At 61.5% G+C, this 57671-nt stretch carries 36 protein-coding genes, 1 tRNA gene and 2 pseudogenes (2 of these 39 only partly in view); 29 read left to right on the top strand and 10 right to left on the bottom strand.

Translation table 11 applies throughout. The features are described from left to right. The 3 genes in view from kdsB to murB are tightly spaced (each overlapping or abutting the next) and all read left to right on the top strand, a layout consistent with a single transcriptional unit that may run on beyond the window. Positions 1-579, top strand: the 3' portion of a protein-coding gene (kdsB, locus tag JBE38_RS21450; RefSeq protein ID WP_104994118.1) for a 3-deoxy-manno-octulosonate cytidylyltransferase. Its footprint begins 186 nt before the window's first position; only the last 579 of its 765 coding nucleotides appear in the window; its start codon lies off the left edge, out of view; the stop codon is at positions 577-579. Next, a complete protein-coding gene (locus tag JBE38_RS21445) occupies positions 579-1043 on the top strand; it encodes a low molecular weight protein-tyrosine-phosphatase (RefSeq protein ID WP_060755620.1) in 465 nt (154 codons plus the stop codon). The genes kdsB and JBE38_RS21445 overlap by 1 nt, the downstream gene beginning before the upstream one ends. Next, the gene (gene murB, locus JBE38_RS21440) at positions 1040-2059 is read left to right on the top strand and encodes a UDP-N-acetylmuramate dehydrogenase (protein ID WP_205345082.1); all 1020 of its coding nucleotides are present in this window, start codon (positions 1040-1042) and stop codon (positions 2057-2059) included. Before JBE38_RS21445 ends, murB begins: the two co-directional genes overlap by 4 nt. Before the next feature lie 59 nt (positions 2060-2118). Here the strand turns inward: murB and JBE38_RS21435 are convergent, their stop codons facing one another. Next, positions 2119-2790 carry a Bax inhibitor-1/YccA family protein gene (locus tag JBE38_RS21435; protein WP_060755618.1) on the bottom strand — a complete coding sequence of 224 codons (672 nt, stop codon included), beginning with the start codon at positions 2788-2790 and terminating at the stop codon, positions 2119-2121. Between the two features lie 153 nt (positions 2791-2943). On the opposite strand from JBE38_RS21435, the gene JBE38_RS21430 reads away from it, so the two are divergent. The 4 genes and pseudogenes from JBE38_RS21430 to JBE38_RS21425 all read left to right on the top strand — a co-directional run bounded on the left by JBE38_RS21430 (position 2944) and on the right by JBE38_RS21425 (position 4481). After that, positions 2944-3034 (top strand) — tRNA-Ser (locus JBE38_RS21430). Positions 3035-3169: 135 nt separating this feature from the next. Further along, positions 3170-3750, top strand: a pseudogene (locus JBE38_RS27730) (phage late control D family protein); the annotation flags it as partial. Further along, positions 3742-3957 (top strand): annotated as a pseudogene (locus JBE38_RS27725) (glycoside hydrolase family 19 protein); the annotation flags it as partial. The pseudogenes JBE38_RS27730 and JBE38_RS27725, both read left to right, overlap by 9 nt. After that, positions 3939-4481, top strand: a complete 543-nt coding sequence (locus JBE38_RS21425; protein ID WP_205345081.1) for a lysis system i-spanin subunit Rz — start codon at positions 3939-3941, stop codon at positions 4479-4481. The pseudogene JBE38_RS27725 and the gene JBE38_RS21425, both read left to right, overlap by 19 nt. A 630-nt stretch (positions 4482-5111) precedes the next feature. On the opposite strand, the gene JBE38_RS21420 is transcribed toward JBE38_RS21425, so the two are convergent. The 4 genes from JBE38_RS21420 to JBE38_RS21405 all read right to left on the bottom strand — a co-directional run bounded on the left by JBE38_RS21420 (position 5112) and on the right by JBE38_RS21405 (position 12284). Continuing rightward, positions 5112-8432: an efflux RND transporter permease subunit gene (locus JBE38_RS21420; protein WP_205345080.1), complete on the bottom strand. Its 3321-nt coding sequence runs from the start codon at positions 8430-8432 to the stop codon at positions 5112-5114. A gap of 10 nt (positions 8433-8442) precedes the next feature. Next, the gene (locus JBE38_RS21415) at positions 8443-9597 is read right to left on the bottom strand and encodes an efflux RND transporter periplasmic adaptor subunit (protein WP_205345079.1); all 1155 of its coding nucleotides are present in this window, start codon (positions 9595-9597) and stop codon (positions 8443-8445) included. Beyond that, positions 9594-11063, bottom strand: a complete 1470-nt coding sequence (locus JBE38_RS21410) for an efflux transporter outer membrane subunit (protein WP_205345078.1) — start codon at positions 11061-11063, stop codon at positions 9594-9596. Before JBE38_RS21410 ends, JBE38_RS21415 begins: the two co-directional genes overlap by 4 nt. Before the next feature lie 582 nt (positions 11064-11645). Continuing rightward, positions 11646-12284 carry a TetR/AcrR family transcriptional regulator gene (locus tag JBE38_RS21405; RefSeq protein WP_126870861.1) on the bottom strand — a complete coding sequence of 213 codons (639 nt, stop codon included), beginning with the start codon at positions 12282-12284 and terminating at the stop codon, positions 11646-11648. A gap of 455 nt (positions 12285-12739) precedes the next feature. Between JBE38_RS21405 and JBE38_RS21400 the strand changes: the two genes are divergently transcribed. From JBE38_RS21400 to JBE38_RS21380, 5 genes are all read left to right on the top strand, one after another. After that, on the top strand, positions 12740-13144 hold the full coding sequence (locus JBE38_RS21400; protein WP_205345077.1) for a YybH family protein: 405 nt from the start codon (positions 12740-12742) through the stop codon (positions 13142-13144). After that, positions 13113-13655, top strand: a complete 543-nt coding sequence (locus JBE38_RS21395; protein ID WP_205345076.1) for a DUF2867 domain-containing protein — start codon at positions 13113-13115, stop codon at positions 13653-13655. The genes JBE38_RS21400 and JBE38_RS21395 overlap by 32 nt, the downstream gene beginning before the upstream one ends. 171 nt (positions 13656-13826) lie before the next feature. Next, the gene (locus tag JBE38_RS21390; protein ID WP_205345075.1) at positions 13827-14219 is read left to right on the top strand and encodes a RidA family protein; all 393 of its coding nucleotides are present in this window, start codon (positions 13827-13829) and stop codon (positions 14217-14219) included. 123 nt (positions 14220-14342) lie between these two features. Continuing rightward, a complete protein-coding gene (locus JBE38_RS21385) occupies positions 14343-14750 on the top strand; it encodes a DUF3224 domain-containing protein (protein ID WP_205345074.1) in 408 nt (135 codons plus the stop codon). Between the two features lie 126 nt (positions 14751-14876). Beyond that, positions 14877-15164 carry a hypothetical protein gene (locus JBE38_RS21380; protein ID WP_090370330.1) on the top strand — a complete coding sequence of 96 codons (288 nt, stop codon included), beginning with the start codon at positions 14877-14879 and terminating at the stop codon, positions 15162-15164. Between the two features lie 53 nt (positions 15165-15217). On the opposite strand, the gene JBE38_RS21375 is transcribed toward JBE38_RS21380, so the two are convergent. Next, positions 15218-15454, bottom strand: a complete 237-nt coding sequence (locus JBE38_RS21375; RefSeq protein ID WP_205345073.1) for a hypothetical protein — start codon at positions 15452-15454, stop codon at positions 15218-15220. Between JBE38_RS21375 and JBE38_RS27720 the strand changes: the two genes are divergently transcribed. From JBE38_RS27720 to JBE38_RS21350, 5 genes are all read left to right on the top strand, one after another. Next, the gene (locus JBE38_RS27720; protein ID WP_240202570.1) at positions 15363-15803 is read left to right on the top strand and encodes a hypothetical protein; all 441 of its coding nucleotides are present in this window, start codon (positions 15363-15365) and stop codon (positions 15801-15803) included. The two genes, JBE38_RS21375 and JBE38_RS27720, sit on opposite strands and share 92 nt — an antisense overlap. Before the next feature lie 69 nt (positions 15804-15872). Further along, positions 15873-16106, top strand: a complete 234-nt coding sequence (locus JBE38_RS21365; protein ID WP_081087044.1) for a hypothetical protein — start codon at positions 15873-15875, stop codon at positions 16104-16106. Between the two features lie 203 nt (positions 16107-16309). Then, complete coding sequence (locus tag JBE38_RS21360) at positions 16310-17161, top strand: DNA/RNA non-specific endonuclease (RefSeq protein ID WP_060755597.1); 852 nt, start codon at positions 16310-16312, stop codon at positions 17159-17161. A gap of 229 nt (positions 17162-17390) precedes the next feature. Further along, positions 17391-17681: a hypothetical protein gene (locus JBE38_RS21355; RefSeq protein WP_060755596.1), complete on the top strand. Its 291-nt coding sequence runs from the start codon at positions 17391-17393 to the stop codon at positions 17679-17681. Positions 17682-17796: 115 nt separating this feature from the next. Then, positions 17797-19908 (top strand): TonB-dependent receptor family protein, encoded by a 2112-nt coding sequence (locus JBE38_RS21350; protein ID WP_205345071.1) that lies wholly within the window; start codon positions 17797-17799, stop codon positions 19906-19908. Between the two features lie 30 nt (positions 19909-19938). On the opposite strand, the gene JBE38_RS21345 is transcribed toward JBE38_RS21350, so the two are convergent. After that, positions 19939-21768, bottom strand: coding sequence for a sigma-54-dependent Fis family transcriptional regulator (locus JBE38_RS21345; RefSeq protein WP_205345070.1), 1830 nt, complete (start codon positions 21766-21768; stop codon positions 19939-19941). Positions 21769-22108: 340 nt separating this feature from the next. Between JBE38_RS21345 and JBE38_RS21340 the strand changes: the two genes are divergently transcribed. The 6 genes from JBE38_RS21340 to JBE38_RS21315 all read left to right on the top strand — a co-directional run bounded on the left by JBE38_RS21340 (position 22109) and on the right by JBE38_RS21315 (position 28160). Continuing rightward, a complete protein-coding gene (locus JBE38_RS21340) occupies positions 22109-23203 on the top strand; it encodes an ABC transporter ATP-binding protein (protein ID WP_205345069.1) in 1095 nt (364 codons plus the stop codon). Beyond that, entirely contained in the window at positions 23203-24300 is a 1098-nt protein-coding gene (locus tag JBE38_RS21335; RefSeq protein ID WP_205345068.1) for an ABC transporter ATP-binding protein, read from the top strand. The genes JBE38_RS21340 and JBE38_RS21335 overlap by 1 nt, the downstream gene beginning before the upstream one ends. Then, positions 24297-25163 (top strand): carbohydrate ABC transporter permease, encoded by an 867-nt coding sequence (locus JBE38_RS21330; RefSeq protein WP_060755593.1) that lies wholly within the window; start codon positions 24297-24299, stop codon positions 25161-25163. Before JBE38_RS21335 ends, JBE38_RS21330 begins: the two co-directional genes overlap by 4 nt. A 10-nt stretch (positions 25164-25173) precedes the next feature. Then, entirely contained in the window at positions 25174-25974 is an 801-nt protein-coding gene (locus tag JBE38_RS21325; protein WP_060755592.1) for a carbohydrate ABC transporter permease, read from the top strand. Positions 25975-25984: 10 nt separating this feature from the next. Then, a complete protein-coding gene (locus tag JBE38_RS21320) occupies positions 25985-26257 on the top strand; it encodes a DUF2160 domain-containing protein (protein WP_104994099.1) in 273 nt (90 codons plus the stop codon). 160 nt (positions 26258-26417) lie between these two features. Then, positions 26418-28160 (top strand): ABC transporter substrate-binding protein, encoded by a 1743-nt coding sequence (locus JBE38_RS21315; RefSeq protein WP_060755590.1) that lies wholly within the window; start codon positions 26418-26420, stop codon positions 28158-28160. An 88-nt stretch (positions 28161-28248) separates the two neighbouring features. Here the strand turns inward: JBE38_RS21315 and JBE38_RS21310 are convergent, their stop codons facing one another. Together JBE38_RS21310 and JBE38_RS21305 are read right to left on the bottom strand one after the other, a co-directional pair. Beyond that, positions 28249-28581 carry a hypothetical protein gene (locus tag JBE38_RS21310; protein ID WP_205345067.1) on the bottom strand — a complete coding sequence of 111 codons (333 nt, stop codon included), beginning with the start codon at positions 28579-28581 and terminating at the stop codon, positions 28249-28251. Positions 28582-28822: 241 nt separating this feature from the next. Then, positions 28823-29251: a hypothetical protein gene (locus JBE38_RS21305; protein ID WP_205345066.1), complete on the bottom strand. Its 429-nt coding sequence runs from the start codon at positions 29249-29251 to the stop codon at positions 28823-28825. A 168-nt stretch (positions 29252-29419) separates the two neighbouring features. Here JBE38_RS21305 and JBE38_RS21300 point away from each other — a divergent pair, with 168 nt between their 5' ends. Then, positions 29420-30421 carry an ABC transporter substrate-binding protein gene (locus tag JBE38_RS21300; protein ID WP_090370346.1) on the top strand — a complete coding sequence of 334 codons (1002 nt, stop codon included), beginning with the start codon at positions 29420-29422 and terminating at the stop codon, positions 30419-30421. A 77-nt stretch (positions 30422-30498) separates the two neighbouring features. Here JBE38_RS21300 and JBE38_RS21295 read toward each other — a convergent pair whose 3' ends face one another. Further along, the gene (locus tag JBE38_RS21295) at positions 30499-31287 is read right to left on the bottom strand and encodes an AraC family transcriptional regulator (protein ID WP_104994096.1); all 789 of its coding nucleotides are present in this window, start codon (positions 31285-31287) and stop codon (positions 30499-30501) included. An 85-nt stretch (positions 31288-31372) separates the two neighbouring features. Here JBE38_RS21295 and JBE38_RS21290 point away from each other — a divergent pair, with 85 nt between their 5' ends. From JBE38_RS21290 to JBE38_RS21270, 5 genes are all read left to right on the top strand, one after another. Continuing rightward, entirely contained in the window at positions 31373-32371 is a 999-nt protein-coding gene (locus JBE38_RS21290) for a bile acid:sodium symporter family protein (protein WP_205345065.1), read from the top strand. 104 nt (positions 32372-32475) lie between these two features. Continuing rightward, positions 32476-32835, top strand: coding sequence for a hypothetical protein (locus JBE38_RS21285; RefSeq protein ID WP_060755585.1), 360 nt, complete (start codon positions 32476-32478; stop codon positions 32833-32835). A gap of 123 nt (positions 32836-32958) precedes the next feature. Beyond that, entirely contained in the window at positions 32959-34143 is a 1185-nt protein-coding gene (locus tag JBE38_RS21280) for a sugar transporter (protein ID WP_205345064.1), read from the top strand. Between the two features lie 574 nt (positions 34144-34717). After that, positions 34718-47629, top strand: a complete 12912-nt coding sequence (locus tag JBE38_RS21275) for a non-ribosomal peptide synthetase (protein WP_205345063.1) — start codon at positions 34718-34720, stop codon at positions 47627-47629. Next, positions 47626-57671, top strand: partial view of a non-ribosomal peptide synthetase gene (locus JBE38_RS21270; protein WP_205345062.1) — the 5' portion only. The gene runs 1300 nt beyond the window's last position; only the first 10046 of its 11346 coding nucleotides appear in the window; the start codon lies at positions 47626-47628; its stop codon lies beyond the right edge, outside the window. The genes JBE38_RS21275 and JBE38_RS21270 overlap by 4 nt, the downstream gene beginning before the upstream one ends.

Below are 57671 nucleotides of genomic sequence, written 5' to 3'. Positions count from 1 at the left end.
TTTGGCGCCGAAGCGGTGTTGACCCGCGAAGACCATAACTCCGGCACCGACCGCCTGGCCGAAGTGGCCACGCAGCTTGGCCTTGCGCCCGATGCCATCGTGGTCAACGTGCAAGGTGATGAGCCGTTGATTCCGCCCAGTGTGATCGACCAGGTGGCGGCTAACCTGGCAGCCCATGGCGAAGCCCGCATGGCCACCCTTGCCGAACCCATTGAAGACATCGACACCCTGTTCAATCCGAACGTGGTGAAGGTGGTCAGCGATATCAATGGCCTGGCACTGACCTTCAGCCGTTCGACCTTGCCCTGGGCACGCGACGCCTTCGCCCGGCAGCCGGATGTATTGCCGCAGGGCGTGCCGTACCGTCGCCACATTGGCATTTACGCCTACCGTGCCGGTTTCCTGCATGACTTCGTCAGTTGGGGCCCGTGCTGGCTGGAAAACACCGAATCCCTGGAGCAACTGCGTGCTCTTTGGCATGGCGTGCGCATCCATGTGGGCGATGCCCTGGAAGCACCGCCTGCTGGTGTCGATACCCCTGAAGACCTTGAGCGCGTCCGTCGCCTGCTGGGGGCGTGATGGAAGTTCTGTTTGTCTGCCTGGGCAATATCTGCCGCTCGCCGACTGCCGAAGGCGTACTGCGCCACAAATTGCGCGAAGCGGGGCTGGCAGGGCAGGTTGAGGTGGCATCGGCCGGTACTGGCCACTGGCATGTGGGCAATCCCCCTGACCAGCGTAGCCAGCGCGCGGCGTTGGCACGCGGTTATGACTTGTCGGCCCAGCGTGCCCAGCAGGTTTCACGCGCCGACTTCGAGCGTTATGACTTGATCCTGGCCATGGACCACAGCAACCTGCGCAACCTCAACCTGTTGCAACCGGGCCAGGGCAGGGCGCAAGTGGATTTGTTCCTGCGCCGGTATGGCGCCGAGGTCGATGAAGTGCCGGATCCTTACTATGAAGGCGAACAAGGGTTTGAACGGGTCCTGGACCTGATCGAGCGAGCCTGCGATTTATTGGTCATTGAATTAAAGGGGCGGTTATGACCTTGCAAGTGCTTGCGCAGGTATCGCTCAAGCCATTCAACAGCTTCGGCATTGATGTGCGTGCGCAACTGTTTGCCGAAGCCCGTAGCGATGCGGATGTGCGTGAAGCACTGGCCTATGCTGGCGCGCACGCGGTGCCGTTGCTGGTGATCGGTGGCGGCAGCAACTTGCTGTTGACCCGCGACATTCCCGCTTTGGTCTTGCGTATGGCGACCCAGGGTATCCGGGTGTTGCACGATGACGGTGTGCACGTGGTGGTGGAAGCCGAGGCCGGGGAGGCCTGGCACCCCTTTGTGCTGTGGACCCTGGAGCAGGGTTTTTGCGGCCTGGAAAATCTCAGCCTGATCCCCGGCACCGTCGGTGCGGCCCCGATGCAGAACATCGGCGCCTACGGCGTGGAGATCAAGGACGTGTTTGCCGGCCTGACGGCCCTGGATCGTCATACCGGCGAGTTACGGGAGTTCAGTCTGGACGAATGCAACTTCGCCTACCGCGACAGCCTGTTCAAGCACGAGACCGGGCGCTGGCTGATCTTGCGAGTGCGTTTTGCCCTCAGCCGAACCCAGCACCTGAAACTCGACTACGGCCCAGTGCAACAGCGCCTGGCCACGCAGGGGATCATCGAGGCCACGGCCAGTGACGTCAGTCGCGCGATCTGCAGCATTCGCCGCGAGAAACTGCCCGACCCGGTGGTGCTTGGCAACGCTGGCAGCTTCTTCAAGAACCCGCTGGTGTCCCAGGCATTGGCCGCAGAGCTACAAGCGCGCTACCCGGACCTCGTGGCATACCCCCAGGCCGATGGGCAGATGAAGCTCGCCGCCGGCTGGCTGATCGACAAAGCCGGCTGGAAGGGCTTTCGAGAAGGCGATGCGGGCGTGCACAAGATGCAGGCACTGGTGCTGGTCAACTATGGCACGGCCACCGGACAGGACATTGCGAACCTGGCACTGCGTATCCAGCAGGATATTGCTGAACGCTTCAGGGTCGAACTGGAAATGGAACCCAACCAGTATTGAGCCTGAAACAAAAATGCCCCGTATCTTGCGATACGGGGCATTTTTTTGGGTGCTAGCAATCAGTCATCGCGACCCATGATGCCGAAGATCTGCAACAGGCTGATGAACAGGTTGTAGATCGACACATACAGGCTGATGGTCGCCATGATGTAGTTACGCTCACCGCCGTGGATGATGGCGCTGGTCTGGAACAGGATGCACACGGAGGAGAACAGCACAAAACCTGCGCTGATCGCCAGTTGCAAGCCACTGATCTGGAAGAACATGCCCGCTACCACGGCCGCCAGCAGCACGAAGAAACCTGCGGTAATAAAACCACCCAGGAAACTCATGTCCTTGCGGCTGATCAACACGTAAGCCGACAGACCACCAAATACCAGGGCCGTCATGGCAAACGCCGAGCTGACCACTTCAGCGCCGCCGGCCATGCCCAGGTAACGGTTCAGGATCGGGCCGAGGATAAAGCCCATGAAACCGGTCAAGGCAAACGCAGACACCAGGCCCCAGGCCGAGTCACGCAGCTTGTTGGTCAGGAAGAACAGGCCATAGAAGCCGATCAGCACGACAAAGATATTGGGGTAACCCACCCGCATCTGCTGCGCCACATACGCCATCACGCCGCTGAATGCGAGGGTCAGGGCGAGCAAGCCATAGGTGTTGCGCAACACGCGGCTGACTTCAAGCTGCTCAGCCTGCGCGTTGCCATTCACTGCGTAATTCTGTTCGCGCATGGCGACACTCCTTCAGTTTTGAAACGTTCAGTCGCAAAGATCATAACAGACGCTCTGTAACAAGCTATGGCGAGAGTTTGACAGTGTGTTTCATTCGGGTATTATGGCGCCCGCTGACGCAGGAAGGGCTACTATTGTTCCTGTGACGCAAAAGGGAAATTGGCAGAGTGGTTGAATGCACCGGTCTTGAAAACCGGCGAACGTTAATAGCGTTCCCAGGGTTCGAATCCCTGGTTTCCCGCCAAGATTCAGACGAAAGCCTCGCGAAAGCGGGGCTTTTGTGTTTCTGGGGCTTGGTAAAGCTGGCGGCATAAATTCGGATGCGTTTCCGCATCATTTCAAGCAGTTTGCGCAACTATGCCGGGATGGCTGGCAGTAGGACGCACCTTTGTCGAAAGTCGTGGCCGATATCGCCTCTCGCAATGGTTGGCAGGCAGGCTGTCCGGTGGCAACGAAGGTCGCCCTTGTGGATCAACTTAACGAGTAATTTCATCACTCGTCTGGCTAAGCAAACCGACTGCATGGCTAAGGTCGCCGACGGCAAGCTGCTGGTGATGCCGCGACAGAGGGAAGACCGCAAGCGGCAAAGCGTTCGGCGCGATTACGCTGACTCGTAGCGATCTCAATCGCTGGCAATTCAGCCTAGGGACCGCAATTCGCACAAGGCCGTGTCGACCAAGCATCAGAACAAAAAGGACGGCAAGTTGACGGTGGCCACCATCGACAATGGTGACGCCCCGGACGGCTTGCCAGCGGTGCACACTGATCGGCACATCTACCCGAACAAGACCGCTGCTCAATCAGCAGCCAAAGCACGGTTAGCGGCGTTTAATCGATCGACCGCCGAGTGCGTCTGGAGATGCCCGGCCGGACAGACACCTTGCCGAGCGGTCGATCAACGCCCCTGGGTTCGAGGTCGGCCTCGATGGTGAGTACCTGGTGGACTCGGTCGAGCAGGTGCTGCGCACCCCCGAGCTGCTCGAACAGCCGCAATGAGCGGCAGAGTCGGCTGGTTGGTTCTGGTCTGTAAACGGGCGAAATGCACTCGCGGATCAGGACCAGTTCAACACCATCACTCGCCGGATCAACGGTGGCCTTAATGGCCTGGAGGATCGGTTGCAATTGTGGGGCAGGGCGAGGGCGGTGTTATGCGTCTCTTCGATCTGATCCCTGCGCAGTTCCGTATCGCCGCTATCAGATTGTTATTAGTGGTGGTAGTCGCACGATCTGCCGCATTGGCCTGGACTGCTCAGGACTGGCGTTATGGCCGCGTGCTGGAGCGGCAAGCCCGGCTGCAGGCGGACACACTCAACGAAATATCCCAAGCGTTTGCTGCTCTGCAACGTACCGAGCAGGACAAGCGACTTGCCCTGGAGCTCCGCCTGCAGAGTAAAGACGAAACACACTACAAGGAATTGACCGATGAGCAATCCAAGCAGGTTCGCCTGCGTGATCGCCTGGCTACTGCTGATCTGCGGCTGTCAGTCGTACTCGCCGCCGCCGAAACCACCTGCAGTAGTGCAATGCCAACCACCGCCGCAACCGGCCGCGTGGTTCATGGCACCACAAGAGCCCAACTTGCCCCAGCGCATGCTCAACGAATTATCGGGATCACCGATGCCGGCGACCAAGGATTGATCGCGCTGCGTGCCTGTCAGGCTTACGCAAAAGAAGTGTCTACACCGAAGTGAAAAAAAGCGGCCGGGCAGTATGCGTCACCCTCTAACCGGCCACCTTCCCCGCAGTTCATAAGTTGATATTCAGGCTGTAGGCGCGATGTACGTGCTTCGTGCGACATTCAAATATTTTTATGATCTTTTCAATGTGGCTGATGATTGAGCGTAGTATGAAAAGTAAAGAATAACTATCTGGTGGTATAAGATTTCTCAGTGGAAGTATCTGCAGTGCCGGGGTCACTCCTTTTGCGTTACATGATGACGGCTACTATTTCATTCGATGAAAAACTGTAAATCAGCGATTAATGTAAAAATAGGCCTAAGCTAAAGAGGGGTGAGCCTCTAACATTAATCATATTAAGCACGCCTTCCCATAATAGCCACGGAGACGTCAGTGCTATAAGAAAAAAACACATGAATAGAACTGGAAGCCAAGTGCAAAAACATTTTAGCCTAAACCACCATTTAGAACGAATGGTAACTCGACCAGCTTCAGGGCCATGTCGCATTTTCATAAACTGTCCTGCAACCTAAATTAAAGTCGATAACCGGACCGCCTCCAATTTATAGAGGATGATCCTTAATAAGGAGTGCTTAAATGCAGGGGGCTCAATTGTTTGGCGATAACGACAGCCCCTCAATTTGTTAGTGCTTGCGCTTGCGGAGCTTGAAGAGAGTCCACTGTTTTATTTGCTCCCAATACTCTTTTCCCAATAGAGCTATCGCGATGAGAAATAAAACTTCGCCAATCACAACCAGAACCGACATAACGGCAATTTTGTTCGGGATTTCGAGGAAAGGAATGATAGGAAATGCCAACCAATAAATGAAAACTAGGCCAAGCAAGCCGAAACCAGCTTTCTTTTTGAAGCTGAATTTTTCGTTGCCAATAATATTGGGCAGTTTGCGTAGCCAACTCTGTAGATCATCAATGATGGTGTAGACGGCCGGAATTACCAGCAGGCTCAGTACTGTGGAGGTAATCAATCCACCAATGACGGCGGCCGCCATTGGGCTTCGGAAGCTCGGGTCGGCACTGCCCAGGCCCAAGGCTACCGGTAGCATGCCTGCCCCCATAGCAAGAGTGGTCATGATGACCGGGCGCGCCCTTTTGTGGCAGGCGTCGATCAACGCCTCGGTACGTCCCATAGGCTGCTCTGTCGCCACTCCATCCGGGCCGGGATGGCCGCGACGAGCCTCGATTGCATAATCCACCAACAGAATGGAGTTCTTGGTAGCGATCCCCATCAACATCACCAATCCGATGAGCGATGACAGCGAGAACGCCTGACCTGCCAGCAACAACCCGACGAAGGCACCGCCTAACGACAAGGGCAGCGCTGCAAGGATGGTGACGGGCTGAAAAAAATCTTTGAACAGCAGTACCAGGACTACATAGATCGCCAATACGCCGCTGAACATGGCTACGCCGAAACCGGTGAACAACTCGCGCATCATTTCTTCGTCGCCCTGCGTCACCTGGTGGACGCCGCCAGGCAAATGGCGGATCGAGGGCAACGTCGCCACCTGAGCAGTTAGGTCGCCTAGCGGCATACCGGAGAGTTCAACATCGATGATGACACTGCGTGCACGATTGATTCGGCTCAAGCGTGCCGGGCCACCATTCTGCTCAAGTTGCACCACCTGGTTGAGCAGCACCGGTCCCTTGGCTCCCCTAACCGTCAAGCGTTCCAGGAGACGCATATCCTCCCGCACATCTCGCGATAACTTGACCACGATAGGTATCTGGCGTTGTTCCAGATTGAGCTTGGCCAGCAATTGGTCATAGTCACCGACAGTCGCCACCCGCAACGTATCGGCGATAGCAGTCCCTGTAACCCCTAGCTCGGCAGCTTTGGCGAAGTCCGGCCGCAAGATGATTTCATTACGGACCAGACCCGTATTGGAGGAGATGTTGCCCAGGCCGGGAAGGTTTCGCAGGTCCTGCTGTACTGCATCTGCTGCCTCAGCCAGCAACCGAGGATCGTCGCCTGCTAGCACCAGTTGGTACTTCTCACCCGAATTGCCGAATCCCACCTTGCTGCGCACGCCGGCCAGCTCGGCCATCTGTGTACGGATCTGGTCCTCAATTACACTTTTCTTCGGCCGCTCCTTACGAGGGTCGAGCAGCACGGTAAGCATGGCGACACGCATTTCGGGCTTGCTTTCCTCGCCTGAGGTACTTCCCGCAGAGCCACCACCGATGGTGGTGAAGATGCGCTGCACGTGGGGCAACGTTTCCAAGCGACGACGGGCATCTTCGGCCTTCTCCTGGGTCTGAGCCAGCGTGGCACCAGGAGGTAGCTCCAAAGTGACTTGGGTTTGAGAGTTGTCATCTGGAGGGAAGAACCCTTGGGGCAACAGTGGAATCAACATCAGCGAGCCGACGAAAAAACCACCCGCCATGAACAGGGTGATCCAACGATGACCCAAAGCCCATTGGCTTATGCGCAGGTAAGCGGGCATCCAAAAAGGGTCACTCCGGGGTCTTGAATGAGCCTTCATTAGATAGGCTGCCATCATCGGGGTCAGTAGACGCGCCACTACCAGAGACGCGAATACTGCCAGAGCTGCAGTCCAGCCAAACTGCTTGAAGAACCTGCCGGCGATGCCGTCCATGAAAGCCGTTGGCAGAAACACCGCTATCAGCGCGAAAGTTGTGGCTACCACAGCCAAGCCGATCTCCGAGGCTGCGTCCTTGGCAGCTTGCAGCGGTGTCTTGCCCAAGGTTATGTGGCGTTCAATGTTCTCCACTTCAACAATGGCGTCGTCCACCAGCAGTCCGATTACCAGCGATAGAGCTAGCAGGGTCACTGCGTTCAACGAGAACCCCATCATGTCCATAACGATGAATGCCGGCAGTACGGATAATGGTAAGGCTGCAGCTGAAATCAGGGTGGCGCGAACATCCCGCAGAAACAGGAACACGATGAGGATCGCCAGAAGCGCGCCTTCGTAAAGTATGCTCATGGACGCATCGAACTCATCCTGCGCAGTCTGGACGAAGTCGAAGACCTGAGTGATCTGCAGGTCGGGCCGTTCACGGCGCAATTGCGCTATCGCTTGCTGCACCCCGTTGCCTACTTCTACCTCGCCAGCTCCCTTGGCTCGAGCGATCTCGAAGCCGACCACAGGCTTACCGTCGAGCAAGGCCAGGGAATTACGTTCGGCAACGGTATCCTTGATGCTTGCCACCTCCCCGAGCCGAAAATGCTGCCCACCCGGAGCCGACAGTTCCACCGCTGTCAGCTCATCAGCGCTTTTTACTCGAGCCATGAGACGCAACGGCTGTTTGCTATGGCCCAGATCCACCAAACCGCCCGTAGCGTCGGTTTGTACATTGCGCAGTTGCTGCGAAATTTCGGCCGCTGTGACACCGATCGCTTCCAACTTCAATGGATCAAGCTCGACCTGGATTTCACGGGCCAACCCACCAACGCGGGTTACCGAGCCTACTCCCCTGATCCCTCTCAAGTTTCGCGACAGGGTGTTGTCCACATACCAGGACAGGTCACTCTCATCCATATCGCTAGAGCTGATAGAAAACGCCAAGATCGGACTACCGATGATGTTCAGCTTGCTAACGATTGGGTCACGCAGGTCTGTCGGCAGGTCCGCACGTACACGCTGCACGGCCGAACGTACATCGTCCACGGCTTCCTGCACGGGTTTTTCAAGGCGGAACTCGGCGGAAATCGACACCATGCCATCTTGGATGGTGCTACGTAGATTTTTCAGACCTTGCACGGAAGAAATCGAGTCTTCCAACTTGCGTGCGACCTCAGTTTCCAACTGCGGTGGCGCCGCGCCCGGGAGTGCCGCCGATACCGAGACGGTCGGCAGATCCATATCCGGAAAGTTCTGTACCTTCATTCTATGGAAGGCGTAAAGACCAGCAATACTCAATATCAGGAACAGCAGAATAGAAGGAATGGGGCTGCGGATAGACCAGGTCGAAAGATTCATGTCGGGGCTCTCAATGCTGGTCAGGGTGGGCAGGTGAACCGGCTAGCCGAACGCTGTCACCGTTGTTCAGAAAGGCCCCGCCGCTGGCGACGATACGCTCGGCTCCTTTAAGACCTGATAGGACTTCCTGTTGCTCGCCGAAGATGCGTCCAACGCTAACCTTCAGTGCAGAGACCTGCATGTCCTTGCTCACTACAAATACCAAGTGAAAACCATCACGAGCCACCACAGCGGACTGCGGCACCATCATCGCTCGTTGTATCCCCGTCATTAGTTCACCGCTGACATAAGCCCCAGGTGGGATAAAGCTCTCGCCCCCTGTTTTCGCGCTGTCGATGTCCACATAAACCATCCCCCGACGTGAGTTTGGATCGATAGTCGGAGCAACAAGACGTACCACACCGCTCCACATGCTGCCGCCAGGCGAGGTGATCATGGCTTTTTGGCCTGGGCGGATCTGCTCTAATTGTTGCGCAGCCAATTCCGCCCTCCATTCGAGGCGGCCCTGGCGAATCAAGCGGAACATCTCATTACCTTGGGCTGGTACCGAACCGATGGTTGCTGAGCGCGCAGCCACGATTCCATCGTCAGGAGCACGCAGTACCGTCTGGCTCAAGCGCAGTTTCTGCAACGCCAGCTGGGCCCGAGCAGTTTCCAGGCGGGCCTGGGTAGTCTGTTCCTGGGTTAATAGTTGTTGAATACGTTGCGCGCTTAGGTTGCCGGAATCCCCCAAGTTACGAGCCCGCTGGCCATCCGCACGTGCTTCTCCTGCCGCCGCGCTAGCCTCATGCAAGGCCGCCTCTGCCAGCATTCGATCGTTTTCTACCGTATCGCGAGCGAACCTTGCCAGGGGTTGCCCCTTTCGCACTCGGTCTCCGACTTGGACCAAGACTTCCTCTACGCGCAAGCCGTTAATCTCTGGGCCAATAATTGCCTCTTGCCACGCAGCAACTGAACCGTTGGCGCTGATCACATTGCTCACCGGTTGCAAGGTCGGGGTGGCAAGGCTGACTGTCAGTGCAGGCTTGCTGTCCTCCGCAACCGCTGGTAGTTCTGTAGGCCCGCAGGCTGTCATGAACAGAGGAAGAGTCAGCGCCAGTGCAATGACATAGAAAGGCGAAGGTCGCATGCGGGCCTCGGTGTTCAAGGGTGTTGGTTGGGTCATGGTTTAGATTCAATATTCATAGATGAGCGGTCGAAGCCCCCGCCAACAGCGCGGTAGAGGGTCGTCCAGGCACGTCGACCTTCCAGATCCAAGGCCAACGAATCCTGCTCGGCCGCGCGCGCCTTGCGCCGGAGCTCCTCCAGCTCGAACGGGCTGAGCATTCCTTCCTGTAGTAAGCGCTCGCTCGACTGCAGACGAATAGCCGCTTGTTCAGCAGCGACGCGGCTGTAGCACAAGCGCTGGTCGGCACTGTCGAGTTGCACTAAGGCTTCTTCGATTTCGCGTACTGCAAGGCGAACCCGTGCGTGGTACGCACTGATTGAGGCATTGAAATCTTCCTCGGCGGCCCGCTGGTCAGCAACCCGACGTCCGGCATCGAATATCGGAAGATTTAGCGCCAGGGGTCCGAAGGTCCAGCTAGTGGCATTGCGAACGCTGACGTCTCCAGCATCGATACTGCTGCGCCCGACGAAACCCTCCAGGCTCAAACGAGGTAAGCGGTTGGCTTGCGCTTGCATGACCCTTGCCTGAGCTTGTATGACATCCAGCTCGGCCACATAGACGTCGGGGCGCTGGCTCAGGGCCTGGGCTGGTATTGCCGACACGCTGAATGAGGCTAATGACAGAGGGCGTTGCCAGGCCGGTTGCAACAGTTGTCGGAGACTAGGTTCGCTTTGTCCGGTCAAGGCTACTAGTCCCTTGATCTGTAGCTCACAAGTAGCTTGTTGCTTCTGCAACTGCCCCATCACCTGCGCTGCGTTATATCGCTCTGCTGCCAGATCCCCATCTGCAGCCATGCCAGCTTGCAAAGAACGCAGCATCATCTGAACCGAGCGCTCATAAGACTCCGCGTCCCGGTTATAGAGTTCGGACTGACGCTGACAAATACGTGACGCGTAATAAAGGTCGGCTACTTCTGCTGCAACCAAAATGCGGGCGTCATGCCATTGTGCATCGGCACTTTCTAGTCCCGCTTGACCACTGCTTAGTTGCGAACCATTAAGTTTGGCCAAGTCCAGCGCCCAACTGACTTGAACCCCTGTTTGAGTTTGAGTGTAGGCACCATTAGCGAGTGGAGAAAGGGACTTATTACGCGACATGGTTGCTGTTAGTTCTGGCAGCAAAGATGATAGATCGTGTACCTGTGATGCCTTCGCCCGCTCTATTCGCGCTAACGCGCTTGCGATATTGGGGCTAACTTCGTTAGCGGCCTCTATTAGCGTCACAAGCTCCGGCTCATTTTGCGATTTCCACCAATTTTTCAGCTCAGTTACCCGCGGTGAGTCAGGCATTGGCGCTTCCCATTGCACTGGAACTTTTGGATCGACTGATAGTTGGTCCACATGTGTGGTCGCGCAACTACTTAAGAGCAAGGCTGTGCTGATAAATGAAAAAAAGAGTGCTAGTAGGCGGGGGCTTTTAAACAACCGCATTGGATTCACCGTTGAATTGGCAGTTGACTGCATAAGCAGGCTTCCCCTATAGGGCGCGAACTGTCACTCGTTAATATGAGTGGCATATGGAATAAAAAGAATCACCATAAAAATAAACAATGGTTGCGCTGAATATTTGCGATGCTGTAATTGCCACCGGCAGGCAACATATCTACTCCTAATAAGTTTGCCAATCCCGTTTGACTATTTGCATTCAAACGCTCTCCGCGTGGGAGTACATCGGCAGTTTTAAGCAGGTCGTCGCCCAATATCTGTAAGTGTTTCTCATGGGGCGCTCGGTTATTAGAAACTTCGATTTACACCAAGAGCCTCTCATCCCGCCGTCGTTTTCCGACAATTCCGCTGCAGTCCGGGTGGCCCGGACCTTTATCACTCGTTTACCAATGCTATTCACGGGTAAGAAAAGGTCACTCATTGCCTCCCCCCTGCGTGCCAACTGCCAATGACTGCAGCCGCTAATCAGCGAAATCTCGACGATCAGCGTCAACAGATCACTGTTGCTGTGCAAATTTTTCAAATAATAAACGGAGTACTCCGTCTCGTTATTGGTCAAAAAAAAGCCCGTCGGTGATGGGCATTTTAAACCGGTGCGATTCACCACGACCCCAACCTGCGTTCAAGTTCAGGGGCGAGTTGAACTTCAGGGGTAAATAGATAGGTTCTTACAAAATCACCAAGTGCCGCCGCTGCGTGATCTGTCTCTGTAGCCAACCCCAAATTCATTTCCAGCCATAGGCCGCTGAGCAATGAAAACAGGAGACCTGCCGCCCCTTGCGGAGAAAGTCCAGGACGAACCCAGCCCTCACGTTGACCTTCGGCTAGAAGCTCAGTCAGCTGATTACGAATTTGCTGATCTACTTCAATGAGACGGGTCTGGTCTTGACTCCGAGTAACCTCCAACCAGCTATCCAGGCTGAGATCAAGCTCCCCTGGGCACAACTCCTGCGCCAGCTTCTCTGCACTCATACTGGCTAGGTGGTATAAACCGTCTTTGCTGAACAACTGCTGAGCCTGAGAAATGTATCGTTCGCACTCAATTGCAATAATGGCATCAATGATTTCTCGCTTGTCAGAGAAATAGCGAAAGACCGCTCCTGCACTCATGCCCGCCTGCTGACAAATGTCTTCGGTGCGTGCGCTATGGAATCCCTTTTCCTTGAAGACGCGGGTAGCTGCCGAAAGGATCTGCTCACGACGTTGCTCATGCAATTGTTCGTTTCGGGTACGAGCCATGGTTGGTGCTATCCAATAACCGGACTGAATAGTCTCATAATCGTCTATATCGGCAGTGGTGTCAATTGCGACACCCCGTCGCTCGTACCATCGTGCTATCTACGGCAACCAGCGCTCAATCCAGCACCTAAGGCTGCCGGCGTTGGAATCACCGGCTAAAAGCCTGAGTTGGGTCAGGCTCGTGTCATGCTCCTTATTGGGTATGGGCCCGCGTGAAGTTGCATGACGGTCTTGAAAACCGGCGAACGTCACTAGCGTTCCCAGGGTAGGCCGTATCGGTTGATTTTTTCGGTCTTACGCGGCAAATTCATGCCATGAACAGACACCGTTTCCGTTGCGCCAACCCAATTATTACCACCTTCACCTAGGTGGTGGGACTGCGCACGATTGCCGAACCCCGCCTCAGATGCGGGGTTTTTCATGCCTGCTTCCGAGGCTCACTCAGGAGCACAGGAATGGACGCACTGACCCGAACTCTCAAGGAAACTATCGAAGCCGCTGATCGAGCCATCACTGCCGAAGACTTCGAAGAGCTGATGAAGTTTTATGCGGATGACGCAAGTCTCGTGGTTAAACCAGGGCTGACAGTCACAGGCAAAGACAGCATCCGCCGAGCATTTGTCGCCATTGCGGAGCACTTCAATCACAGTATCGTTGTCACGCAGGGGGAAATGCAGGTTATACCGGGAGGTGACGTCGCTCTCGTTATCATGGAGACCCTTTTACAGGCAACGGATAAGGCGGGTATAAAAACCGAGATTTCGCGCAGGGCGACCTACGTGTTCCGACAAGTCTCGGAAAAGTGGCTATGCGTAGTGGACAATTCTTATGGGACAACGCTATTGGATAGCGGCGTCTGATCGTAGCGGTCAATTCAGGGAGAAACGCTTGGTAGCCATATCCGCAGTGCATACGCTACGCCCACCACCCGATCTTGATTACTACGACGTCAGGTCGACCCCACTACCTCGCGAAGTCACGGCCCTCGAGGTTTGGAACATCGTTACGGCAGGGCATGGGGCTCTAATGCAACTGGCCTTTCGAATTCGAGACAGGATCTCCTCGCTGTTTGGTGTGAGGCGCATAGGCGGATTTTCAGGGCGAAGTCGAGAGGCGGTGCTTGAGGGGGATTACTTGGATTTCTTCCTGGTGGAGCATAGTGCGCCTGACATGCTGGTTTTGACTGAGCGTGACCGGCACCTGGATGTCATGATCTGCCTCTCCATAGTTGACCGCGTTCTCACGATTACTTCTTCAGTCGTAACGCATAACCTGTTTGGACGCATTTATATGCTCCCGGTAGGTCCGGTCCATAAGCTGATCATCAATAGCGATATGAAGCGGCTCAGGCGCAAGATTGAAGAGGGCTGATGTATTGCATTAAGGGTGATTTCAAAGGATGCGATCACCCACGTCGCCGGGATTTCCGTGAGCAGTAAGTGTGCGTCTAGCACACTTGTCGATAATAGGGTGACCCGATTGGACGACGCTTCGCCACTCGGGTTAGGTTTCGTATTCGTTAGTATCTTGGGCTCCACCACCATGACTGATCGTCAGATCATCGTTCCAGGCGACATGAAACTGCTCTGCGAGCAAGCTGGTTATGCGCCAGCGGTAAAGGTAGGAAAAACGCTCTACTGCGCTGGGCAGGTGGGCCGGACGCCGGAGTTATCCGTTATCGAGGATCCTGAGCAGCAGTTCCTGGCGGCGTGGGAGAATCTAAGGCTCGTCTTGGCTGCGGGCGGTTGCGAATTTGAGGATGTCGTCGATATGACGACTTATCACGTCGATATGCAACGCCATATGCCTGTCTTTAGACGGGTCAAGGATCAAGTCTTTCCTAGGGGGACTTGTGCATGGACATGCGTAGGTATCAATGAGCTGGCTCGACCGGGGCTTCTCGTGGAGATCAAATGCATCGCGGTGCAGCGATAATTTTTCAGGTCTCGTACGGTCGTTGATCGAGTTCATTGCTTGTTCGGCCGATGGGCTTTTATTCGCTCCGCACAGACCGCTACATCACTATCACTAACAACCCGTAAGCAGAGCCAAATACCCATGAAAAACACTGTCAACTGCACGTTTCAGATCACTGGCTGGGACGAAAAGCCGTCCCAGGAACTTGAGGGCTCTCCGAAGCTTTCTCACGCCAAAGTCACGCAGTCCTATGCCGGCGCCATCGAGGGAACCAGCAGCGTCGATTACCTCATGTCTTATAGCGATGATGGTACCGCTAGTTTTGTGGGGTTTGAGCGAATCTGTGCGGTGGTTGCAGGTAAGAGTGGGACATTTGTCGTTCGGCATTTTGGAACGTTTTCGCAGGGCCAGGCGCGCAGCACTTGGAGCGTGGTGAAGGGGGCGGGCACCGGCGGCTTGGTAGCGCTTGGCGGTAATGGCAGCTACGTCGCAGGCCATGGGGAGCCGGCACAAGTGTCATTTGAATACTCGTTTGAACCTGAGTCCTGAGATATCGGCTGGATGCGTCCCGGCCTCTGCCGAATAAGTTGCAAGCAAGGTTTGACGCCGGACGCATATGCATACCCATGCCACCGCTCCTTATCCCCGGATTCAATCGTCAACCCGTCTAGATCAATGGTTGCGAAGCAATTCAGGGTTGCCACACCCGCTTTTGCCGACTACCCTGAAAATGTTCGAAATATTACGAACAGCTTAGGGCGCGATCAATTTCAGGTCGTGCGACTTCAGGACGAGGAACGAAGCATGTTTTCACATGAAGGTACCGCAATAGAGCTGTTGCTTTTCATATTTTCCTTGGCTGGCGTGCTTCTGGTCGCCTGGTTCATTCACCATCAATACGAACGAAAGACCGGAAAAGGCGTTAAAAAACAACAAAACCGCAGTGAAGGGCGCTCAACCTGAGCTTGCTGCCCTGCGTCTTCTCTCGAGCCAGTCATTGATGACTGGCTTTTACCTTAAAAGCGCTCCCCGTTTAGCCCCAGACCTGCCCGATTGCCAGCATTGATTGCTGCGTATCCATTTGTCGCTTGAATTGAACTGGATGTAACAATGTGTGTCAGATATGACATGCAGTTCAACCCCAGCCCGATGGACTCCTCCATGCGTTTTAAAAAGAAATCCTTAGTTGCCGTTGTGTCGTGCGCAATGTTGTTTGCGGCTGCGCCGCTGCTGCCTGCGGGACTGTCAGTCATGGCCTCTGCCTATGCCAAAGACGGCGGCGGGCATGGCGGTGGCGGCGGTAACGGCGGCGGCGGGGGTGGGCATGCGGGCGCGGGGCACGCGGCGGGCTCCGAGGGTAAAGGACTCGCTGAAGGTCACGAAGCCGACCATCAAGGCAGGGCGGTTCGAGATCACGGCGTGAGTGGCAATCATGTTGGGCGCGCTCTCAAAAATGATCGGGGCCATGGGCTTGCCACATCCGGTGTAGCGCACTCCAAAACAACCCAGGGACTATCCAAGGCCACGGCGATCTCGGCGACTACGCCCGGGGATCACAACCTGAAGGGACTGAGTCAGGCCGGCACCTCAACTTCCCACTAATTGGCGTTCGCAACTCACCGGACCGCAGGTTGGGTGGGGTTTGTGAATCCAGCTTTCAGGACATTCAGAATGAAGCGCGCAGCAGTAATACTCTTGGCCACCACCGGCCTTCTCCTGCTGGGGGGCTGTGTGCCTGTGTGGGACGACGGAGGCGGGTATGGCCGTGATCATTACAGGCACTACGATCATGACCGCAGGTACTACGACCAGGGCGATGACAACGATCAGGGGCGAGGCCGTCGCTACGATGATCGTCGGTATGACCGCAATCACGGCCGTGATCGCGATGATCGGGACGACTGACGCCTGAACAGTCGATGGCAGCCTGTAGCGTTACAGGCTGCCATTTCCTACGCACTATCGAAGAAAATACCCTCCTCGAGACAGTCACAGTCCTTACATTGAAACCTTCTTGTGGTTGAATGCGTGCGTCAGACAACGGAGGAACCGTTGTAGCTGATTTCCGAATGATCGGTACGATTGCTTCACCCACAAGGAGTTACACCATGCAAGGAAGTCTGCAGTTCAAGCACCTGCCGTTTTTGTTGATCCCGCTGATTGCCGCCTGTACCACCACCGATAGAACACGCGAGCCTGCGGTTGCCATCCAGGTGATGCCGGGGCAGGTGCCGGCGTTCGATAACTGTGGCGTAGGCTGCCCTACCGGCGGCAGTCCGCTGACGCTGAATCGCCAGGCATACACCCTGAACAACAACGGCTCGACCAAGTTCGCCAACTGGGTGTCGTACCGAATCACCAAGAACACACCGGCGAGCGGCCGGGCGCGCAATTGGGCGACGGACCCGGATATTCCGCCCGGAGAAACCCTCGACCCCGTGGATTACAACGGCGCCAATGTCGCCCTCAAGGTCGACCGCGGCCATCAGGCCAACCTCGCGTCAATGGCCGGTGTGGCGGACTGGCCAACCCTCAATTACTTGTCGAACATTACCCCGCAGAAGGCTGATCTGAACCAGGGCCCTTGGGCGCGCCTGGAAGACCAGGAGAGAAACCTCGCCAAAGAGCCCGGCGTGGACCAGGTGTATGTGGTCACCGGGCCACTGTACGAGCACTTTGTCGGCACGCTTCCCGGTACGAACAAGGTCCACACCATCCCCAGCGGCTACTGGAAAATCATCTTTGTCGGCAGTTCGCCGCAGGACGGCATTTACGCCTCGTTCGTGATGAACCAGGAAACCCCGAAAGGCGCGGCCTTTTGCGATTACCAAGTGACCGTGAACCAGATCGAGGAGCGATCCGGGCTGACGTTCTGGAGCAATCTGCCGCAACCGGTTCAAGCCGCGTTGAAAGCGAAGCAGGGGCAACTGCCTGCGCGCATCGGCTGCAACAAAACCTGAGGTACGGCGGCATGAGCGTTACCGGCGCGTTGGCCTCGATATACGCGCATGTCTGCCGCTGATTAATTGTTTGCCGGTGCAGTGACCTGCACCGCCGCAGCCTCCATCGATCTGACAGTGCGGCATTTCCTTTTCCTGCGTAGGAATCGGACGATCCGCTGCCCGTTCCCTTGAAACGCCGCCCCCGTCGGCCATAGCCTCGGACTTTTCTTAAAAACGAGTGCGTGCTTTGGGTAAGCGAAAAAAGGTTTGGCCGACGGATCGCGAAATTCGCCTGCGATTTATCCTCTTTGCCGTGATCGACGCCGCGAGCGTCCAAGGAGTTGGCGCGAGTGTGTTGTTGCCCGCACACAAACTGCTGCGCGATTCGCCGACCGAAACGCAGTTACGCGACGCCCTCGCCGAAATACTGGCCGAGGATGAAATGCAGGGCTTCAGGTTCCCACTGGGGTCGGAGGCGGATGAGTTGATGAGGGCGTTGCAAGCTTCGCCGGATCAGGGCCAGTCGGGCAGCCATTGATTGGCGGCAGGGCGGCGCGTCAATAAGACGTGACCTCAGGCAGTCCCCCGTCTTCCCATCACAGTTCGCGTGATGGCCACGGCCTGTCATGCCCCTGTATTTCAAGGACCTGCCCATGCTGTTGCGACAACCTCCACTGCTTTTTGCCGCTCTGGCCTTCAGTTCAATGGTGCACGCCGAAGAGCTGCAATTGGCGCCGGTCGAAGTCACCAGCAACGAAGCCAGTGCCGATGAAGTGGCCCGGGCCCAGCTCCAGGCCGTGCCCGGCGGTACCAATTTCATCGACATGAACAGCGTGCAACAGGGCCGCGTCAGTAGCAACGAAGACGTGTTCAAGTATCAGGCCGGAGTGTATGCCAAGGCGGCCAACAACGAGGGCGTAAAGCTCTCCATCCGTGGTTCGGGTTTGAACCGCAGCCCCGGCGCCCATGCCTCCGGGCTTTATGAAATGCTCGACGGCTTGCCACTGACCGGCCCTGGCGGCACGCCCTACGAACTCAAGGACCCGTTGTGGCAGAGCCGGGTCGAGGTGTTGCGGGGCGCCAACGGGTTTGATCAGGGCGCGCTGGCGCTCGGTGGTTCGGTCAACTACGTCACCCGCACCGGCTACGACGCGCCCAAGCTGCAGGTACGCTATGAAGCGGGCAGTCGCGGCTACGCCCAGCGTGAGATCAGTTCGGGCCAGGTCCTGGGGGACGCGGATTATTACATCAGCCTCACGGACTCGGCGTCCGACGGCTACCAGCAGCAGAGTGCGGGCACCGGCAAGGGGGTCGCCGCCAACTTCGGCTATCGCTTCAACCCCAACCTGGAAACGCGTTTCTATTTGCGCTATCGCGAAACCACCAACGACACCCCGGGCAAACTCACCCGCGCCCAGATCAGCCACGACCCTCGGGCGGCCAACAGCCTCAATGTCGCCCGTGATTCCAAGCGCTTGCAACCCGGCTCCACCTGGATCGCCAATAAGACCACCTTGCTGCTGGACGACTATTCCCGCATCGAAGTCGGCCTCGCTTACCACGACTACCCGATGGACCTGCGCGAAGGCACCAACCGCCTGAAAGTGGCTTACACCGATATCAGCAGCACCCTCAACTATATCCGCCAGGACACGCTGTTTGGTCACGACAGCAACACCACGGTCGGCCTGCGCACCACCCAGGCGATGCCCAACAACGGCGCCTCGGAATATGTGCGCACGCCTGCCGGGAACACCGCCGGCTACGCACCCGGCACCAAGACCCGCGACTACAGCTACCTGGGCTCCGACACCGTGCTGCATATCGGCAATGACCTGGAACTGGCCCCCGACCTGTGGCTGACCACCGGCCTGGCCGCGATCTACACCCGTCGCGAAACCCAGGTCACCTATCCCGATGGCCAGGCGCCGCTCAGCCAGCACGATTGGGACTACGCCCCACGTATCGGCCTGCGTTATGACTTCACCCCGCAATTGCAGGTGTACGGCAACCTGAGCCGTTCGGTCGAGCCGCCGCATGCGTGGTCGATGATCTGGGGTTCTAACAAGTATTTTGCGGGTGGCCCGGCCAAGGGTTTGGCGCGTGAAGGCGTAAGCCTGAAAAACCAGACCGCCACCACCCTGGAAGTCGGCGGCCGTGGCGAGCAATGGTTCGGCCAGTGGGACCTCGCGCTGTACCGTTCCGAAGTGCGCCACGAACTGCTCACCGTGGAAACCCAGGCGCAGACCGCTACCACCAATGCAATCACCGCCGAAAACAACGCCAGCCCCACGATTCATCAGGGTGTGGAACTGAGCCTGCTCAGCCCGTTGTGGGACGGTGGTCGCACCGGCCAGCTCGCCCTGCGCCAAGCCTACACCTTCAGTGACTTCCACTACCGCGACGACGACCGCTTCGGTGGCAACACCTTGCCGGGCATCCCCAAGCACTACTACCAGGCGCAATTGCGCTACAGCCATCCGACGGGGTTGTACACCAGCCTCAACACCGAACATGCGTCGCGGGTGGCGGTGGACTACGCCAATTCCTACTACGCTGCGGCGTATACCACACTGGGCGCTACCTTCGGCTACGACGCGCCCAAGCAGGACTGGCAGGCGTGGGTCGACCTGCGCAACCTCACCAACCGCCGCTACGCCAATACCGTCACCCCGGGTTACGACGACAAAGGCATGGACCTGGCCCGGTCCACACCGGCGGATGGCCGAGGCATCTACACCGGCGTGTCATGGAGCTGGCGTTGAACGGCTGAGGCACGCATGAGCGGGGCGGGCTCAGCCGTCGTTCTGGCGCAGACGCTTGTACAGGGTATTGCGGCTGACGCCCAGTTCCCGAGCAAGGTGGGAAATGTTCCCGCCCACTGCCCTCAAGCGTTGTGTCAGGTCCAGGTCATCAACTGGGTATGCCTGGCGCGGTGGCGAAGCACCTTTGAGGTCGACAAAAAAGTCATCCGGCAGGTGTTCAGGGCGCACCGGCTGGTCTTCCGCCATCGCCAACGCGACCTGCAACACACTGCTGGCCTGGCGCAAGTTCCCCGGCCACGGGTGTTGCTCGAACAACCTCAGCACCTCAGTGCTTAAACCGGCGCGTTGGCTGGGTTCCCGGTGTTGCTGCCACAGTTGCTGGAACAGTGCCTGCTTGTCGGCGCGCTCGCGCAGGGGCGGCAACTCCAGGGCCAGGCCGCCAATGCGGTAGTACAAATCTTCACGAAAGCGGCCGGCCTGCACCCACTCGCGCAACACGCGATTGGTCGCCGAGATAATGCGCAAATCCACCGGGAACAGTTGGCTGCTGCCCACCGGCTGCACGCAGCGCTCCTGCAGCACCCGCAGCAAACGGGCCTGCGTCGGCAGCGGCATATCGCCGATTTCGTCGAGGAACAACGTGCCCTTGTCGGCCTTGCGGATCAGGCCAATGCTGCCTTTCTGGCTGGCGCCGGTGAAGGCGCCTTTTTCATAACCGAACAGCTCCGACTCCACCAGTTCCGCAGGAATCGCCGCACAGTTCACCGCGATAAAGGCCTGTCGGCTGCGGGAACTGGCCAGGTGCAGGGCCTTGACGAACACCTCTTTGCCCACGCCGGTCTCGCCATGGATCAGCAGCGGGATATCCTTCTCCAGCAGGCGCTCGGCCTGGCGCACGGCCTTCTCTACGCGGCTATCGCCGAAGTGCAGGGCGCTGAGGCCAATCCCGCTGGGGCTTGGCGATGTCGGTTCACTCGACGCTGGCGCCGTGAAGACCCGCGCCTGCACCGGGGTTTTCTTCGGCCGTTTCAATACGCATTGGAAGCGGTTGCGTCCTGCGGCCTGGAGTGAAAACGGCAACCCCTCCGGTTGGTTCAGCAACTCCAGCAACGACACTTTGAACAAACTGTCGATCATCACTCGCGACAGGCTGATGCCCAGCAAATTATCCGCGCGACGGTTGGCCGACAGCACCTGGCCGCTCTCATCAAAGATCAGCAGGCCCGCCCATTGGCTGTCGAGGTTGTTCAGGCCCGTGTTGAAGGTCAGTTGGAAATGTTCGCCGCGAAACAGGTTGAGGATCAGCCGGTTCTCCACGGTCTGGCTCATCATCTTGACCATGCCCAGGGTGTGGGAGGGGGGCAGGTAGCTGTCACTGGATACATCCAGCACCGCGATGATTTCACGCTGCGCATCGAAGATCGGCGCGGCCGAGCCGGTCATGAAGCGGTTGGCCTTGAGGAAATGTTCGTCGTGCTCGATATGCACCGCCTGGGCACAGGCCAGCGCGGTGCCGATGGCGTTGGTGCCGGTGGCGCGTTCCTGCCAACTGGCCCCGGCGTTGAACCCACGCGCCAGGGTCGGCGTGATAAAGCGCTGGGTGCCCCACGAGGTCAGGACCTGGCCCTGATTGTCGGCCAGCATGATCAGGCAGTTGGAGTTACTGAGGATGTTTTCGTAATAGGGCAGCACTTCCTGATGGGTGGTCTGCACCAGAGAATGCTGGCTTTCCAGCAATTGGCTGATGCCCTCGGCGGGCAGCAGGTCGAAGCTGGGAGCACTCTGGTGGTCCAGGCCGAAGGCGCGGCAACGGCGCCAGGATTCCTGGATAAGCGTGTCGTGAGCCAAGGGAGCGGCCATGGGGCGACCTTCTTTTTATTGTTATGGGATCTTGCACAATCCAGCGGTCATGTGGGAGGGGGCTTGCTCCCGATGACGGTACGACCGCCACCCATGAATCGACTGACACACCGCCATCGGGAGCAAGCCCCCTCTCACAATTGACCTGCATTGTGTGGGCGATCGAGTCTGAACAGTGTTGTTCAGTACTGTTCATTGTCAACCCCAGGTTGTTCATTTGTGTTCACGTCTGAACAGGCTGTTTTGCCCTTTTCCTTGCACATCAAGCGCTTGTGGTTTTGGCATGAATCTGGCTCTGACATCGGGCCAGTTCCATTCCAATAAGAAAAAAGGGCGCGCCATGTCATTGACCCTGGAACATGTGTCCCGCGTCGTCGAAGGTCAAACCTGGATCGACGACGCCAACCTGCGCTTCGAAGCCGGTTCGTTCAACGTATTGCTCGGCCGCACGCTCTCCGGCAAAACCAGCCTGATGCGCTTGATGGCCGGCCTGGACAAGCCCGACAGCGGCCGCATCCTGATGAACGGCGTGGACGTCACCCAGCGGCCGGTGCGCTTGCGCAACGTGTCGATGGTGTACCAGCAATTCATCAATTACCCGACCATGACGGTGTTCGAAAACATTGCCTCGCCTTTGCGCCAAGCGGGGGTGGCCCAGGACTTGATCCAGAGCAAAGTGCTGGAAACAGCGAGGATGTTGCGCATCGAAAAATTCCTGCAACGCCACCCGCTGGAACTGTCCGGTGGCCAGCAGCAGCGTACGGCCATGGCCCGTGCACTGGTGAAAGACGCCGAACTGATCCTGTTCGACGAGCCGCTGGTGAACCTGGACTACAAACTGCGTGAAGAACTGCGCCAGGAAATGCGCGAACTGTTCAAGGCGCGCCACACCATTGCCGTGTATGCCACCACCGAACCCAACGAGGCCCTGGCGCTGGGGGGCACCACCACCATTCTTCACGAAGGCCGGGTGATCCAGAGCGGCAAGGCTGCCCAGGTGTACCACCAGCCGCAGACGGTGCTGGCCGCCGAGCTGTTCTCCGAGCCGCCGATCAACTTGATGCCCGGGCGTATCAGCGGCAACGAGGTGAGTTTCGCGAATTTTGTACACTTCCCGCTGAACGTCGACCTGCGCGGGCTCGGTGAGGGCGAGTTTCGTTTTGGCGTGCGCCCCAGCCATATCAGCCTGGTGCCGAGCAATGATGATGATCTGGAGCTGGCCGTGACCGTGGAAGTCGCCGAGATCAGCGGCTCGGAAACCTTCCTGCATGTGCGCAGCGAACACTTCCTGCTGGTGCTGCACCTGCCGGGGGTGCATGAGTACGATGTCGACGCGCCGATCCGCGTGTATATCCCCACCCATAAACTGTTTGTGTTCGATGGCCAGGGGCGCTTGCTCCAGGCGCCCGGGCGTCGTATCGCGAGGGTTGCCTGATGGCCGAGATTCATTTGCAGAACCTCGCCCACAGCTACAGCCCTACGCCGAGTGGTCCAGAGGACTACGCCATTCGCGAAATGGACCACGTGTGGGAGCAGGGTGGTGCCTACGCGCTGCTGGGGCCGTCAGGCTGTGGCAAGTCGACCTTGCTCAATATCATCTCCGGCTTGCTCAGCCCATCCGAAGGCCAGGTGCTGTTTGACCGCCAGGTGGTCAATCAACTGACCCCGGAAAAACGCAACATCGCCCAGGTATTCCAGTTCCCGGTGGTGTACGACACCATGACGGTGTTCGATAACCTCGCATTCCCGCTGCGCAACCAGGGCATGGCCGAGGCGAAAGTGCACAGCAAGGTGCAGGAAATTGCCGAAGTCCTCGACTTGCAAAACCTGCTGGACAAAAAAGCCCGCAACCTCAGCGCCGACGAAAAGCAGAAAGTCTCCATGGGCCGCGGCCTGGTGCGTGATGACGTGTCGGCGATCCTGTTCGACGAACCCTTGACGGTGATCGACCCGCACCTCAAGTGGAAGCTGCGGCGCAAGCTCAAGCAGATTCACGAGCAGTTCAATATCACCATGGTCTACGTCACCCATGACCAGCTTGAGGCGTCGACGTTCGCCGACAAGATTGCGGTGATGTACGGCGGGCAGATCGTGCAGTTCGGTACGCCGCGTGAACTGTTCGAGCGGCCCAGCCACACCTTTGTCGGTTATTTCATCGGGAGCCCGGGGATGAATCTGATCGACGTGCGGGCCGAGGCGGGCGGGGTGGCGTTTGCCGGCACCTTGCTGCCGTTGCCTGAGGCGCTGCAGCAGCGCATCGTCGAGACGAACTACCGGAAACTGCAGGTGGGGATTCGCCCGGAATTTATCCACGTGTGGGACGAGCACAACCCTGACGCACTGCAGGCGGATGTCTGCCATCTCGAAGACCTCGGTACCTACAAGATCATGACCCTCAACCTCGACGGCGCACTGCTCAAGGTACGCCTGGCCGAAGACAAACCGGTGCCCGCAGGCAACGCCTCGATCAGCTTCCCCGCCCAGTGGCTGATGGTCTATGCCGACGACTACCTGCTGGAGGTGCAGCCATGAACAAGGTGCAGAACAACAAGGCCTGGTGGCTGGTGCTGCCGGTGTTCCTGCTGGTGGCGTTCAGTGCGGTGATCCCGATGATGACCGTGGTCAACTATTCGGTGCAGGACATCTTTGACCAGTCCAGCCGCTACTTTGTCGGCGCCGACTGGTACAAACAGGTGCTGCTCGACCCGCGTCTGCACGACTCATTGCTGCGCCAGTTCATCTACTCGGCCTGCGTGCTGCTGATCGAAATCCCCCTGGGCATTGCCATTGCCCTGACCATGCCGACCAAGGGCCGCTGGTCGTCGCTGGTGCTGATCATCCTCGCCATTCCACTGCTGATCCCCTGGAACGTCGTCGGCACGATCTGGCAGATATTCGGCCGCGCCGACATTGGCTTGCTCGGTTCCAGCCTCAACGCGCTGGGCATCAGCTACAACTACGCGGCCAACACGGCGGATGCCTGGGTCACCGTATTGATCATGGATGTCTGGCATTGGACGTCATTGGTCGCGCTGCTCTGCTACTCGGGGCTGCGCGCCATTCCGGATGTGTACTACCAGGCCGCGCGCATAGACCGTGCATCGGCCTGGGCGGTATTCCGGCATATCCAGTTGCCGAAGATGAAAAGCGTGCTGCTGATCGCCGTGATGCTGCGGTTCATGGACAGCTTCATGATCTACACCGAACCTTTCGTACTCACCGGTGGTGGGCCGGGGAATGCCACTACTTTCCTGAGCCAGACATTGACCCAGATGGCCGTCGGCCAATTCGACCTTGGCCCGGCGGCGGCGTTTTCCCTGGTGTACTTCCTGATCATCCTGTTGGTGTCCTGGCTGTTCTACACCGCCATGACCCATTCCGACGCCAACCGCTGAGGCCGCCAACATGAGCAAGCGCAAGGTTATTCCGCTGTTGGTCTACATCCTGTTCCTGCTGGTGCCGATCTATTGGCTGTTGAACATGTCGTTCAAGAGCAACACCGAAATCCTCGGCGGGCTGACGCTGTTTCCGCAGGATTTCACCCTGGCCAACTACAGGGTGATTTTCACCGACCCGAGCTGGTACACCGGCTACCTCAATTCGTTGTACTACGTGAGCCTGAACACGCTGATCTCCTTGAGCGTGGCGTTGCCCGCGGCCTATGCGTTTTCGCGCTACCGCTTCCTCGGCGACAAGCACCTGTTCTTCTGGCTGCTGACCAACCGCATGGCGCCCCCGGCGGTGTTCTTGCTGCCGTTTTTCCAGCTGTATTCGTCCATCGGCCTGTTCGACACGCATATCGCAGTGGCCCTGGCCCATTGCTTGTTCAACGTGCCACTGGCGGTGTGGATTCTGGAGGGTTTCATGTCCGGCGTGCCCAAGGAAATCGACGAAACCGCCTACATCGACGGTTATAGCTTTCCCAAATTTTTCGTGAAGATTTTTATCCCACTGATTGGTTCGGGCATCGGTGTCACGGCGTTTTTCTGCTTCATGTTTTCCTGGGTCGAACTGTTGCTGGCGCGCACCCTGACTTCGGTCAACGCCAAGCCCATCGCGGCGGTGATGACCCGCACGGTCTCGGCCTCGGGTATCGATTGGGGCGTGCTGGCAGCGGCGGGAGTGTTGACCATCCTGCCCGGCATGCTGGTGATCTGGTTTGTTCGCAACCACGTGGCGAAGGGCTTTGCCCTGGGCCGGGTCTGAGGAGTCGATCATGGAATGGATGGCCTGGACCACCCCCACAGCCCTGTTCTTCGGGGCGATTGCCCTGTTGCTGGTGGGCATGACCACATGGGAGCTGCGCTCGCCGAGTATTGCACGGCGCGGTTTTTTACCGATCAGCACCACCCGTGGTGATCGGCTGTTTATCGGTCTTCTCGGCAGCGCCTACCTGCATCTGCTGGTAATCGGCGTCACCGGCTGGAGCATCTGGGTGGCCGGCGTGCTGTCCCTGATGTGGCTGTTGTGTGTGATGCGTTGGGGCTAGGCAAACGCCCTGTAGGAGCGAGCTTGCTCGCGAAAAACTCGAGAACACCGCGAGCATCCAGAATGCCCGCGTTATCGTTAACGATTTTCGCGAGCAAGCTCGCTCCTACAGGGGCTGTGTGGCGGTTGTAGTCCCGTTCGAAATTAACCAGGAGGTCTCTATGTTCGATAAAAACAATAAGCTGCGACATAGCATTTCATTGGCTGGCGTACTGGCTCTCAGCGGTTTGAGCGCTACGGCCTGGGCGGATGCGTATGAAGATGCCGCGAAAAAATGGATCGGCAGCGAGTTCAAACCGTCCACGCTCACCGACGCGCAACAGCTCGAAGAGTTGAAGTGGTTTATCAAGGCGGCGGAACCGTTCCGTGGGATGAAGATCAACGTGGTGTCGGAAACCCTCACCACCCACGAGTACGAATCCAAGGTGCTGGCCAAGGCGTTCAGCGAAATCACCGGCATCAAGCTGACCCATGACCTGCTGCAGGAAGGCGACGTGGTCGAGAAGCTGCAAACCCAGATGCAGTCCGACAAGAATATCTACGATGGCTGGGTCAACGATTCCGACTTGATCGGTACGCACTTTCGCTACGGCAAGACCGAATCCATCACCGACCTGATGGCCAACGAAGGCAAGGACTTCACCTCGCCGACCCTGGATATCAAGGACTTCATCGGCACCTCCTTCACCACCGCGCCGGACGGCAAGCTCTACCAGTTGCCTGACCAGCAATTCGCCAACCTCTATTGGTTCCGTGCCGACTGGTTCGAGCGTCCGGAGTTGAAAGCCAAGTTCAAGGAAAAATACGGCTATGAGCTCGGCGTGCCGGTGAACTGGTCGGCTTATGAAGACATTGCCAAGTTCTTCAGCGAAGACGTCAAGGAAATCGACGGCAAGCGCATCTATGGGCACATGGACTACGGCAAGAAAGACCCATCCCTGGGCTGGCGCTTCACCGACGCCTGGTTCTCCATGGCCGGCGGCGGCGACAAAGGCTTGCCTAACGGCTTGCCGGTGGACGAATGGGGCATTCGTGTGGAGGACTGCCACCCGGTCGGTTCCAGCGTGACCCGTGGCGGCGACACCAACGGCCCGGCCGCCGTGTTCGCCACGCAGAAATACGTGGACTGGATGAAAGCCTACGCCCCACCGGAAGCGGCGGGCATGACCTTCTCCGAATCCGGCCCGGTGCCGTCCCAGGGCAATATCGCCCAGCAGATCTTCTGGTACACCGCATTTACCGCCGACATGACCAAGCCGGGCCTGCCGGTGGTGAACGCCGACGGCACGCCGAAATGGCGCATGGCGCCATCGCCGGTTGGGCCTTACTGGGAAAAGGGCATGAAGAAGGGCTATCAGGACGTAGGCTCCTGGACCTTCCTCAAATCGACGCCGGAGAAACAGAAACTCGCGGCCTGGCTCTACGCCCAGTTCGTGACCTCGAAAACCGTCTCGCTGAAGAAAACCATCGTGGGTCTTACGCCGATTCGGGAGTCCGACATCAACTCTCAGGCCATGACCGACCTGGCGCCGAAACTCGGTGGCCTGGTGGAGTTCTATCGCAGCCCGGCACGGGTGGAGTGGACCCCGACCGGCACCAACGTGCCGGACTACCCACGCCTGGCGCAACTGTGGTGGAGCAACATTGCGGCCGCCGCCAGTGGCGAGAAAACCCCGCAACAGGCCCTCGACAACCTGGCCAAGGAACAGGACGCGATCATGACACGCCTGGAACGCTCCAAGGTGCAGCCGGTGTGCGGTCCGAAAATGAACCCCGAGCGTGACGCGCAATACTGGTTCGACCAGCCGGGTGCGCCGAAGCCGAAACTGGCCAACGAGAAACCGAAAGGTGAAACGGTGGCTTACAGCGACTTGCTTAAATCGTGGGAGGCGGCGCGTAAGTAACGGTTGTGCAAAAAGGCTGAAACGGCACGTTTCGTGCCGTTTCAGCTTTAGAGAGAAGCGTATGGATGAGCGTGTACAGCCGGTGTCATCAAGCGTACGGTGCGGCAACGTTGACTTGGCCGGGGGCCCCATTGTGGACGGTGAGATCCCAGCCTGCACCACTGAAAGTCAGCTCATACGAATTGGGATGACTCATCCACATGATGGAGCCGGGAGCCTGACCTACGACATTGGTTAAATCGAGCCCTGCAGAGACCGCGCCACTGGGTGGGTTGATGATTACCGAGGATCCCGGTTGAGAGGCGTTCGAAAAACTGATAGTGGGGATACTTTGGGTGGGATTGATATTGATGATTTTGACATCTCCCGAACCTACGATAGGGTACGTGAAGCTGTGTTGATTCCCGACGGTAACGGCCATGATGATTATCCTTACGTTAGTTGGTTGACTTCACGCCGGTGCTGCGTGAATGACGTAAGGTTAGGGGCGGCGGAGCACGCGCGGTACTGTGAGAACTGACAGTTTTTTATACCTTATTGGTAACTACTGAATTTTTTTTATTTCCTTCGGCGTTTCGAAAGATTCAACATTCTGCACAAAAGGCTAACCAGGAAATCAACGCGATCACAGTCAGCGGACGACCCGGCCACGCAGGCGGGCATCAGGCCGCCTGCGGCTGAATGTGCAACGTTTCCTCTACCGCCTTGACCAACCCACTGGCCAGAAACAACGGTGCCAGGCGCTTGTGCAGTTGCGGCTCGACAAACTCCTTCACCGTGTCCAGTGCCAACACGCCGCTGAGCGGCAACTCGGCTTTGGTGTACGACAGCCACGCCTTCTTCAACGCTTGCAACACATCGCTACCTGCCGTGGCGGCGAAGCGGCGGTGGGTGGGTTTGCCGTCGAAGTTGAACGTGTGCTGGAAGGCGTAGCCGGTTTCATCGCCATTGGCCGCCGCGCATCGAACGCAGGTGCACGGGCCGTCGCCGAACGCGCTGTGCAGGTAGGCGTTGAAGTCCACCACGGGTTTGAGTGACAGGCGCTTATCCACCTCAAACAGGTCACCGGTCATTTTTTCGTCAGTGTTCAACGGCCATTTCCTCGCAGACATGTAGCTGTTTTTTAAAGCGCGAAACAATACCAGCCGGGCGGGGTTTTGGGGATTATTTGCATAACAATAGATCCCGATATTCTTTTCCCGTCTTAAAAATCGCCGCTACGCTCCATCACCTTCTTAAAAAGCGCGGCAGACCCCTACATGACTTTCAAGCGTTCCTCCCTGACCCTCCTGGCTGCTGCGAGCGCCTTGATCAGTCTCGGCGCCCAGGCCGAAGGCAAGATCAGCATCGCCCAGCAATTCGGTATCGGCTACCTGATCCTCGACGTGGTGCGCGACCAGCACCTGATCGAAAAACACGGCAAGGAACAGGGGCTGGACATCCAGGTGGAATGGAACAGCATTTCCGGCGCCACCGCGATGAATGAGTCGCTGCTGGCCGGTGCCCTGGACGTGGTCTCGGCCGGTGTGCCACCCATGCTCACCCTGTGGGACCGCACCAAGGGCAAGCAGAACGTCAAGGCCATCGCCTCCCTCGGTTCGATGCCCAACTACTTGCTGACCAACAATCCCAAGGTGAAGACCCTCAAGGACTTCACCGAAACAGACCGCATCGCCGTGCCTGCCGCCGGTGTAGGGTTCCAGTCACGCACCTTGCAGATTGAGACCGCCAGGCAGTTCGGCGATGCGAACTACAAGAAGTTCGACGATATTTCCATCAGCCTGGCCCATCCCGACGCGACCGCCGCGTTGATTGCCGGTGGTTCAGAGATCAATTCGCACTTCTCCAGCCCGCCGTTCCAGTATCAGGAGTTGTTGAACCCCAACGTGCACAAGGTGCTCAGTTCCTACGACATCCTGGGCGGGCCGGCGTCGTTCAACGTGCTCTACACCACGCAGAAGTTTCACGACGAGAACCCCAAGACCTACAAGGCGTTCTATGCCGCCCTGGCCGAAGCCGAGCAGATCATCAAGGCCGACAAACCGGCCGCCGCCAAGGCGTATATCCGCGTGGAGCAGTCCAAGCTGCCGTTGGACCTGGTGGAAAAAATCGTCCAGGACCCGGAAATCGACTTCACCATCGTGCCCCAGCGCACCTTTATCTACGCCGAGAAACTCCAGGAGCTTGGCGTGTTGAAGAACAAGGCCGGGAGCTGGAAGGACTACTTCTTTGAAGAGGCCCATGGCGGCAACGGCAGCTGACCGGCCTGTGGGATGAGGCGCTGTTATTGTGGCGAGGCAGCTTGCTACCGTCGGGCCGCGAAGCGGCCCCAGCCAGATCAGCGAAAAAACTCACCTGGAGTGGCATCAAACTGCTGGCGAAACGCAGCAATGAACGCCGACGTCGACTCATACCCACACCCCAATGCCACATCCGTGACCCGCTCGCCTCGTTCCAGGGCGGGCAGGGCGCTCAACAGTCGCAGGCGCTGGCGCCAGGCGCGAAAGGTCAGCCCCGTGTCGCTCAGGAACAAGCGGCTGAGCGTCTTTTCGCTGACGCCCAGCTTCCCGCTCCAGTGCCCCAGTGTGGTCTGTTGCTCCGGGTGCAGGTTCAAACTGCGGTAGATCTGGCGCAGCCGTGGATCATGGGGCAGCGGCAGCATCAAATCCACCTGCGGGGCGGCGGCGAGTTGGTCGAGCACCACCTGGGCCAGGCGTCCATCCGGGCCATCCTCGGCATACTCTACCGGCAGCTCGCTGAAGCTGCGGATCAACTCGCGCAATAAACTGCTCACCTCCAGCACCTGGCAGCGCTCGGCTGCCCAGGTAGTGACGCTGCAATCGAGGTACAAACTGCGCATTTCGGTATGCGGCGAACTGAACACGCGGTGCGGCACACCTGCGGGAATCCACACCGCGCGCTGGGGCGGAGCGACGAACCGGCCGGCACTGGTCTGGATTTCCAGCACGCCGGAAATCGCGTAGGAGAGCTGCACCCACGGGTGGCTGTGCCGGCGCGTCAAGGCGCGGTTGGGCAGGGATTCGGTACGCCCATACACCGGCCGCGGCAGGCTGGACAACCCGGGGACACTGCGGCGCACGGTTTTATCATGTCCTTTCGGCGGCATTTACTGGCTCATTGGCGTTAGTCGGTAACAAGCCGTTACGTTAGAGTCGCGATGACGCGTTTTGCAACCCCTGGACGACTTGCTCATGACCCGCCCACGTTTTCTACCGGATAACTTCACCCTGACCCTGGTGGCCACGGTGATCATTGCTTCCCTGTTGCCCGCCACCGGGCCAACCGCCGTTGCGTTCGGCTGGGTGACCAACCTGGCCATTGCGCTGCTGTTTTTCCTGCACGGTGCCAAACTGTCACGCCAGGCCATCGTCGCCGGCGCCGGCCATTGGCGCCTGCACTTGCTGGTGTTCAGCCTGACCTTCGTGCTGTTCCCGTTGCTGGGCCTGGCGCTCAAGCCGTTGCTCTCGCCACTGATCGGCAAAGACCTGTACATGGGCATGCTGTACCTCTGTGCGTTGCCGGCCACCGTGCAATCGGCGATCGCCTTTACCTCGCTGGCGCGCGGCAATATCCCGGCGGCTATTTGCAGTGCGGCGGCGTCGAGCCTGTTCGGTATCTTCCTCACGCCATTGCTGGTGACGCTGTTGCTCAATGTCCACGGCGAGGGCGGCTCCACCGTCGACGCGATCCTGAAAATCAGCGTGCAACTGCTGCTGCCCTTTATTGCCGGGCAGGTTGCCCGGCGCTGGATCGGTGATTGGGTCGGGCGCAACAAATCCTGGCTGAAATTCGTCGACCAGGGGTCGATCCTGCTGGTGGTGTACGGCGCGTTCAGCGAAGCGGTGAATGAAGGCATCTGGCACCAGATCCCGCTGTGGGAACTGGGCGGCCTGGTAGTCGCCTGCTGCATACTGCTGGGCCTGGTGCTGGTGGCGTCGACGCTGCTGGGCAAGGCGTTCGGCTTTAATCAGGAAGACCGCATCACCATCCTGTTCTGCGGCTCGAAGAAGAGCTTGGCGACGGGCGTGCCAATGGCCCAGGTGTTGTTCGCCGGGGCGACCATGGGCGTGCTGATCCTGCCGTTGATGCTGTTCCACCAGATCCAGTTGATGGTCTGTGCGGCGTTGGCGCAGCGTTATGCCAAACGGCCGGAAAGCATTCCAGAATTGATGGGGCAAGTGGACCCGTAGGGCAGCGTCGCCTGGCTATCAGGCGATTCTTAAAACGACGAAATTTCTCAAGTCTGCACCCGAACGGACGATGACCTTCTTAACAACCCAGAAGGAGCGTCGTCATGAACGTTATACGTTTGTCAGTGGTTACGGGCTTGCTCGCGGTATGGGCGGGGACCTGCATGGCCGCCTCCTCGGGGGTCATTCAATTTCACGGCAGCATTGTCGAGCCCGGTTGCGATTCCGCCACGCCGGGCGGCTCCACCGTGGCCTTCAATGGCTGCCCTCAGGCCATGCGCGGCAGCCGGTTCGACGTGCAGCCCGTGGGCAGCGTACAGGCGCTGGGCAATGCGACAGCCAACGTCAAGCTGGTGGCCGACAGCAGCAATGGGCGTTATTACGACCAACGGTATCTGCTGGTGGATGCGGGCGGAAAGCCGATTCAGTCGGGGGCCTACATCGTCACCATGACCGCGCCTTGATGACCCTGACGGCTTTTTGATCAGGAACATCGCCAACGCACCGCCGAGAAACCTATAGAATGCTCGGCGGCGGCGCTTGTCCCGGGTGGCCGCTTGATCACCGTCAGAGTACCGCGCCAACCCATGAGCCTTTCAGCCACAACCCCCCAAGCCAACTGGCAACCGGTCATCGCCCTCGCACTGGCCGCCTTTGTGTTCAATACCACCGAGTTCGTGCCCGTCGGGCTGCTCAGCGCTATCGGCGCCAGCTTCGACATGCCCATCGCCAGCGTAGGGCTGATGCTCACCATCTACGCCTGGATCGTCTCGTTGACGTCATTGCCGGTGATGCTGCTGACCCGCAACGTCGAACGGCGCAAATTGCTCATCGTGCTGTTCGGCCTGTTTATCGCCAGCCATATCCTCTCCAGCGTGGCCACCAGTTTCGGCGTGCTGATGCTCAGCCGTATCGGCATCGCCTTGTCCCATGCGCTGTTCTGGTCGATCACCGCATCCCTTGCGGTGCGCCTGGCGCCGGCAGGCAAACAGGTGCAGGCACTGGGCCTGCTCGCCACCGGCACCTCCCTGGCGATGGTGTTGGGCATTCCCCTGGGCCGCCTGCTCGGTGAAGCGATGGGCTGGCGCACCACGTTCCTGGTCATCGGCGCGTTCGCAGCGGCCCTGGTGTTCTGGCTGGCGCGCACCTTGCCGTTGTTGCCGAGCCAGAACTCCGGCTCGTTGCGTAGCCTGCCGCTGCTGTTCAAGCGCCCGGCGCTGGTGGCGCTCTACGTGCTCACCGCCATGACGGTGACGGCACAATTCACCGCCTACAGCTACATCGAACCCTTCGTCGAAGGCGTGGCCGGCATGGGCGGCAACGCCGTCACCCTGATCCTGCTGGTGTTCGGCGGCGCCGGCATCATCGGCTCGCTGCTGTTCAGCCTGATACACCGCTTCAACCCTCACCTGTTCGTGGTCGGCACGGTGTTCCTGTTGGCGGCGTGCCTGGCCTTGCTGCTGCCGTTGAGTGGCGCAGAGGCCTATCTCGTCGGCCTGAGCGTATTCTGGGGCATCGCGATCATGGGCTTCGGCCTGGCCATGCAGTCCAAGGTGCTGGTGCTCGCACCGGACGCCACCGACGTGGCCATGGCAATGTTCTCCGGCATCTACAACATCGGCATCGGCGGCGGCGCCCTGATGGGCAGCTGGGTCGGCAGCCACTTCGGCTTCGCCTGGATCGGCGCCGCTGGCGGGCTGCTGGCAACCCTGGCATTGATCGGCTACTGCCTGGCCATCCGACGCTTCGGGCAAGGCGTAACGCCTACCTGAATACCCCATACGTCGCCTCGCCGCCCGTCGTGCTTTTGATCTGCTTTTGATCTTGCCTTTGATTTTGATCTTGATCTCAGGCGCCCCGTTAAACCACGCTGGCCGAACGCAGGCTTGAATCCGTGGGTAACCCGGCAGGACGCCGGGTTAGCCGTCCTGGGCCAGGGATGGCCCATGACGGCGGCCCACGGATTCAAGCCTGTGTTCGGGCACACCGAGCCTGAGCGAGGTGCCGAGTGGTGGGGCAGGAGCCCTTTTGGTTACTTTTGGGGCTCTTTTCCAAAAGTGACCCGCCGTAAGGGCGGAACCAATATCAGCCGTTACCGCAGCAACGGATATGTACCCGATCCTGTAGATACCCAAGTCCCGCCTAGAGCGGCGCAAGTCCGCCCGTGTCCCCACTTCCCATGTCACCCCCCACCCGCCAAACCCCTTAACGTCCCAGACCAGCCGGAAGCGCCCCAGGCCCCCTGGCTGCGCCCGCTATTTTCCCAGGGCGCGCAGCGCACCCGATTCAAGCGGCAGCTGAAAACGGACTTTCTTCTCAACCGTGACTTATCAGGCAGGTTACCCCATGCAGTTCAGCGAATTATTGGCAGCGATTTCCACCCATGCGATCCGTCTGCAAACTGAAGAGGGCGACCTGATCATCCTGGGCGACGACGAAGCCCTGAGCGACGCGCTGTGGGATCAACTGATCGCCCACAAGCCCGCACTGCTGGCACTGGTGGCCGAGCACGGCGGTGACTGGCTGAGCCCGGCTTACCGCATCACCCCGGCCATGCTGCCGCTGGTCAACCTCGACCAGGCCGCCATCGACCGTATCGTCGCCGCGATCCCGGGTGGCGCGGCGAATGTGCAAGACATCTACCCCCTGGCGCCGCTCCAGGAAGGCATGCTCTACCACCACCTTTCGGCCGAGCAAGGCGACCCCTACGTGCTGCACGCGCAGTTTGTGTTCGACAACCGCGCACGGCTGGAGGCTTTCGCCGAAGCCTTGCAATGGGTGATCGACCGCCACGACATCCTGCGCACCTCGATGGTCTGGGAGCGCCTCGACGAACCGCTGCAAGTGGTGTGGCGCAAGGCGCCGCTGGTATGCGAAGACATCCGCTGCGACGGCGGCGATGCGCTGGCCCAGTTGCAGGCGCGTTATGACGCGCGGACTTACCGCATGGACCTGGGCCAGGCACCGCTGTTGCGCCTGGTCTTCGCAGACGACCCGGCCAACCAGCGGGTCGTGGCAATGCTGCTGTTCCACCACACCATCCTCGACCACACCGCCCTCGACGGGGTGCGCCATGAACTCCAATTGTACCTGGCCGGCGAGCACGCCCAGGCCGGCGAGCCGGTGCCGTTTCGCAGCTACATCGCCCAGGTACGCCAGGGCGTCAGTGAGCAGGCTCACGAAACGTTTTTCCGCGAGATGCTGGCCGATATCGACGCGCCGACGTTGCCGTTCGGCTTGCAGAATGTGCAAGGCGATGGCCACGGCGTCGATGAGGCACGTATCCCCGTCGACAGCGGCCTGAGCCGGCGCCTGCGGACCTTGGCACGCCCGTTGGGGGTGAGCATGGCGAGCCTGCTGCACCTGGCCCTGGCCCGTGTGCTGAGCGTGGTGTCCGGCCGTGAGGCGGTGGTGTTCGGCACGGTGATGCTCGGTCGCATGGACGCGGGCGAAGGTGGTGAACGCGCCTTGGGCATGTTCATCAATACCTTGCCGTTGCGCGTGGACGTGGGCGAGCAGGGCATCCGCGCCGGGGTCAGGGCGACCCATGCGCGCCTCACCACCTTGCTCGATCATGAACATGCCTCCTTGGCACTGGCGCAACGTTGCAGCGGCGTCGCCGCGCCGACGCCGCTGTTCAGTGCGATGCTTAACTACCGTCACAGCGCCGCCACCGATATGGCTGCCGTCATCGAGGTTGCCCCCGGCATCCAGGTGTTGGGCGCCGAGGAGCGCACCAACTACCCGCTGACGGTCAACGTCGATGACCTGGGCGAAGACCTTGCACTGAGCGTGATCGTCGAGGCCTCCATCGGCGCAGGCCGAGTGGCCGGCTACCTGCATACGGCCCTCGAAAGCCTGGCCGATGCGTTGGAGCAGCGACCGGATATGCCGCTCAGCGGCCTGAACATACTGCCCGACGCCGAACGCCAGACCCTCCTGCACGGCCTCAACCAAAGCCCCACGCATTATGCCGATAACGCCCTGATCCACCAGCAAGTCGAAGCCCAGGCCGCCGCCCATCCCGAGGCGGTCGCGCTGCGTTTCGATCACCGGCGTCTGACCTACCGTCAACTCAACGAACGCGCCAATCAGGTAGCCCACCGCCTGCTGGCCCAAGGCGTGCGCCCCGACGACCGCGTGGCGATCTGCGTTGAGCGTGGCCTGGAAATGATCATCGGCCTGCTGGGCATTCTCAAGGCCGGCGCCGGTTATGTGCCCATCGACCCGGCTTACCCGCTGGAACGTATCGCCTTCACCTTGCACGACAGCGAGCCGGTGGCCGTGCTGGTGCAGGCCAACACCGCGCACTTGGTCGGCGAGCTGACGCAGATCGATCTCAACCACCTGGGCCAGGAATCCATCGTCAACCCGCGACTGGCGTTGAGCCCGGCCAACCTGGCCTACGTGATCTACACCTCCGGTTCCACCGGCTTGCCCAAGGGCGTGATGATCGAACACCGCCAGGTGGCGCGGTTGTTCACGGCCACCGAGCACTGGTTTGGCTTCAATAGCAACGATGTGTGGGCGTTGTTTCACTCCTTTGCCTTCGACTTCTCGGTGTGGGAGATCTGGGGCGCGTTGATGCACGGCGGCCAGTTGTTGATCGTGCCGCAACTGGTCAGCCGCTCGCCGGATGAGTGCTACACGCTGCTCTGCGAGGCGGGCGTGAGCATCCTCAACCAGACGCCCAGCGCGTTCCGGCAGTTGATCGCCGCCCAAGGCCGCAGCCCCGCAGCACATTCCCTGCGCCAGGTGATTTTTGGCGGTGAAGCCCTGGAGCCGGGCCTGCTCAAGCCGTGGTATGCCCGCGCAATCAATGCCGGCACGCAACTGGTCAACATGTATGGCATCACCGAAACCACCGTGCACGTGACCTATCGTGCCTTGCAGGCGGCGGATGCCCAGCTGGTGGGCGTCAGCCCGATTGGCGTGCGTATTCCCGACTTGCAGTTGTACGTGCTCGACGCGGCTCGCGAGCCGTTGCCGTTTGGCGTGGCCGGCGAGTTGTACGTCGGCGGTGCCGGTGTCGCGCGTGGTTACTTGAACCGACCGGCGCTGAACGCCGAACGCTTCCTCACCGACCCGGTCACCGGCCAGCGCCTGTACAAGACCGGTGACCTTGGCCGCCTGCTGGCCGACGGCAGCGTTGAATACCTGGGGCGCAACGACGACCAGGTGAAGATCCGCGGCTTCCGCATCGAACTGGGCGAAATCGAAGCGCGCCTGGCCACCGCCGACGGCGTGCGTGACGCCGTGGTGATTGCCCGCGAGGATGAGCCGGGCGACAAGCGCCTGGTGGCCTATGTGATTGCCGACGGCGAACTCAGCACCGCCGCCTTGCGCGATCATCTACTGCGCAGCCTGGCTGACTACATGGTGCCCAGCGCCTTCGTACGGCTGGACCAGTTGCCGCTCACCCCCAACGGCAAGCTCGACCGCAAGGCGTTGCCTGCCCCGGATACCGATGCGCTGGTGCGCCGTGGTTATGCCGCCCCGCAGGGCGCGGTGGAAACCACCATCGCCGGCCTCTGGCAAGAGCTGCTCAAGCTCGACCGCGTGGGGCGTGACGATAACTTCTTCGAGCTGGGCGGGCACTCGTTGCTGGCGGTCAAGTTGATCGAACGCATGCGCCAGGCCGACCTCAGTGCCGATGTGCGCGTGCTGTTCGGCCAGCCCACCCTGGCTGCGTTGGCGGCAGCGGTGGGCGGTCAGCGGGAGGTCCAGGTCCCGGCCAACCTCATCAGCGCAACCTGCGAACAGATCACGCCGCAGATGCTGCCGTTGGTAGCGCTGGACCAGGCGGCGATCGACCACATCATCGCCAGCGTCCCCGGCGGCCTTGGCAACGTGCAGGACATCTACGGCCTGGCCCCGTTGCAAGCCGGCATCCTCTACCACCACCTGGCAACCACCGAGGGCGATCCCTACGTGTTGCAGGTGCAGTTGCGCTTCACCGACCAGGCCGCAGTGGACGCGTTCGTCCAGGCGCTGCACCGCGTGATCGAACGCAATGACATCCTGCGCACCGGCATTCTCTGGGAGGGCCTGGAGGAACCGGTGCAAGTGGTGCTGCGCCAGGCGCCGCTGGCCGTCGAGCGCCTCGAAAGTCCGGGCCAGGATGCGTTGGCGCAACTGCAGCAGCGCTTTGACCCGCGCCACTATCGCCTCGACCTGTCGCGCGCCTCACTGATGCGCTTTGCCTATGCCCAGGCGCCGGACGGGTTGGTCGGCATCCTGTTGTTGCACCATATCCTGCTCGACCACACCGCGCTGCAAGTGCTGGTACAGGAGATGAGCGCCAGCCTGTCCGGTGATGACGCGCACTTGCCGGAACCGGTGCAGTACCGCAATTACGTGGCCCAGGCGCGCCTCGGCGTGACCCAGGCGCAGCACGAAGCCTTCTTCAGCGACATGCTCGGCGATCTCGATGAGCCCACCCTGGCGTTCGGCCTGCAGGACGTGAACGGCGACGGCAGCGGCATCCTCGAAGCCCACTTGCCCCTGGAGCCGTCCCTTAGCCAGGGCCTGCGCGAGCAGGCGCGGCAGCTGGGTGTGAGCACTGCCAGCCTGGTGCACCTGGCCTGGGCGCAGGTGCTGGGCCAGGTGTCCGGCCAGCAGGATGTGGTGTTCGGCACCGTGTTGCTGGGCCGTATGCAGGGCGGCGAGGGCGCCGACCGTGCACTGGGGATGTTCATCAATACCTTGCCGCTGCGGGTCAGCCTCGGCACTGTCGGCGTACAGGCCGGGGTGCGCGCCACCCATGCGCGGCTGGCGCAATTGCTCGGGCATGAGCACGCCTCGTTGTCCCTGGCCCAGCGCTGCAGCGGTGTGCCGGGTTCATTGCCGTTGTTCAGCACGCTGCTCAACTACCGCCACAGCGCGCCGGATGAAGCCCCGGGCGACAGCCCGTTCGCCGCTGCGGGCATTCAAATCCTCAGTTCCGAAGAGCGCAGCAACTACCCCCTGGTCCTCAACGTCGATGACTTGGGCAGCGGGTTCGCGCTCACGGTGCAAGGCGTGGCCAGCCTGGATGTGCAACGTGTGGGCGAATACATGCTCACCGCATTGCGCCATCTGGTCAGCGCCTTGCAGCAAGCGCCGACCACGCCGTTGCAGGCGGTGTCGATTCTGCCGCCCGCCGAGCGTCATCAACTGCTGGTGACGTTCAACGCCACCCACCGCGAATACCCGTCGCAACTCACCGTGCAGCAACTGTTCGAAGCCCAGGCGCTGGCCCGGCCGGAGGCGGTAGCGGCCGTGCACGGCGCGTTGTCGCTGAGTTACCGTGACCTTAACCGGCGCGCCAACCGCCTGGCCCATCACCTGATCCAGCAAGGCGTGCAGCCCGGCGAAAGCGTGGCGATTGCCCTGCCGCGCTCCCTCGATCTGCTGGTGTGTCAGTTGGCGATCCTCAAGTGCGCGGCGGTGTATGTGCCGCTGGACATCAACGCCCCGGTGGACCGCCAGGCGTACATGGTGCAGGACAGTGGCGCACACCGGGTGCTCACGACCCTGGCCGACCTGAATCTGGAGGCGCAGTCAGCGCGCAATCCGGAGCTGGCGCAAAGCTCGGAAAGCGTGGCGTACATCCTCTACACCTCCGGCTCCACCGGCGCCCCGAAGGGTGTGCAAGTGCCGCACCGCGCCATCTCGCGCCTGGTGCTCAACAACGGTTATGCCGATTTCAACGAACGCGACCGCGTGGCCTTCGCTTCCAACCCGGCGTTCGATGCGAGCACCCTCGACGTATGGGCGCCATTGCTCAATGGCGGTTGCGTGGTGGTGGTCGACCAGGCCGTGCTGCTGTCCCAGGCGGCGTTCGCCGCATTGCTGCAGGAGCAGGCCGTTAGTGTGTTGTGGATGACCGCCGGGCTGTTCCATCAGTACGCCGATGCGCTGATGCCGGTGTTGCCTCAGTTGCGTTACCTGATCGTCGGCGGCGATGTCCTCGACCCGCTGGTGATCGGCCGCGTGCTCCGGCACGGCAAGCCCCGGCACCTGCTTAACGGCTACGGGCCGACCGAAGCCACCACGTTCTCCACCATCTACGAGATCACTGCGGTGGGCGAGGGCGGCATCCCCATCGGCCGGCCAATCGCGAATGCCCAGGCCTATGTGCTCGACGCCCGTCAACAACCACTGCCGCTGGGCGTGGTCGGTGAGCTGTATATCGGCGGTGCGGGTGTGGCCAAGGGGTACTTGAACCAGCCGCAACTGACCGCCGAAAAATTCATCGCCAACCCCTTTGGTGACGGCCTGCTGTACCGCACCGGCGACCTGGCAAGCTGGCAGGCCGACGGCACGTTGCTCTACCAGGGGCGCAATGACCTGCAATTGAAGATTCGCGGCTTCCGTATCGAACCGGGCGAAATCGAGACGTGCCTGGCCATGTTTGCCGGGGTCAAGGACGCCGTGGTGCTGGCCCGCGAAGACCAGCCTGGCGACAAGCGCCTGGTGGCGTACTACACCGGCGAGGCGGCGTTGCCGATCGAAGCGTTGCGTGCCCACCTGCAAGCACGCTTGCCGGACTACATGGTGCCTTCGGCCTATGTCTGGCTCGCGCTGTTGCCCCTGACCGCCAACGGCAAGCTGGATCGCAAGGGCTTGCCGGCACCGGACCAGAGCGCGCTGCTCAGCCGTGGCTACGAAGCGCCGGAAGGCGAAGTGGAAACCCTGCTGGCGCAGATCTGGCAGGACGTGCTCAAGCTGGAACGCGTGGGGCGGCACGACCATTTCTTCGAGCTGGGCGGGCATTCATTGCTCGCCGTCAGCCTGATCGAACGTATGCGCCAGGTGGGCCTGAGCGCCGATGTGCGCGTGCTGTTCAGCCAGCCGAGCCTGGCCGCGTTGGCGGCGGCGGTCGGCAGCGGCCGCGAGGTCGTGGTGCCGGCCAATGGTATCCCGGCGGGTTGCGCGCACATCGAGCCGGCGATGCTGAGCCTGGTGCAACTCGATCAGGCGGCGATCGAGCGGATCGTCGCCAGCGTCCCGGGGGGCGCGGCGAATGTGCAGGATATCTACCCGCTGGCACCGCTGCAGGAAGGCATCCTTTATCACCACATCAGCGCCGAGCAGGGCGACCCCTACCTGTTGCAGTCGCGCATGGCGTTCGACAGCCTCGAGCGCTTGCGAAGCTTCATGGGCGCGCTGCAACAGGTGGTCGCGCGCCACGATATCTTGCGCACGGGTGTGGTCTGGGAAGGCTTGGACAGCCCGGTGCAGGTGGTGTGGCGCGACGCCCAGCTGGTGGTGCAAGAGGTCGCCGTAGATCCGGCGGGCGGCAGTGTCATCGAACAACTGCATGCGCGTTTCGACGCTCGCCACTACCGCCTGGACATCACCCAGGCGCCGCTGCTGCGCATGGTCTATGCGCAGGACCCGAACCATCAGCGAGTCGCGGCGATCTTGCTGTTCCACCACCTGGCGCTGGACCATACCGCCATGGCCGTGGTCGGCCAGGAAATGCGCGCCTGCCTGCTCGACCAGGCCGATGCCTTGCCTGCGCCGTCGCCGTTTCGCAACTATGTGGCCCAGGCACGCCTGGGGGTGAGCGTGGCGGAGCATGAACAGTTCTTCCGCGAAATGCTCGCCGATGTCGATGAGCCGACCTTGCCCTTTGGCGTGCAGGACGTGCAGGGCGACGGGCGGGATATCGAAGAAGCCGAGCAACCGCTGGAGGCAGCCCTGGCGCTGCGGGTACGTGAGCAGGCGCGCCTGCTGGGCGTCAGCGCGGCGAGCCTGATGCACCTGGCCTGGGCGCAGGTGCTGGGGCTGGTGTCCGGGCGCGACGACGTGGTGTTCGGTACCGTGTTGATGGGCCGCATGCAGGCCGGCGACGGTGCCGACCGTGCGCTGGGCATGTTCATCAATACCTTGCCGCTGCGGGTCAATGTGGCCGCCGGCGCGGCGGTGGCGGTCAAGGCCACCCATGCGCGCTTGAGCGCATTGCTCGGCCACGAACATGCGTCGCTGGCCCTGGCGCAACGTTGCAGCGGCGTGGCGGCGGCCATGCCGCTGTTTAGCGCGCTGCTCAATTACCGCCATAGCACGCCAGACGAAATGGCCCGCGACGGCCAGGGCATCTGGCGAGGCGTGCAATTGTTGGGCGGTGAAGAACGCAGCAACTACCCACTGACCTTGAGTGTCGATGACCTGGGAACAGGCTTTGCCCTGAGTGTGCTGGCGCTGCCGCAGATCGGCGCCCAGCGCCTGTGCGGCTACATGCACGCCGCCATCGAGCAACTGGTCGCGACCCTGGAAAGCGGCGCCACCACCGCGCTCAATCAGCTGTCGATCCTGCCGGCGGCGGAGCGCGAAACCCTGCTGCGCGAGTTCAACAACACTGCAGTGGATTTCCCCACCGGGCACACCGTGCATGGCGCCTTTGAAGCCCAGGTCGAGCGCCAGCCCAACGCGATTGCCGTGCAGCAAGAGGAGGAGTCGCTGACCTATCAGCAACTCAATCAACGCGCCAACCAGTTGGCTCATTACCTGCTGCAACAGGGTGTGCAGCCGGATGACCGCGTGGCGCTGTGCTGCCGTCGCGGCCCGCAGATGCTGGTCGGGTTGCTGGGCATTCTCAAGGCCGGCGCCGGCTATGTGCCCATCGACCCGGCTTACCCCGCCGAGCGTATCGCCTACCTGTTGCAGGACAGCGCCCCGGTGGCGGTGCTGGCCGAAGCCGGCACCCGTGACCTGCTCGGTGCGGTGCCCACCGTGGACCTGCAGGGCGACCGTTGGCAGCACCACCCCGTCAGCAACCCGCAACTGCCGACCCTGACCCCCGCGCACCTGGCCTACGTGATCTACACCTCCGGCTCCACCGGCCAGCCCAAGGGCGTGATGGTGGAACACCGCACCGTGGAAAACCTGGTGCACTGGCACTGCGAAGCCTTCGGCCTGGATGCGCGCAGCCATACCAGCAGTGTCGCCGGCTTCGGCTTTGATGCGATGGCCTGGGAAGTCTGGCCGGCACTCTGCGCCGGCGCGACCCTGCACCTGCCGCCGGCCCGAATGGGTAATGAGAACATCGACGCACTGCTCGACTGGTGGCTGGCGCAGCCGCTGGATGTGAGCTTCCTGCCCACGCCCGTGGCTGAGTACGCCTTCAGCCAGAACCTGCTGCACCCGACGTTGCGCATCCTGCTGATCGGTGGCGACCGCCTGCGCCAGTTCACCCAGGAGCGACGCTTTGCGGTGATCAATAACTACGGCCCCACCGAAGCCACGGTGGTCGCCACGTCCGGCCGCGTGCGCGCCGGGCAGGTGCTGCATATCGGCAGGCCGATCGCCAATGCTCACACCTACCTGCTCGATGGGCAGTTGCGCCCGGTACCGGTCGGTGTGGTCGGCGAGTTGTACGTGGGCGGTTGCGGTGTGGCGCGGGGCTATCTGAACCGCGCGGATCTGACCGCCGAGCGTTTCCTGCAAGACCCGTTCAACCCTGGGCGCATGTACCGCACCGGCGACCTGGCGCGCTGGTTGCCCGACGGCAATCTCGAGTACCTGGGCCGTAACGACGACCAGGTGAAAGTGCGCGGCGTACGCGTTGAACTGGGCGAAATCGAAAGCCGCCTGGCCGCCTTGCCTGGCATTGACGAGGCGGTGGTGCTGGTGCGTGACGCTCGCCTGGTGGCCTGGTTCACCGCGCAGCAAGCGCCGGCCATCGAGACGCTGCGCGAGCAACTGCAAGCGCAACTGCCGGACGCACTGGTGCCGGTCGCCTACGTCAAGCTCGACGCGTGGCCCCTGACCGCCAACGGCAAGCTGGACCGCAAGGCCCTGCCGGAGCCCGATCAGGCCGCGCTACTCAGTCGCGACTACGAGGCGCCCCAGGGCGATGTGGAAACCACCCTGGCGCGGATCTGGGCCGAAGTGCTGCAAGTGGAGCGTGTCGGGCGCCATGACCACTTCTTTGAGCTGGGCGGGCATTCGTTGCTGGCCGTCAGTCTGATCGAACGCATGCGCCAGGTCGGCCTGAGCGCCGACGTGCGGGTGTTGTTCAGCCAGCCGACGTTGGCCGCCCTGGCCGGAGCCGTGGGCAGTGGCCGCGAAGTGCAGGTGCCGCCCAACCGGATTGCCGCCGATTGTGCGCGCATTACCCCGGATATGCTGACCCTGGTCGACCTCGATCAATCGACCCTCGATCAGGTGGTCAACCAGGTGCCCGGTGGCGCGGCCAATGTGCAGGATATCTACCCGCTGGCGCCGTTGCAGGAAGGCATGCTGTATCACTACCTCAGCGCCGAGCAGGGCGACCCGTACCTGCTGCAATCGCACCTGGCCTTTGATTGCCTCGAGCGCCTGCAAGCCTTTGCCCAGGCGCTGCAACAGGTGATCGACCGTCACGATATCCTGCGCACCGGCGTGGTCTGGGAGGGCCTGGTGCAGCCGCTGCAAGTGGTGTGGCGCCGTGCCGAGTTGCCGCTGGAAGAGTTGCAGTTGGACGGTGATGTGTTGGCGGCGCTGTACGCACACTCCGATGCCCGCCGCTATCGCCTGGATATCCGCCAGGCCCCGCTGATTCGTTTGATGTTCGCCCAGGACCCGGCCAACCAACGCGTAGTCGCGGCGTTGCTGTATCACCACATTGCGCTGGACCACACCGCGTTCGACGTGGTGCTGCGCGAAATGCAGGGCCATTTGCTCGGCCACGCCGCGCCAACCGTTGCCCCCATGCCGTACCGCAACTACGTGGCTCAGGCGCGCCTGGGCGTCAGCGAACAGGAGCACGAAGCGTTCTTCCGCGAGATGCTCGGCGATATTGACGAGCCGACCTTGCCGTTTGGCTTGCAGGATGTGCGCGGCGACGGCCGTGAGATCGAGGAACACTGCCTGCGCCTGGACAGCGAGCTCAACCGCCGCCTGCGCACCCAAGCCAGGTTGCTTGGCGTGAGCAGCGCAAGCCTGTTCCACCTGGCCTGGGGCCAGGTGCTGGCGGCCACGTCGGGCCGCCACAGCGTGGTGTTCGGCACGGTGCTGGTCGGGCGCATGCAAGGCGGCGAGGGTGCCGACAGGGCGCTCGGGGTGTTTATCAATACCTTGCCGCTGCGCCTGGATATCGATGCGCAAGGCGCCCGTATGGCTGTGCGGGCCACCCATGCGCGGCTGACCGCGTTGCTCGGGCATGAACATGCGTCCCTGGCCCTGGCCCAGCGTTGCAGTGGGGTGGCGGCACCGGCGCCGTTGTTCAGCTCGATGCTCAACTATCGCCATCGCGGCGCCGCCACCCGTGCCGCCGAGGCACAGCAGGCGTGGGAAGGCATGCAGACGCTGGTCAACGATGGGCGCACCAACTACCCGCTGACGTTGAACGTGGATGACCTGGGCGATGGCTACGACGTCACCGCCCTGGCGCAGTTCGATGCGCAGCGCGTGTGCGGTTATATGCAGACGGCCCTGGCGGGCCTGGTTGACGCCTTGGAGCAGGCACCGCACCAGGCGCTCAATCGTCTGCCGGTCCTGGGCCACGACGAGCGCCAGAAACTGCTGGTGGCGTTCAACGCCACCGATGTCAGCTACAACCTCGACCAGACCCTGCACGGTCTGTTCGAGGCGCAGGTGGCGAAAACGCCGAATGCGCCGGCGGTCAAGGCCGCTGAGCAGCAACTGAGCTACGCAGAGCTTAATGAAAGTGCCAACCGCCTGGCCCATCACCTGCGGGAACTCGGAGTAGAGCCGGATTCACACGTGGGTATCTGCGTCGAGCGGGGCCTGGACATGGTGGTCGGCCTGCTGGCCATCCTCAAGGCCGGTGGCGCCTACGTGCCGCTGGACCCGGCGTACCCGTTGGAGCGCATCGCCTACATGCTGCAAGACAGCGCGCCGGTGGTGGTGCTGGCGCAAGGTGGCACCCGCACGTTGCTGGGCGACGTGCCGCTGCTTGATCTGGATTCGGTCACCTGGCAGCACCAGCCTGCCACCAACCCCCAGGTGCCGGGCCTGAGCGCCCGGCACTCGGCCTATGTGATCTACACCTCGGGTTCCACGGGCCAGCCCAAAGGCGTGATCAACGAACACGCCGGCGTGGTCAACCGTTTGCTGTGGATGCAGGACGCCTATGGCCTCAAGGCCGATGACAGGGTGTTGCAGAAAACCCCGTTCAGCTTCGACGTGTCGGTGTGGGAATTCTTCTGGCCGCTGTTGAACGGTGCGCGCCTGGTCATGGCGCGCCCGGGTGGGCACAAAGACCCGGCGTACCTGTGCGACGTGATCGAGGCCGAACGCATCACCACCTTGCACTTTGTACCGTCGATGCTCGACGTGTTCCTGGCCCATGGCGATGTTGGCCAGGCCAGCGGGCTGGTGCGGGTGATGTGCAGTGGCGAAGCGTTGCCGGGCAGCCTGGTGCGGCGCTTCAAGCAGCAGTTGCCGGGGATCGCCCTGTACAACCTGTATGGCCCGACAGAAGCGGCGGTGGACGTGACGGCCTGGAACTGCGCACGCCCCGAGGTACCGGACAACACGCCGATCGGCAAACCCATCGCCAACACTCGCATGTATGTGCTGGATGCGCAGTTGCAGCCGGTGCCGCTGGGCGTGGTCGGTGAGTTGTTCATCGGTGGGGTGCAAGTGGCGCGGGGTTACCTGAACCGTGCGCAGTTGACCGCCGAACGCTTTCTCAAAGACCCGTTCAGCGACGGGCGCCTGTACCGTACCGGCGACATCGGGCGCTGGTTGCCCGACGGCAACATCGAGTATCTGGGCCGTAACGATGACCAGGTGAAGATCCGTGGCCTGCGCATTGAACTGGGCGAAATCCAGGCGCGCCTGCTCGAGCATGCGCAGGTCAATGAAGCGGCGGTAGTAGCCCGCGAAGAGCGGCTGATCGCCTACTACACCGGCGTGCACACCGACATCGAAACACTGCGCGCGCATCTGTTGCAGCACCTGCCGGACTTCATGGTGCCCGCCCTGTTCGTGCACCTCGACGCGCTGCCGCTGAGCCCCAACGGCAAGCTTGACCGCAAGGCGTTGCCGCTGCCGGGCATGGAGGCATTGATCGTGCGCGAATACCAGGCGCCGCAAGGTCACACCGAGACCCTGCTGGCCCGGCTGTGGGCCGAGCTGCTTGGCGTGGAGCGGGTAGGGCGCCACGACAATTTCTTTGAACTGGGCGGGCATTCGCTGCTCGCCGTGAGCTTGATCGGGCGCTTGCGCCAGGAAGGCATGGAAGCCGATGTGCGGGCGCTGTTCGAACAGCCGACCCTGGCGGGCTACGCCGCCGTCATCGAACAAATGGAGATCGTCCTGTGAGCATCCTCGAACTATTGGCGACGCTGCAAACCAAGGGTGTCCAATTGGCGCTCAAGGGTGAGCAGTTGTCGGTGCAAGGCAATAAACAAGCGTTGCAAGACCCGGCGCTGCTGGCCGCGTTGCGCGAACACAAACCGGCGCTGATCGAGTTGATCAAGGGCGGCGAATACTCGGCGACCAAGGCCGGTGAAGTAACGGTGCCGGCCAATGGCATCCCGCTGGATGCCGAGCGCATCACCCCGGCGATGTTGAGTCTGTCGACGCTGAGCCAGGAGGAGATCGACGGCCTCGTCGCCACGGTCGATGGCGGTGTCGCGAATATCCAGGACATCTACCCGTTGGCGCCGCTGCAGGAAGGCATCCTGTTCCATCACGTCAGCGCCGAGCACGGTGACCCGTATGTGATGCAGTCGCAGTTCGCCTTCGACAGCCTTGAGCGTTTCGACGCGTTTGCCCAGGCCCTGCAGGCCGTCATGGACCGGCACGACATCCTGCGTACCAGCGTGGTCTGGGAAGGCTTGCGCGAGCCCTCGCAAGTGGTCTGGCGCCAGGCTCGCCTGCCGGTGCAGGCCCTTGAGCTGGACCCCGCCGATGGCGACATCGCGGCGCAACTGCACGGGCTGTTCGATGTTCGTCACTATCGTCTCGACGTGACCCGGGCGCCGTTGCTGCGTCTGGTGCGCGCCGATGACCCGGTGAATGCGCGGATCGTCGCCACCTTGCTGTTTCACCACATGGCTCTGGACCACAGCGCCCTTGAAGTGGTGTGCCATGAACTGCAAGCGTGCCTGTTGGGGCAGGGCGCGGCGCTTGGTCAGCCGGTGCCGTTTCGCAACTATGTGGCCCAGGCGCGACTGGGGGTCAGCGAGCAGGAGCACGAGGCGTTCTTCCGCCAGATGCTCGGCGATATCAGCGAGCCGACCTTGCCGTTCGGCTTGCAGGATGTACAGGGCGATGCCCGTGGCATCACTGAAGTCAGCCTGCCGCTGTCGCCGCAGCTGGGGCAGCGCTTGCGTGCACAGGCACGGCTGTTGGCGGTGAGCGCAGCCAGCCTGTTCCATATGGGTTGGGCGCAGGTGTTGGGCGTGCTCGCCGGCAAGCGGCAGGTGGTGTTCGGCACGGTCTTGATGGGCCGTATGCAGGGCAGCCATGACACCGAGCGTGCGCTGGGAATCTTCATCAACACCTTGCCGTTTCGCGTGGACGTGGATGACCAGGACGTGCGTGCCGGGGTCAAGACCACGCACGTGCGCCTGACCACCTTGCTGCGCCATGAACATGCGGCGCTTGCCCTGGCGCAGCGTTGCAGTGGGGTGGTGGCACCGACGCCGTTGTTCAGCGCCTTGCTCAACTACCGTCACAGCGCGCCGGCCGCCAGTGAGCAGGCGTTATCGGCCTGGGCCGGCATCACCGCGCTCAGCGCCGAGGAGCGCACCAACTACCCGTTGACCTTGAGCGTGGATGACTTCGGCGAAGGCTTTGGCCTGAGCCTGCTGGCCAGCACCCAGGTGGACCCGCAACGCGTCTGCGCCTACCTGCAAACCGCCCTGGAAAACCTGGTGACGGCGCTGGAGCAGGCGCCCCACACGGCGCTCAACCAGATCGCGGTCGTACCTGCCTGCGAACAACAGCTGTTGCTGGAACAGTTCAACGCGACCCAGGCCGAATTCCCCCAAGGCACCTCGGTGCACGCGCGCATCGAAGCCCAGGCCGCACTCACGCCCGACGCCATTGCCGCCGTGCACCAAGGCCGACAACGCACCTATGCCGAGCTGAACCAGCAAGCCAACCTGCTGGCCCATCACCTGATCGCGCTGGGCGTGCAGCCCGACGACCGCGTGGCCATCGTTGCCCGCCGTGGCCTGGACACCCTCGCCGGGTTGCTGGCGATCCTCAAGGCGGGGGCCTGCTATGTGCCGGTGGACCCCTCCCACCCGGCCGAGCGCCTGAACTACCTGCTGAGCGACAGCGCCCCGGTGGCGGTACTGACCCAACAGGCGTTGCTCGAGCGTCTGCCGGTGCTGGACGTGCCGGTGATCAACCTGGATCGCTACACCTGGCAGCACCATTCGGCGAATAATCCCAAGACCGGCGTCACACCGTCGAACCTGGCGTACGTGATCTACACCTCCGGTTCCACCGGCCTGCCCAAGGGCGTGATGGTGGAACACCACACCGTGACCAACCTGGTGGACTGGCATTGCCGCGCCTTTGACCTGTGTGCCGGGCGCCATACCGCCAGCGTGGCCGGGTTCGGCTTTGACGCGATGGCCTGGGAAGTGTGGCCGGCACTGTGTGTGGGCGCGACCCTGCACTTGGCGCCGACCCAGGAGGGCGGTGAAGACATCGACGCCTTGCTGGCGTGGTGGGCCGCGCAACCTCTGGATGTAGGCTTCCTGCCGACACCGGTGGCCGAGTATGCCTTCAGCCAACAGATCGAACACCCGACGCTGCGCACCCTGTTGATCGGCGGCGACCGCCTGCGCCAGTTTGCGCGGGCGCAGCGCTTTGCATTGATCAACAACTATGGCCCCACCGAAGCCACCGTGGTTGCCACTTCCGGCAAGGTCGAAGTGGGGCAGCCGCTGCATATCGGCAAACCCATCGCCAATGCCACGGTGTACGTGCTGGACGAACAACAACGCCCGGTGCCCCTGGGCGTGGCAGGCGAATTGTATGTGGGCGGCAAGGGGGTGGCGCGCGGTTACCTGAACCGCCCGGAACTGACTGCAGAACGCTTCCTGCAAGACCCGTTCAACGGCGGGCGCATGTACCGCAGCGGCGACCTGGTGCGTTGGCTGCCGGACGGCAACCTCGAGTACCTGGGGCGTAACGACGACCAGGTGAAAATCCGCGGCATGCGCATCGAGTTGGGCGAGATCGAAACCCAGCTCAACCAACTGCCCGGCATCCTCGAAGCCGTGGTGCTGGTGCGTGACGAGCGGCTGGTGGCTTATTTCACCGAGAAGCCGCAGTTGGACCCGCTGACGGTTGCGGGCATCCGCGCCCATCTGGTGACGCACCTGCCGGACTACATGGTGCCGGTGGCCTTCGTGAAACTTGACGCGTTTCCGCTGACCGCCAACGGCAAGCTCGACCGCAAGGCCCTGCCGGCGCCGGACATGGCGGCGGTGTTTAGCCGTGAATACGCGGCGCCCCAAGGCGAAATCGAAACCCAGCTGGCGCAGATCTGGGCCGATGTGCTGCAGGTCGAGCGCGTGGGGCGGCACGACCATTTCTTCGAACTGGGCGGGCACTCGTTGCTGGCCATGCGCATGGTGTCCCAGGTACGCCAGCGCCTGGGCGTGGAGCTGTTGCTGGGGGACTTGTTTGCCAACGCCGAACTGGCCGCCGTCAGCGATGTGTTGGCCCAGGCCGGCCGCAGCACCTTGCCGGACATCCTCCCGGCCAACCGCGATGAACACATCCCGCTGTCCTTCGCCCAGCAGCGCCTGTGGTTCCTGGCGCTGATGGAAGGCGCCAACACCGCCTACAACATCCCCATTGGCCTGCGCCTGCGCGGGCAGTTGCACGTAGAGGCGTTGCAGCGCGCACTGGCACGCATCGTTGCGCGGCATGAAACCCTGCGCAGCCGTTTCGCCCAGCACGGTGAAGAAGCCCAAGTGCTGGTGGTTCCGGCCGAGGAGATGCTGCCCCTGCAAGTACAGGACCTGCGCCGCCATCCGCAACCGCAACAGGCGCTGGACGCGCTGATCCAGGGCGAAGCGTCGGCGCCGTTCGACCTGGAGCGTGGCCCGTTGCTGCGCGGACGCCTGGTGGTGATGGCCGATGATCACCATGTGTTGCTGTTGACCCTGCACCACATCGTTTCCGATGGCTGGTCGATGGGCGTGCTGACCCGTGAGCTGATGGCGCTGTACCGGGCGTTCAGCCACGGCCAGTCAGACCCGTTGCCGCCGCTGCCGATCCAGTACGGCGACTTTGCCGTGTGGCAGCGCCTGTGGTTGAGCGGTGAAGTGCTGCAGCGCCAGAGCGCCTATTGGCAACAGGCGCTGGACGGCGCCCCGGCCTTGCTCACGCTGCCCACCGATCGCCCCCGCCCGGCGCAACAGGACTACGCCGGCAACAGCGTCGCCGTGCGCCTGGATGAACGCCTCACGGCCGGGCTCAAGGCTTTGAGCCAGCGGCATGGCACCACGCTGTACATGACCTTGATGGCGGCCTGGGCGTCCTTGTTGGCGCGGTTGTCCGGGCAGCAGGACCTGGTGATCGGCTCGCCGGTGGCCAACCGCACGCGCAGCGAGGTGGAAGGGCTGATCGGGCTGTTCGTCAACACCCTGGCGGTGCGCATCGATACCTCGGGTGAGTTGAGCACCGAGGCCCTGCTGGCGCGGGTCAAGCGCCTGACGCTGGCGGCCCAGGCCCATCAGGACCTGCCGTTCGAACAAGTGGTGGAGATTACCCGCCCGGTGCGCAGCCTGGCGCACAGCCCGCTGTTCCAGACCCTGCTGACCTGGCAGGACAGCAGCGCCCCGGCCCTGGCGCTGGGTGACCTGGCGTTGGAGAGCATTGTGGAGAACAGCCACTTTGCCAAGTTCGATCTGTCCCTGGACCTGGGAGAGGTGCAGGGCACTTTGATCGGATCGCTGGAATACGCCGTGGCGCTGTTCGATGAGTCGACAATCGAGCGTTACGTCGGCTATTTCAAGCGGGTCTTGCAGGCCATGGTCGATAACGACCAGGCCGTGCTGGAACATGCACCGCTGCTGGATGAGCGCGAGCGCCAGCACCTGCTGTTCGACTTCAACGCCACGCAGGTCGATTACAACCTCGACCAGACCCTGCATGGGTTGTTCGAGGCTCAGGTCGAGCGTTCACCGCACGCCGTGGCCGTCAAGGCCGGGGATCGGCAGTTGACCTACGCCGAACTCAATGCACAAGCCAATCGGTTGGCCCATCACCTGATGGCGTTGGGCGTAAAACCGGGCGCGCGGGTCGCTATCTGCGTGGAGCGCGGCCTGGAAATGGTGGTCGGCCTGTACGCGATCCTCAAGGCCGGTGCCGGCTATGTACCGTTGGACCCGGCCTACCCGCTGGAGCGCATCGCCTACATGCTCAAGGACAGCGCGCCTTGGGTCGTGCTGGCCCAGTGCACCACGCATACCTTGCTCGGCCAGGTGCCGGTGGTCGACCTGGACCGCCCGACCTGGCAGCACCTGTCGGCCGAGAATCCCCAGGTAGCCAGCCAGACCGCGTATGTGATCTACACCTCCGGCTCCACCGGCCAGCCCAAGGGCGTGATCAACGAGCACGCGGGGGTGGTCAATCGCCTGTTGTGGATGCAGGACGAATACGGGCTGACCGCCGATGATACGGTGCTGCAGAAAACCCCGTTCAGTTTCGATGTGTCGGTGTGGGAGTTCTTCTGGCCGCTGTTGAGCGGTGCGCGCCTGGTCATGGCGCGCCCGGGCGGGCACAAAGACCCGGCCTACCTGTGCGAGGTGATCGAGGCCGAACGCGTCACCACCCTGCACTTTGTGCCGTCGATGCTCGAGGTGTTCCTCGCTCATGACGATCTGAGCCAGGCCGCTGCGCTGGTGCGGGTGATGTGCAGTGGCGAAGCCTTGCCGGGCAGCCTGGTGCGCCGCTTCAAGCAGCAGTTGCCGGGGATCGCCCTGTACAACCTGTATGGCCCGACAGAAGCGGCGGTGGATGTGACGGCGTGGAATTGCGCCGGGCCGCTGACCCCGGACAACACGCCGATCGGCAAGCCGATTGCCAATACCCGCATGTACCTGCTGGATGCGCAGTTGCAGCCGGTACCGCTGGGCGTGGTCGGTGAATTGTTCATCGGCGGTGTGCAAGTGGCACGGGGTTATCTGAACCGCCCGGAACTGACCGCCGAGCGTTTCCTCGACGACCCGTTCACCCACGGGCGCCTGTATCGCACCGGGGACGTGGGCCGCTATTTGCCCGACGGCAATATCGAGTACCTGGGCCGTAACGATGACCAGGTGAAGATCCGTGGCCTGCGGATCGAACTGGGGGAAATCCAGGCGCGACTGCTGGAACATGCCCAGGTCAACGAAGCGGCGGTTGTAGCGCGCGAAGACCGGCTGATCGCCTATTACACCGGCGTGCCGACTGCGGTCGAAGCACTGCGTGCTCACCTCCTGCACCACCTGCCGGAATTTATGGTCCCGGCTGTCTTCGTCCATCTTGAGGCCTTGCCGCTGAGCCCCAACGGCAAGCTCGACCGCAAGGCACTGCCGGCACCGGATGTGGACGCGCTGGGGAGGCGCGAATACGAAGCGCCCCAAGGCGACACGGAAATCAGCCTGGCCAGCCTGTGGGCCGAGCTGCTCAATGTGGAGCGCGTAGGCCGTCACGACAACTTCTTCGAGTTGGGCGGGCACTCGTTGCTGGCGGTCAGCCTGATGGGGCGCATGCGCCGCCTGGGCTTGTCGGCTGACGTGAAGGTGCTGTTCGGCCAACCGACGCTGGCGGGTCTGGCGGCGGCGTTGGGCGGCGGGCGCGAAGTGGCGGTGCCGGCCAATCGGATTGCCGCAGATTGCACCCGGATCACCCCGGGCATGCTGCCGTTGATCCAGCTCGATCAGCCGGCCATCGACCGGATCGTCGCCTGCATCCCGGGGGGCGTGGCGAATGTGCAGGATATTTACGCGCTGGCGCCGTTGCAGGCCGGGATGCTGTATCAGCATCGTGCGACGCAGGGCGCTGACGCTTATGTGCTTCAGGCGCAATTCGCCTTTGACAGCCAGGCGCGCCTGGACGCCTTTACCCAGGCGTTGCAGGCGGTGATCCAGCGGCATGACGTGTTGCGTTCGTCATTCCATTGGGACGGCCTCGAGGAGCCGGTACAAGTGGTGTGGCGCAACGCGGTGTTGCGGGTTGAAACCGGGCCGCTGCCGCAACGTCTGGACCTGGGCCAGGCACCGTTGATGCGTCTGGTGTGCAGCGAGGCGGCGCAAGGGCTGGTCGCCACGTTGTTGTTCCACCACTTGGTGATGGACCACGTCGCCCTGGACATCCTGCAACAGGAGCTGCAAGCCTTTTTGCTGGGGACTTCGGACACCTTGGGAGAGGCCGTTCCGTATCGCAACTATGTAGCCCAGACGCTGGCCCAGACCCGACCGGGTGGGGACGATCACGAAGGCTTTTTCCGCGAGATGCTCAGTGAGATCGATGAGCCAACGCAAGTCGAGCCGCTGGGGCCTGATGAGTCGGTGCAGGTGGCAATAGACCCGTCACTCAGCCAGCGCCTGCGCAGCCAGGCGCGTCTGTCGGGTGTCAGCGCAGCGAGCCTGATGCACCTGGCCTGGGCTCATGTGTTGGGCAAGGTGGCGGGGCGTGAGCAGGTGGTGTTCGGCACGGTGATGCTCGGCCGCCTGCAAGGTGGCGAAGGCGCCGAGCGGGCCATGGGCGTATTTATCAATACCCTGCCGCTGCGCGTCGACCTCGGTGAACACGCGGTGCGTGATGCCCTGCGCGCCACCCACGCACGCCTGAGCCAACTGCTCAGCCATGAACACGCACCGCTGGCCGTGGCGCAACGTTGCAGCGGTGTGCCGGTGGGAACACCGTTGTTCAACGTGCTGTTCAACTATCGCCACAGCGCGCCGCACGCCACGGGAGTGGCCGAGGCGTGGCAAGGCATTCAATTGCTCAAGGCGCAGGAGCACACCAACTACGCGCTGTCGCTGAGTGTGGATGACCTGGGCGACGGTTTCAGCCTCAAGGCCATGGGGCCGGGTGCCCGACGCCTGTGTGCCTACCTGAATGTCGCCCTTGAGCACATCGTGCAGGCGCTGGAGCAGGGCAGCGCTATCGCCATCGGGTGCTTGCCGATTCTGCCCGACGTCGAGCAACAGCAGTTGCTGGGCTTCAACGCGACCACTCGGGCGTACCCGCGTGAACACACGGTGCAGCGCCTGTTCGAAGCCCAGGCCCAGGCACGACCGGATGCCGTGGCGGCACGGCATGGCGAACACGGCTTGAGCTACGCTGACTTGAACACCCGCGCCAACCGCCTGGCCCATCATTTGTTGGGGCTGGGCGTGCAGCCGGGCGAGCCTGTGGCGATGCTGTTGCCGCGTTCGCTGGACCTGCTGGTCTGCCAATTGGCGATCCTCAAATGCGCGGCCGCCTACGTGCCGCTGGACCTCAACGCGCCGGCCGAGCGCCAGGACTTCATGCTGCAAGACAGCGGCGCGACCTGGCTGTTGACTCGCAGCGATACGCGCCCCGTGCATTCGGCGCAGCGGCTGGATCTGGACACCCTGGTTCTCGACCCGCAACCGAGCCATAACCCGGCCCTGTCGCAGGCGTCGGACAGCGTGGCGTACATCATGTACACCTCGGGCTCCACCGGCGCGCCCAAAGGCGTTCTGGTGCCGCATCGCGGCATTACCCGGCTGGTGCTCAACAATGGCTATGCCGACTTCAATGCCAGTGACCGCGTGGCCTTTGCCTCCAACCCGGCCTTCGACGCCAGTACCATGGATGTGTGGGGCGCCTTGCTCAACGGCGGCCAGGTGCAGGTGATCGACCATGCCACCTTGCTCGACCCGGCCGCGTTCGGCGCGGCGTTGGCAGGCGCCACGGTGCTGTTCGTGACCACGGCGCTGTTCAACCAGTATGTGCAGATGATCCCGGACGCATTGGCCGGTTTGCGCATCCTGCTGTGTGGCGGCGAGCGGGCCGACCCGGCCGCCTTCCGCACGTTGCTGGCACGGGCACCGGCCGTGCGCCTGGTGCATTGCTATGGGCCGACCGAAACCACCACCTACGCCACCACGCATGAAGTGCGTGCGCTGGCGCCAAGCGCCGACAGCGTGCCGATTGGCGGGCCGATTGCCAATACCCAGGTCTATGTGCTGGATGCGCAACTGCAAGCGCTGCCGTTGGGGGTGAGCGGCGAAATCTGCATCGGCGGCGACGGCGTGGCCAAGGGGTATTTGAACCGGCCCGAGCTGACTGCCGAGAAGTTTGTCGATGACCCGTTCAACCCGGGCAACCTGATGTACCGCACCGGCGACCTCGGCCGCTGGACGGCGGACGGCCTGCTGGAGTGCATCGGACGCAATGACGACCAGGTGAAGATCCGCGGTTTTCGCATCGAGCTGGGTGAGATCGAAGCGCGCCTGGCCGCCTGCACCGGCGTCCGGGAGGCGGTGGTGCTGGCGCGTGAGGACGTACCGGGCGACAAGCGTCTGGTCGCGTATTTCACCTGGGCCGGCGAACCGGTCGGCGTCGACGCGGTGCGTGCCTGCCTGCAAGGCCAGTTGCCGGCGTACATGGTCCCGTCGGCCTATGTTCCCTTGGCGCAGTTGCCGTTGACCGCCAATGGCAAGGTCGACCGTAAAGCCTTGCCGATACCTGACAGGGAGGCGCTGGCCCAGCGCGATTTCGAAGCCCCGATGGACGCTTTGGAGCAAACCTTGGCGCCACTCTGGGCCGAGGTGCTGAAACTTGAGCAGGTGGGGCGGCATGACAGCTTCTTCGAGTTGGGTGGGCATTCGCTGTTGGCGATCCGCCTGGTCAAGCTGATGGAGGAGGCCGGTTTGCCGGTGTCCCTGGCCGAGCTGTTCCAGCATGCCAGCGTGGCCTCCGTGGCGGCGATGCTGCGCGAGCGTGCCGATGAGCCGGTGCGTGAGACGTCGGTGGTCACGGTGCGCAGCGGCGGTTCGCAGCCGCCGCTGTTCCTGGTGCACGAGTTCAGCGGCATGGACGTGTACTTCCCGGCGCTGGGCCAGCATCTGCCCGGCGATTACCCCATCTATGGCCTGCCGGGCGTGCCCCTCGGCGAGCCGCACTTGAACACCATGGAAGGGTTGGCGGCGCGCCTGGTCGGTCTGATTCGCGGCCTCCAGCCCCATGGGCCGTACCGGATCGCCGGTTGGTCGTTTGGCGGGGTGCTGGCCTATGAAGTCGCCATGCAACTGCTGGGGCTGGACGAGCCGGTCGCGTTTCTCGGGCTGATCGACAGCTACGTGCCGCGCATGACCGACCAAGGCAAGGCGCGTTGGAGCGGTACGGACGCGCTCAAGCGCCACTTGCT

The sequence above is a fragment of the Pseudomonas sp. ICBG1301 genome (assembly GCF_016918385.1).
In the GTDB taxonomy this organism is placed as follows: domain Bacteria; phylum Pseudomonadota; class Gammaproteobacteria; order Pseudomonadales; family Pseudomonadaceae; genus Aquipseudomonas; species Aquipseudomonas palleroniana.
Note: the sequence above shows the minus strand (reverse complement) of the source record. Positions and strands in the feature narration are given on the sequence as shown.

What these genes read in the sequence shown, in the direction of transcription:
- JBE38_RS21445 (WP_060755620.1), top strand. Translation starts at nt 579, where the DNA reads ATGGAAGTTCTGTTTGTCTGCCTGGGCAATATCTGCCGCTCGCCGACT.
- murB (WP_205345082.1), top strand. Translation starts at nt 1,040, where the DNA reads ATGACCTTGCAAGTGCTTGCGCAGGTATCGCTCAAGCCATTCAACAGC.
- JBE38_RS21435 (WP_060755618.1), bottom strand. Translation starts at nt 2,790, where the DNA reads ATGCGCGAACAGAATTACGCAGTGAATGGCAACGCGCAGGCTGAGCAG.
- JBE38_RS21425 (WP_205345081.1), top strand. Translation starts at nt 3,939, where the DNA reads ATGCGTCTCTTCGATCTGATCCCTGCGCAGTTCCGTATCGCCGCTATC.
- JBE38_RS21420 (WP_205345080.1), bottom strand. Translation starts at nt 8,432, where the DNA reads ATGAATCTTTCGACCTGGTCTATCCGCAGCCCCATTCCTTCTATTCTG.
- JBE38_RS21415 (WP_205345079.1), bottom strand. Translation starts at nt 9,597, where the DNA reads ATGACCCAACCAACACCCTTGAACACCGAGGCCCGCATGCGACCTTCG.
- JBE38_RS21410 (WP_205345078.1), bottom strand. Translation starts at nt 11,063, where the DNA reads ATGCAGTCAACTGCCAATTCAACGGTGAATCCAATGCGGTTGTTTAAA.
- JBE38_RS21405 (WP_126870861.1), bottom strand. Translation starts at nt 12,284, where the DNA reads ATGGCTCGTACCCGAAACGAACAATTGCATGAGCAACGTCGTGAGCAG.
- JBE38_RS21400 (WP_205345077.1), top strand. Translation starts at nt 12,740, where the DNA reads ATGGACGCACTGACCCGAACTCTCAAGGAAACTATCGAAGCCGCTGAT.
- JBE38_RS21395 (WP_205345076.1), top strand. Translation starts at nt 13,113, where the DNA reads ATGGGACAACGCTATTGGATAGCGGCGTCTGATCGTAGCGGTCAATTC.
- JBE38_RS21390 (WP_205345075.1), top strand. Translation starts at nt 13,827, where the DNA reads ATGACTGATCGTCAGATCATCGTTCCAGGCGACATGAAACTGCTCTGC.
- JBE38_RS21385 (WP_205345074.1), top strand. Translation starts at nt 14,343, where the DNA reads ATGAAAAACACTGTCAACTGCACGTTTCAGATCACTGGCTGGGACGAA.
- JBE38_RS21380 (WP_090370330.1), top strand. Translation starts at nt 14,877, where the DNA reads ATGGTTGCGAAGCAATTCAGGGTTGCCACACCCGCTTTTGCCGACTAC.
- JBE38_RS27720 (WP_240202570.1), top strand. Translation starts at nt 15,363, where the DNA reads ATGCGTTTTAAAAAGAAATCCTTAGTTGCCGTTGTGTCGTGCGCAATG.
- JBE38_RS21375 (WP_205345073.1), bottom strand. Translation starts at nt 15,454, where the DNA reads ATGACTGACAGTCCCGCAGGCAGCAGCGGCGCAGCCGCAAACAACATT.
- JBE38_RS21365 (WP_081087044.1), top strand. Translation starts at nt 15,873, where the DNA reads ATGAAGCGCGCAGCAGTAATACTCTTGGCCACCACCGGCCTTCTCCTG.
- JBE38_RS21360 (WP_060755597.1), top strand. Translation starts at nt 16,310, where the DNA reads ATGCAAGGAAGTCTGCAGTTCAAGCACCTGCCGTTTTTGTTGATCCCG.
- JBE38_RS21350 (WP_205345071.1), top strand. Translation starts at nt 17,797, where the DNA reads ATGCTGTTGCGACAACCTCCACTGCTTTTTGCCGCTCTGGCCTTCAGT.
- JBE38_RS21345 (WP_205345070.1), bottom strand. Translation starts at nt 21,768, where the DNA reads ATGGCCGCTCCCTTGGCTCACGACACGCTTATCCAGGAATCCTGGCGC.
- JBE38_RS21340 (WP_205345069.1), top strand. Translation starts at nt 22,109, where the DNA reads ATGTCATTGACCCTGGAACATGTGTCCCGCGTCGTCGAAGGTCAAACC.
- JBE38_RS21335 (WP_205345068.1), top strand. Translation starts at nt 23,203, where the DNA reads ATGGCCGAGATTCATTTGCAGAACCTCGCCCACAGCTACAGCCCTACG.
- JBE38_RS21330 (WP_060755593.1), top strand. Translation starts at nt 24,297, where the DNA reads ATGAACAAGGTGCAGAACAACAAGGCCTGGTGGCTGGTGCTGCCGGTG.
- JBE38_RS21325 (WP_060755592.1), top strand. Translation starts at nt 25,174, where the DNA reads ATGAGCAAGCGCAAGGTTATTCCGCTGTTGGTCTACATCCTGTTCCTG.
- JBE38_RS21320 (WP_104994099.1), top strand. Translation starts at nt 25,985, where the DNA reads ATGGAATGGATGGCCTGGACCACCCCCACAGCCCTGTTCTTCGGGGCG.
- JBE38_RS21315 (WP_060755590.1), top strand. Translation starts at nt 26,418, where the DNA reads ATGTTCGATAAAAACAATAAGCTGCGACATAGCATTTCATTGGCTGGC.
- JBE38_RS21310 (WP_205345067.1), bottom strand. Translation starts at nt 28,581, where the DNA reads ATGGCCGTTACCGTCGGGAATCAACACAGCTTCACGTACCCTATCGTA.
- JBE38_RS21300 (WP_090370346.1), top strand. Translation starts at nt 29,420, where the DNA reads ATGACTTTCAAGCGTTCCTCCCTGACCCTCCTGGCTGCTGCGAGCGCC.
- JBE38_RS21295 (WP_104994096.1), bottom strand. Translation starts at nt 31,287, where the DNA reads ATGCCGCCGAAAGGACATGATAAAACCGTGCGCCGCAGTGTCCCCGGG.
- JBE38_RS21290 (WP_205345065.1), top strand. Translation starts at nt 31,373, where the DNA reads ATGACCCGCCCACGTTTTCTACCGGATAACTTCACCCTGACCCTGGTG.
- JBE38_RS21285 (WP_060755585.1), top strand. Translation starts at nt 32,476, where the DNA reads ATGAACGTTATACGTTTGTCAGTGGTTACGGGCTTGCTCGCGGTATGG.
- JBE38_RS21280 (WP_205345064.1), top strand. Translation starts at nt 32,959, where the DNA reads ATGAGCCTTTCAGCCACAACCCCCCAAGCCAACTGGCAACCGGTCATC.
- JBE38_RS21275 (WP_205345063.1), top strand. Translation starts at nt 34,718, where the DNA reads ATGCAGTTCAGCGAATTATTGGCAGCGATTTCCACCCATGCGATCCGT.